This is a genomic window from Enterobacter cloacae complex sp. Mu1197 (assembly GCF_040059225.1).
GTDB lineage: Bacteria > Pseudomonadota > Gammaproteobacteria > Enterobacterales > Enterobacteriaceae > Enterobacter > Enterobacter quasiroggenkampii.
On record NZ_CP157375.1, the window covers coordinates 4,122,075 to 4,177,089 of the forward strand.

The 55,015-nt window shown below is 55.2% G+C and carries 58 protein-coding genes, 2 tRNA genes and 1 pseudogene (1 of these 61 running past the window's edge); 26 read left to right on the forward strand and 35 right to left on the reverse strand.

Annotated elements, in window-relative coordinates; translation table 11 throughout:
- Positions 1-59: 59 nt before the first annotated feature.
- The gene (gene rsmI, locus ABFV38_RS19360; protein WP_048028870.1) at positions 60-923 is read right to left on the reverse strand and encodes a 16S rRNA (cytidine(1402)-2'-O)-methyltransferase; all 864 of its coding nucleotides are present in this window, start codon (positions 921-923) and stop codon (positions 60-62) included.
- Between the two features lie 62 nt (positions 924-985).
- On the opposite strand from rsmI, the gene ABFV38_RS19365 reads away from it, so the two are divergent.
- The 4 genes from ABFV38_RS19365 to dolP are packed head-to-tail and all read left to right on the forward strand — an operon-like array spanning position 986 to position 4,719.
- Complete coding sequence (locus ABFV38_RS19365) at positions 986-3,169, forward strand: penicillin-binding protein activator (RefSeq protein WP_348957858.1); 2,184 nt, start codon at positions 986-988, stop codon at positions 3,167-3,169.
- Complete coding sequence (locus ABFV38_RS19370; protein WP_348957860.1) at positions 3,127-3,522, forward strand: YraN family protein; 396 nt, start codon at positions 3,127-3,129, stop codon at positions 3,520-3,522. The genes ABFV38_RS19365 and ABFV38_RS19370 overlap by 43 nt, the downstream gene beginning before the upstream one ends.
- A 21-nt stretch (positions 3,523-3,543) precedes the next feature.
- Positions 3,544-4,134, forward strand: coding sequence for a DnaA initiator-associating protein DiaA (gene diaA, locus ABFV38_RS19375; RefSeq protein WP_003861754.1), 591 nt, complete (start codon positions 3,544-3,546; stop codon positions 4,132-4,134).
- A gap of 9 nt (positions 4,135-4,143) precedes the next feature.
- Entirely contained in the window at positions 4,144-4,719 is a 576-nt protein-coding gene (gene dolP, locus ABFV38_RS19380) for a division/outer membrane stress-associated lipid-binding lipoprotein (protein ID WP_024906379.1), read from the forward strand.
- A gap of 65 nt (positions 4,720-4,784) precedes the next feature.
- Here the strand turns inward: dolP and ABFV38_RS19385 are convergent, their stop codons facing one another.
- Both ABFV38_RS19385 and ABFV38_RS19390 read right to left on the reverse strand, forming a co-directional pair.
- Positions 4,785-5,822, reverse strand: coding sequence for a permease (locus ABFV38_RS19385; RefSeq protein ID WP_111967406.1), 1,038 nt, complete (start codon positions 5,820-5,822; stop codon positions 4,785-4,787).
- Positions 5,823-5,861: 39 nt separating this feature from the next.
- Complete coding sequence (locus ABFV38_RS19390) at positions 5,862-6,506, reverse strand: NAD(P)H-binding protein (protein WP_235403213.1); 645 nt, start codon at positions 6,504-6,506, stop codon at positions 5,862-5,864.
- 128 nt (positions 6,507-6,634) lie between these two features.
- Here ABFV38_RS19390 and ABFV38_RS19395 point away from each other — a divergent pair, with 128 nt between their 5' ends.
- A complete protein-coding gene (locus tag ABFV38_RS19395; RefSeq protein ID WP_008501486.1) occupies positions 6,635-7,153 on the forward strand; it encodes a type 1 glutamine amidotransferase domain-containing protein in 519 nt (172 codons plus the stop codon).
- On the opposite strand, the gene ABFV38_RS19400 is transcribed toward ABFV38_RS19395, so the two are convergent.
- On the reverse strand, positions 7,133-7,567 hold the full coding sequence (locus tag ABFV38_RS19400) for a YhbP family protein (protein WP_348957863.1): 435 nt from the start codon (positions 7,565-7,567) through the stop codon (positions 7,133-7,135). The two genes, ABFV38_RS19395 and ABFV38_RS19400, sit on opposite strands and share 21 nt — an antisense overlap.
- 14 nt (positions 7,568-7,581) lie before the next feature.
- On the opposite strand from ABFV38_RS19400, the gene ABFV38_RS19405 reads away from it, so the two are divergent.
- Positions 7,582-7,911, forward strand: a complete 330-nt coding sequence (locus ABFV38_RS19405) for a GIY-YIG nuclease family protein (RefSeq protein ID WP_008501484.1) — start codon at positions 7,582-7,584, stop codon at positions 7,909-7,911.
- Here ABFV38_RS19405 and ABFV38_RS19410 read toward each other — a convergent pair.
- Together ABFV38_RS19410 and ABFV38_RS19415 are read right to left on the reverse strand one after the other, a co-directional pair.
- Positions 7,898-8,401 carry an N-acetyltransferase gene (locus ABFV38_RS19410; RefSeq protein ID WP_045910092.1) on the reverse strand — a complete coding sequence of 168 codons (504 nt, stop codon included), beginning with the start codon at positions 8,399-8,401 and terminating at the stop codon, positions 7,898-7,900. The two genes, ABFV38_RS19405 and ABFV38_RS19410, sit on opposite strands and share 14 nt — an antisense overlap.
- The gene (locus tag ABFV38_RS19415; RefSeq protein WP_045910093.1) at positions 8,395-8,919 is read right to left on the reverse strand and encodes an SCP2 domain-containing protein; all 525 of its coding nucleotides are present in this window, start codon (positions 8,917-8,919) and stop codon (positions 8,395-8,397) included. Before ABFV38_RS19415 ends, ABFV38_RS19410 begins: the two co-directional genes overlap by 7 nt.
- A gap of 211 nt (positions 8,920-9,130) precedes the next feature.
- On the opposite strand from ABFV38_RS19415, the gene ABFV38_RS19420 reads away from it, so the two are divergent.
- The 3 genes from ABFV38_RS19420 (at position 9,131) to ABFV38_RS19430 (ending at position 12,098) form a co-directional block, all read left to right on the forward strand.
- Complete coding sequence (locus ABFV38_RS19420) at positions 9,131-10,126, forward strand: peptidase U32 family protein (protein ID WP_348957866.1); 996 nt, start codon at positions 9,131-9,133, stop codon at positions 10,124-10,126.
- Positions 10,127-10,133: 7 nt separating this feature from the next.
- Entirely contained in the window at positions 10,134-11,012 is an 879-nt protein-coding gene (locus ABFV38_RS19425) for a U32 family peptidase (protein WP_048028859.1), read from the forward strand.
- Between the two features lie 78 nt (positions 11,013-11,090).
- Positions 11,091-12,098: an LLM class flavin-dependent oxidoreductase gene (locus ABFV38_RS19430; protein WP_023326163.1), complete on the forward strand. Its 1,008-nt coding sequence runs from the start codon at positions 11,091-11,093 to the stop codon at positions 12,096-12,098.
- A gap of 86 nt (positions 12,099-12,184) precedes the next feature.
- Here ABFV38_RS19430 and mtr read toward each other — a convergent pair whose 3' ends face one another.
- The 11 genes and pseudogenes from mtr to ABFV38_RS19485 all read right to left on the reverse strand — a co-directional run bounded on the left by mtr (position 12,185) and on the right by ABFV38_RS19485 (position 25,992).
- The gene (mtr, locus tag ABFV38_RS19435) at positions 12,185-13,429 is read right to left on the reverse strand and encodes a tryptophan permease (protein WP_348957868.1); all 1,245 of its coding nucleotides are present in this window, start codon (positions 13,427-13,429) and stop codon (positions 12,185-12,187) included.
- A 142-nt stretch (positions 13,430-13,571) separates the two neighbouring features.
- A complete protein-coding gene (locus ABFV38_RS19440) occupies positions 13,572-15,467 on the reverse strand; it encodes a DEAD/DEAH family ATP-dependent RNA helicase (RefSeq protein WP_048028855.1) in 1,896 nt (631 codons plus the stop codon).
- Positions 15,468-15,647: 180 nt separating this feature from the next.
- The gene (nlpI, locus tag ABFV38_RS19445) at positions 15,648-16,532 is read right to left on the reverse strand and encodes a lipoprotein NlpI (protein WP_008501476.1); all 885 of its coding nucleotides are present in this window, start codon (positions 16,530-16,532) and stop codon (positions 15,648-15,650) included.
- Positions 16,533-16,582: 50 nt separating this feature from the next.
- Positions 16,583-18,779, reverse strand: a pseudogene (pnp, locus tag ABFV38_RS19450) (polyribonucleotide nucleotidyltransferase).
- A gap of 242 nt (positions 18,780-19,021) precedes the next feature.
- Positions 19,022-19,291 carry a 30S ribosomal protein S15 gene (rpsO, locus tag ABFV38_RS19455; RefSeq protein WP_003861789.1) on the reverse strand — a complete coding sequence of 90 codons (270 nt, stop codon included), beginning with the start codon at positions 19,289-19,291 and terminating at the stop codon, positions 19,022-19,024.
- A 154-nt stretch (positions 19,292-19,445) separates the two neighbouring features.
- Positions 19,446-20,396: a tRNA pseudouridine(55) synthase TruB gene (truB, locus tag ABFV38_RS19460; RefSeq protein WP_063622527.1), complete on the reverse strand. Its 951-nt coding sequence runs from the start codon at positions 20,394-20,396 to the stop codon at positions 19,446-19,448.
- Positions 20,396-20,800: a 30S ribosome-binding factor RbfA gene (gene rbfA / locus ABFV38_RS19465; RefSeq protein ID WP_003024988.1), complete on the reverse strand. Its 405-nt coding sequence runs from the start codon at positions 20,798-20,800 to the stop codon at positions 20,396-20,398. Before rbfA ends, truB begins: the two co-directional genes overlap by 1 nt.
- 212 nt (positions 20,801-21,012) lie before the next feature.
- Positions 21,013-23,700 (reverse strand): translation initiation factor IF-2, encoded by a 2,688-nt coding sequence (gene infB, locus ABFV38_RS19470; protein WP_045910098.1) that lies wholly within the window; start codon positions 23,698-23,700, stop codon positions 21,013-21,015.
- A 24-nt stretch (positions 23,701-23,724) separates the two neighbouring features.
- Positions 23,725-25,227, reverse strand: a complete 1,503-nt coding sequence (nusA, locus tag ABFV38_RS19475) for a transcription termination factor NusA (RefSeq protein ID WP_003861798.1) — start codon at positions 25,225-25,227, stop codon at positions 23,725-23,727.
- A gap of 28 nt (positions 25,228-25,255) precedes the next feature.
- Complete coding sequence (rimP, locus tag ABFV38_RS19480) at positions 25,256-25,708, reverse strand: ribosome maturation factor RimP (protein WP_014833432.1); 453 nt, start codon at positions 25,706-25,708, stop codon at positions 25,256-25,258.
- 207 nt (positions 25,709-25,915) lie between these two features.
- Positions 25,916-25,992, reverse strand: a tRNA-Met gene (locus tag ABFV38_RS19485).
- A 287-nt stretch (positions 25,993-26,279) separates the two neighbouring features.
- Between ABFV38_RS19485 and argG the strand changes: the two genes are divergently transcribed.
- Positions 26,280-27,626 carry an argininosuccinate synthase gene (argG, locus tag ABFV38_RS19490; protein WP_014833433.1) on the forward strand — a complete coding sequence of 449 codons (1,347 nt, stop codon included), beginning with the start codon at positions 26,280-26,282 and terminating at the stop codon, positions 27,624-27,626.
- Between the two features lie 155 nt (positions 27,627-27,781).
- Here argG and ABFV38_RS19495 read toward each other — a convergent pair.
- The 6 genes from ABFV38_RS19495 to rlmE form a co-directional block, all read right to left on the reverse strand.
- Positions 27,782-27,868: transfer RNA gene (locus ABFV38_RS19495), tRNA-Leu, on the reverse strand.
- A gap of 9 nt (positions 27,869-27,877) precedes the next feature.
- Positions 27,878-28,210 (reverse strand): preprotein translocase subunit SecG, encoded by a 333-nt coding sequence (gene secG, locus ABFV38_RS19500; RefSeq protein WP_023309338.1) that lies wholly within the window; start codon positions 28,208-28,210, stop codon positions 27,878-27,880.
- 223 nt (positions 28,211-28,433) lie between these two features.
- Positions 28,434-29,771, reverse strand: a complete 1,338-nt coding sequence (gene glmM / locus ABFV38_RS19505) for a phosphoglucosamine mutase (protein ID WP_021242257.1) — start codon at positions 29,769-29,771, stop codon at positions 28,434-28,436.
- Positions 29,764-30,612 (reverse strand): dihydropteroate synthase, encoded by an 849-nt coding sequence (gene folP / locus ABFV38_RS19510; RefSeq protein WP_045910100.1) that lies wholly within the window; start codon positions 30,610-30,612, stop codon positions 29,764-29,766. The genes glmM and folP overlap by 8 nt, the downstream gene beginning before the upstream one ends.
- A gap of 98 nt (positions 30,613-30,710) precedes the next feature.
- On the reverse strand, positions 30,711-32,645 hold the full coding sequence (gene ftsH, locus ABFV38_RS19515; RefSeq protein WP_013098921.1) for an ATP-dependent zinc metalloprotease FtsH: 1,935 nt from the start codon (positions 32,643-32,645) through the stop codon (positions 30,711-30,713).
- A 102-nt stretch (positions 32,646-32,747) separates the two neighbouring features.
- On the reverse strand, positions 32,748-33,374 hold the full coding sequence (gene rlmE / locus ABFV38_RS19520; RefSeq protein WP_003861812.1) for a 23S rRNA (uridine(2552)-2'-O)-methyltransferase RlmE: 627 nt from the start codon (positions 33,372-33,374) through the stop codon (positions 32,748-32,750).
- A gap of 127 nt (positions 33,375-33,501) precedes the next feature.
- Between rlmE and yhbY the strand changes: the two genes are divergently transcribed.
- The gene (gene yhbY, locus ABFV38_RS19525) at positions 33,502-33,795 is read left to right on the forward strand and encodes a ribosome assembly RNA-binding protein YhbY (protein ID WP_003861814.1); all 294 of its coding nucleotides are present in this window, start codon (positions 33,502-33,504) and stop codon (positions 33,793-33,795) included.
- 151 nt (positions 33,796-33,946) lie between these two features.
- Here the strand turns inward: yhbY and greA are convergent, their stop codons facing one another.
- Positions 33,947-34,423, reverse strand: a complete 477-nt coding sequence (greA, locus tag ABFV38_RS19530; RefSeq protein WP_014171793.1) for a transcription elongation factor GreA — start codon at positions 34,421-34,423, stop codon at positions 33,947-33,949.
- 229 nt (positions 34,424-34,652) lie between these two features.
- Between greA and dacB the strand changes: the two genes are divergently transcribed.
- From dacB to pmrB, 3 genes are read left to right on the forward strand one after another with little or no spacing between them, the layout of a single operon-like run.
- Positions 34,653-36,086: a serine-type D-Ala-D-Ala carboxypeptidase gene (gene dacB / locus ABFV38_RS19535; protein WP_021242259.1), complete on the forward strand. Its 1,434-nt coding sequence runs from the start codon at positions 34,653-34,655 to the stop codon at positions 36,084-36,086.
- A gap of 2 nt (positions 36,087-36,088) precedes the next feature.
- The gene (gene pmrA / locus ABFV38_RS19540; protein ID WP_024906362.1) at positions 36,089-36,751 is read left to right on the forward strand and encodes a two-component system response regulator PmrA; all 663 of its coding nucleotides are present in this window, start codon (positions 36,089-36,091) and stop codon (positions 36,749-36,751) included.
- On the forward strand, positions 36,748-37,791 hold the full coding sequence (gene pmrB / locus ABFV38_RS19545; RefSeq protein WP_069719907.1) for a two-component system sensor histidine kinase PmrB: 1,044 nt from the start codon (positions 36,748-36,750) through the stop codon (positions 37,789-37,791). The genes pmrA and pmrB overlap by 4 nt, the downstream gene beginning before the upstream one ends.
- 33 nt (positions 37,792-37,824) lie before the next feature.
- Here the strand turns inward: pmrB and cgtA are convergent, their stop codons facing one another.
- The 4 genes from cgtA to rplU all read right to left on the reverse strand — a co-directional run bounded on the left by cgtA (position 37,825) and on the right by rplU (position 40,666).
- Positions 37,825-39,000 carry an Obg family GTPase CgtA gene (gene cgtA / locus ABFV38_RS19550; RefSeq protein ID WP_348957872.1) on the reverse strand — a complete coding sequence of 392 codons (1,176 nt, stop codon included), beginning with the start codon at positions 38,998-39,000 and terminating at the stop codon, positions 37,825-37,827.
- Positions 39,001-39,015: 15 nt separating this feature from the next.
- Complete coding sequence (locus ABFV38_RS19555) at positions 39,016-39,981, reverse strand: DMT family transporter (RefSeq protein ID WP_039260417.1); 966 nt, start codon at positions 39,979-39,981, stop codon at positions 39,016-39,018.
- A gap of 96 nt (positions 39,982-40,077) precedes the next feature.
- On the reverse strand, positions 40,078-40,335 hold the full coding sequence (gene rpmA, locus ABFV38_RS19560) for a 50S ribosomal protein L27 (RefSeq protein ID WP_004385076.1): 258 nt from the start codon (positions 40,333-40,335) through the stop codon (positions 40,078-40,080).
- Positions 40,336-40,354: 19 nt separating this feature from the next.
- Entirely contained in the window at positions 40,355-40,666 is a 312-nt protein-coding gene (gene rplU / locus ABFV38_RS19565; RefSeq protein ID WP_003025032.1) for a 50S ribosomal protein L21, read from the reverse strand.
- Positions 40,667-40,923: 257 nt separating this feature from the next.
- Between rplU and ispB the strand changes: the two genes are divergently transcribed.
- Positions 40,924-41,895, forward strand: a complete 972-nt coding sequence (gene ispB, locus ABFV38_RS19570) for an octaprenyl diphosphate synthase (RefSeq protein WP_008501461.1) — start codon at positions 40,924-40,926, stop codon at positions 41,893-41,895.
- A 229-nt stretch (positions 41,896-42,124) separates the two neighbouring features.
- Positions 42,125-42,412 carry a DNA-binding transcriptional regulator SfsB gene (sfsB, locus tag ABFV38_RS19575; RefSeq protein ID WP_048028843.1) on the forward strand — a complete coding sequence of 96 codons (288 nt, stop codon included), beginning with the start codon at positions 42,125-42,127 and terminating at the stop codon, positions 42,410-42,412.
- Positions 42,413-42,473: 61 nt separating this feature from the next.
- Here sfsB and murA read toward each other — a convergent pair whose 3' ends face one another.
- The 7 genes from murA to mlaF all read right to left on the reverse strand — a co-directional run bounded on the left by murA (position 42,474) and on the right by mlaF (position 47,267).
- Positions 42,474-43,733: a UDP-N-acetylglucosamine 1-carboxyvinyltransferase gene (murA, locus tag ABFV38_RS19580; RefSeq protein WP_045910105.1), complete on the reverse strand. Its 1,260-nt coding sequence runs from the start codon at positions 43,731-43,733 to the stop codon at positions 42,474-42,476.
- A 50-nt stretch (positions 43,734-43,783) separates the two neighbouring features.
- Complete coding sequence (ibaG, locus tag ABFV38_RS19585) at positions 43,784-44,038, reverse strand: BolA family iron metabolism protein IbaG (RefSeq protein ID WP_008501458.1); 255 nt, start codon at positions 44,036-44,038, stop codon at positions 43,784-43,786.
- 126 nt (positions 44,039-44,164) lie between these two features.
- A complete protein-coding gene (gene mlaB / locus ABFV38_RS19590; RefSeq protein ID WP_048028841.1) occupies positions 44,165-44,458 on the reverse strand; it encodes a lipid asymmetry maintenance protein MlaB in 294 nt (97 codons plus the stop codon).
- On the reverse strand, positions 44,458-45,093 hold the full coding sequence (gene mlaC / locus ABFV38_RS19595; protein ID WP_045910107.1) for a phospholipid-binding protein MlaC: 636 nt from the start codon (positions 45,091-45,093) through the stop codon (positions 44,458-44,460). The genes mlaB and mlaC overlap by 1 nt, the downstream gene beginning before the upstream one ends.
- Positions 45,094-45,111: 18 nt before the next feature.
- Positions 45,112-45,660 (reverse strand): outer membrane lipid asymmetry maintenance protein MlaD, encoded by a 549-nt coding sequence (mlaD, locus tag ABFV38_RS19600; RefSeq protein WP_008501455.1) that lies wholly within the window; start codon positions 45,658-45,660, stop codon positions 45,112-45,114.
- Between the two features lie 4 nt (positions 45,661-45,664).
- Positions 45,665-46,447 carry a lipid asymmetry maintenance ABC transporter permease subunit MlaE gene (mlaE, locus tag ABFV38_RS19605; protein ID WP_010436044.1) on the reverse strand — a complete coding sequence of 261 codons (783 nt, stop codon included), beginning with the start codon at positions 46,445-46,447 and terminating at the stop codon, positions 45,665-45,667.
- A 7-nt stretch (positions 46,448-46,454) separates the two neighbouring features.
- Entirely contained in the window at positions 46,455-47,267 is an 813-nt protein-coding gene (mlaF, locus tag ABFV38_RS19610; RefSeq protein ID WP_348957874.1) for a phospholipid ABC transporter ATP-binding protein MlaF, read from the reverse strand.
- Between the two features lie 227 nt (positions 47,268-47,494).
- Here mlaF and ABFV38_RS19615 point away from each other — a divergent pair, with 227 nt between their 5' ends.
- The 10 genes from ABFV38_RS19615 to rapZ form a co-directional block, all read left to right on the forward strand.
- Positions 47,495-48,472 (forward strand): calcium/sodium antiporter, encoded by a 978-nt coding sequence (locus ABFV38_RS19615; RefSeq protein WP_045334591.1) that lies wholly within the window; start codon positions 47,495-47,497, stop codon positions 48,470-48,472.
- 13 nt (positions 48,473-48,485) lie between these two features.
- Entirely contained in the window at positions 48,486-49,472 is a 987-nt protein-coding gene (gene kdsD, locus ABFV38_RS19620; protein ID WP_008501450.1) for an arabinose-5-phosphate isomerase KdsD, read from the forward strand.
- A gap of 14 nt (positions 49,473-49,486) precedes the next feature.
- Positions 49,487-50,053, forward strand: coding sequence for a 3-deoxy-manno-octulosonate-8-phosphatase KdsC (gene kdsC, locus ABFV38_RS19625; protein ID WP_048225116.1), 567 nt, complete (start codon positions 49,487-49,489; stop codon positions 50,051-50,053).
- Positions 50,050-50,625, forward strand: a complete 576-nt coding sequence (gene lptC / locus ABFV38_RS19630) for an LPS export ABC transporter periplasmic protein LptC (protein WP_024906353.1) — start codon at positions 50,050-50,052, stop codon at positions 50,623-50,625. The genes kdsC and lptC overlap by 4 nt, the downstream gene beginning before the upstream one ends.
- A complete protein-coding gene (gene lptA, locus ABFV38_RS19635) occupies positions 50,594-51,148 on the forward strand; it encodes a lipopolysaccharide ABC transporter substrate-binding protein LptA (protein ID WP_020883526.1) in 555 nt (184 codons plus the stop codon). Before lptC ends, lptA begins: the two co-directional genes overlap by 32 nt.
- Positions 51,149-51,154: 6 nt before the next feature.
- Positions 51,155-51,880, forward strand: coding sequence for an LPS export ABC transporter ATP-binding protein (lptB, locus tag ABFV38_RS19640; RefSeq protein ID WP_008501446.1), 726 nt, complete (start codon positions 51,155-51,157; stop codon positions 51,878-51,880).
- A 47-nt stretch (positions 51,881-51,927) separates the two neighbouring features.
- A complete protein-coding gene (gene rpoN / locus ABFV38_RS19645) occupies positions 51,928-53,361 on the forward strand; it encodes an RNA polymerase factor sigma-54 (protein ID WP_048225120.1) in 1,434 nt (477 codons plus the stop codon).
- 22 nt (positions 53,362-53,383) lie between these two features.
- Positions 53,384-53,671, forward strand: coding sequence for a ribosome hibernation promoting factor (gene hpf, locus ABFV38_RS19650; protein ID WP_013098943.1), 288 nt, complete (start codon positions 53,384-53,386; stop codon positions 53,669-53,671).
- Between the two features lie 82 nt (positions 53,672-53,753).
- Positions 53,754-54,245 carry a PTS IIA-like nitrogen regulatory protein PtsN gene (gene ptsN / locus ABFV38_RS19655; RefSeq protein ID WP_008501443.1) on the forward strand — a complete coding sequence of 164 codons (492 nt, stop codon included), beginning with the start codon at positions 53,754-53,756 and terminating at the stop codon, positions 54,243-54,245.
- 45 nt (positions 54,246-54,290) lie between these two features.
- Positions 54,291-55,015, forward strand: partial view of an RNase adapter RapZ gene (rapZ, locus tag ABFV38_RS19660; RefSeq protein WP_045910110.1) — the 5' portion only. Its footprint extends 130 nt past the window's final position; the window shows 725 of its 855 coding nt (coding positions 1-725); it begins with the start codon at positions 54,291-54,293; its stop codon lies off the right edge, out of view.

Genomic DNA, 55,015 nt, shown 5'->3' on the forward strand with positions numbered 1-55,015 from the left:
AAGATCTGTAGGCCGGGTAAGGCGTAGCCGCCACCCGGCAAAAACGGGCAGGAGATGCCTTACTCCCCCTGCTGCTCCAGCGCATACTTATACAGCGCATTTTTCTTCACGCCGTGAATTTCTGCCGCCAGCGCAGCGGCTTTCTTCAGCGGCAGTTCCGCCTGCAGCAGCGCCAGCGTACGCAGCGCATCGGCTGGAAGCGCGTCTTCTTCCGCCTTGTGCCCTTCGACAATCAGCACCATTTCACCCTTGCGGCGATTTTCGTCTTCCTTCACCCACGCGAGCAGTTCACCTACCGGCGCTCCGTGGATGGTTTCCCAGGTTTTGGTCAGCTCGCGCGCCAGCACCACGTAGCGGCCTTCCCCCCAGACGGTCACCATATCTTCCAGGCTCTCCAGCAGGCGGTGCGTGGATTCGTAGAAAATCAGGGTACGCGGTTCCGCTTCCAGGTCTTTTAAGACGTCGCGGCGGCCTTTGGATTTAGCAGGCAGGAAGCCTTCATAGCAGAAACGGTCAGACGGCAGACCTGCGGCGCTTAACGCAGCAATCGCAGCGCACGGTCCCGGCAGGGGTACCACGCGAATACCGGCTTCGCGACAGGTACGCACCAGGTGATAGCCCGGATCGTTGATCAGCGGCGTACCGGCATCGGAGACCAGGGCAATGTTTTGCCCCTCTTTCAGTTTGGCCACCAGCGTTTCGGCTTTTTGTTGCTCATTGTGATCGTGCAGAGCAAACAAACGGGCGTTAATCGCGAAATGTTGCAGCAGTAAGCCGGTATGGCGGGTGTCTTCAGCAGCAATTAAATCAACAGCTTGCAGTACGGTCAGCGCACGTTGGGTAATATCAGACAAATTCCCGATAGGAGTAGGTACAATATAAAGCTGGCCTTGAGAATTATCTGCCGTTTCGTGTTGTTTCATTGTTTCGTCCGTATTGCCGATTTAATATTGAGCATTGCGTAAAAAAAATCACTGGATACAGTATGGTACCGTTAACGTTTCTTCGAAAAAAAGCCACGCGCAGCGTGCCGCTTCTGCTGGCAGCCCTGATCTTTGCAGGCTGTGGCACCCAGGCACCTGACCAGAGCACCGCCCATCTCCAGGGTTCTGCTCAGGCTGATTCTGGCTTTTATCTGCAACAAATGTCGCAGAGTTCAAATGATACCAAGACCAACTGGCAATTACTCGCCATTCGTGCACTGCTGAAAGAGGGTAAAACCCAGCGGGCAGCCGAACTGTTTAACCAGTTGCCAAAAGATCTTAACGACGCCCAGCGTCGTGAGCAGAGCCTGCTCTCTGCCGAGCTGAAAGTTGCGCTGAAAGATTACGCCGCCGCGAAGAAGGTCCTCGGTGATATCGACGTAAGCGCGCTGGATAAAAACCAGCAGGCGCGCTTCTGGCAGGCGGGCATTACCGCTGAGCAGGGACGCCCTTCCCTGACCTTGCTCCGTGCGCTCGTCGCGCAAGAGCCGCTGCTTGGCGGTGCTGATAAGCAGAAAAATATTGATGCCACCTGGCAAGCGCTGGCGTCGATGACGCAGGAACAGGCGCAGGCGCTGGTCATCAACGCGGATGAAAACGTCCTGCAGGGCTGGCTGGATCTGCAGCAGATGTGGTTTAACAACCGCAGCGATCCTAAGATGTTGAAAGCCGGCATTACGGACTGGCAGACGCGCTACCCGCAAAACCCGGGCGCGAAAATGCTGCCAACCCAGCTGGTGAACGTGCAGAACTTTAAGCCTGCCTCGACCAGCAAAATCGCCCTCCTTCTGCCACTCAACGGCCAGGCGGCGGTGTTTGGACGCACCATTCAGCAGGGCTTTGAAGCGGCGAAAAACGGCACGACGGCGGTCACCGGCAGCGCCGTTCCCGCACAGGCGGCCCAGGCGGCCCAGGCGGCTAACGTGAATGATGTTGTCAGCCCATCCGCCGCAGAGACCAGCGACCTGACCACGGCGCAAGCGCCAGCGCAGGGCACGATGCAAAACCCGGTGACGGCCCCGACGACGCCGCCAGCGACAGCAGCTCCACCGACTACAGCACCTGCGACCCAGGCTCCGGCCGAGACGCAAGCGGCGCCAGCATCTGCTCCAGCACCTGCCACAATAGCAGAACAGTCTCAACCGCAGCCTGCACAGCCAACTGCCCAACCTGCCGCGCAGCCGCAGGCCGTGGCAACCACCAGCGCCAACCCAAGCGCTGAATTGAAAATCTACGATACCAGTTCGCAGCCGCTGGACCAGGTTCTGGCGCAGGTTCAACAGGATGGCGCGAGCATCGTTGTCGGTCCGCTGCTGAAAAACAACGTGGAAGAGCTGATGAAGAGCAATACCACGCTGAACGTGCTGGCGCTCAACCAGCCAGAGCAGGTTCAGAACCGGGCCAATATCTGCTACTTCGCGCTCTCTCCAGAAGATGAAGCCCGCGATGCGGCGCGTCATATTCACGAGCAGGGTAAGCAGGCGCCGCTGTTGCTCATCCCACGCAGCGCGCTGGGCGATCGCGTGGCCAATGCCTTTGCCGATGAGTGGCAGAAGCTGGGCGGCGGCGTGGTACTGCAGCAGAAATTCGGTTCCGTCTCTGAACTGCGCGAGGGCGTCAACGGCGGGGCGGGTATCGCGCTTAACGGTAGCCCGGTCACCGCGAGCCTGCCACAGCAGCAGAGCGTGACGATTGGCGGCCTGACGATCCCTGCGCCACCTACCGACGCGCAGATTAGCGGTGGCGGTAAAGTGGATGCGGCCTATATCGTTGCCACGCCACAGGAGATCGCCTTTATCAAACCGATGATTGCGATGCGTAACGGCAGCCAGAGCGGCGCAACGCTCTATGCCAGCTCCCGCAGCGCACAGGGCACCGCAGGCCCGGATTTCCGTCTGGAAATGGACGGTCTGCAGTACAGCGAAATCCCGATGCTGGCAGGCAGCAACCCGGCGCTGATGCAGCAGGCGCTGAATACCGTACGTAACGATTATTCGCTGGCGCGTCTGTATGCGATGGGTGTTGATGCGTGGGCGCTGGCGAACCACTTTACCCAGATGCGTCAGGTGCCGGGCTTCGAGCTTAACGGCAACACCGGCGATCTGACCGCCACCCAGGATTGTGTGATTAACAGGAAGTTATCATGGCTCAAATACCAGCAGGGGCAGATCGTCCCGGCCAGTTAAGCCGCAAACAGACCGGCGATGCGTGGGAGTTAAAGGCGCGTCGCTGGCTTGAAGGCAAAGGACTGCATTTCATCGCCGCCAACGTCCGCGGGCGTGGCGGCGAAATCGACCTGATCATGAAAGACGGTAAGGTCATCGTGTTTGTAGAAGTGCGCTTTCGACAGTCCTCCCGTTTTGGCGGTGCTGCCGCCAGCGTGACGCTCGCCAAACAACATAAATTATTACAGACTGCCCACTTGTGGCTTGCCCGCCATAATGGGAGTTTTGATACTGTGGATTGCCGGTTCGATGTGATAGCCTTCACCAGAAATGAGATCGAATGGCTTAAAAACGCTTTTGGCGAAGACGCATAATTAAGATTTAAAAGGGATAACGTGCTCGAAAGAATTAAAGTGTGCTTCACAGAAAGCATCCAGACTCAGATTGCCGCGGCGGAAGCCCTTCCGGATGCTATCTCGCGTGCCGCAATGACGCTGGTGCAATCCCTGCTAAACGGCAACAAAATCCTCTGTTGTGGCAACGGCACGTCAGCCGCCAACGCACAGCATTTTGCTGCCAGCATGATCAATCGTTTTGAAACAGAACGCCCGAGTTTACCTGCCATTGCACTTAATACCGATAATGTGGTCTTAACGGCGATTGCTAACGATCGTCTGCATGACGAAATTTACGCAAAGCAGGTGAGAGCTCTGGGACATGCCGGAGATGTGCTGCTGGCCATCTCCACGCGCGGCAATAGCCGGGATATTGTCAAAGCCGTTGAAGCCGCCGTCACCCGCGACATGACTATCGTGGCCTTAACCGGCTATGACGGGGGTGAGCTGGCGGGTCTGCTTGGGCCGCAGGATGTGGAAATCCGCATTCCGTCTCACCGGAGCGCACGTATTCAGGAAATGCATATGCTCACGGTGAACTGCTTATGTGACTTGATCGATAACACGCTTTTCCCTCACCAGGATGATTAAGGAGTTCTTATGAAGGCTTTATCGACCCTCGCAGTCCTTATGTCTGCATTACTGCTTCAGGGATGTATCGCTGCGGCCGTTGTGGGTACCGCCGCAGTAGGCACCAAAGCGGCAACCGATCCGCGCTCTGTGGGGACACAGGTGGATGACGGTACGCTGGAGCTGCGCGTCAACAGTGCGCTGTCGAAAGACGAACAGATCAAGAAAGAGGCGCGTATCAACGTGACGGCTTACCAGGGCAAAGTGCTGCTGGCAGGCCAGGCGCCGAATATGGAACTCGCCTCGCGTGCGAAACAGATTGCGATGGGCGTTGAAGGGACCACAGAGGTGTTTAACGAAGTGCGTCAGGGCAAGCCAATTGGCCTGGGTGATGCCTCTTCCGATACCTGGATCACCACCAAAGTGCGTTCCCAGCTGCTGGGTTCGGACCAGGTGAAATCCTCCAACGTGAAGGTGACGACGGAAAACGGTGAAGTGTTCCTGCTGGGTCTGGTGACCGACCGTGAAGGGAAAGCGGCGGCCGATATCGCCAGCCGGGTGAGCGGCGTGAAGCACGTCACCACCGCGTTTACTTACATTAAATAAAAAAATCCCCTCAAGTGAGGGGATTTTTTTGTAGGCCCGGTAAGCGTAGCGCCACCGGGCGTTTTTCACAGAAGCGCAATACTCCCCACCATCACCCCACTCAACGCCACCAGCCCTGCGGTGAGCCACAGCGCTTTCGCCGGGAATGACTTACGCAGCATAATCAGCGACGGCAGGCTGATGGCAGGCAACGTGATGAGCAACGCCAGCGCTGGTGCGGTGCCCATGCCGGCCAACATCATGGTCTGAACAATGGGAATTTCTGCGGCGGTAGGGATCACAAACAGGCAGCCTGCAACGGCCATCGCAATGACCCACAACAGCGTGTTGTCAATAGCGCCATCCGCATGCGGGAAGAGCCAGACGCGCGCCGCCCCGAGAACCAGCACCGCCAGGATATAGACCGGGATGGTGCTCCAGAAAAGCTGCCATAGCGCCCTGCCCCAGCGGGCAAAGAACCCGCCCTGCGGCTCGCTGACGTCCAGCTCAACAGACGCGGACTCTGGCGTCTTATCCTTCACCAGATTTTGCACCAGCGTCGCCACCACCAGCACGGTCAGCAGTCCGGCTACCAGACGAATGAACGCGAAATGCCAGCCCAGGACAAAGCCCATAAACACCAGCGTCGCCGGGTTGAGCAGCGGGTTGCCCATCCAGAACGCCAGTGCGCCGCCCATTGACACGCGCTGGCGGCGCATCCCTGCCGCTACGGGTGCAGCACAGCAGGAGCACATCATGCCCGGCAGGGAGAAGATCGTTCCCAGCAACGTACCCTGAAAGCGCGGCTGCCCGAGGGTTTTCACCAGCCAATTGCGCGGGATCAGCACCTGAATCAGTGAGCCCAGGATCACGCCCAGGACGGCAGCCTTCCAGACGGCAAGGAAGTAGACCATGGCATAGTCCCACGCCGCCTGAAGCGGGCTGGCATCCGCCTGAGCGAGAATAGATTTACCGATGCTGTGCGTTTCGGCGGCGGTGAAGGCTTTGCCGTAGTACGGCTGCCATTTCACGTACCAGAGGCCAATAATGACCACGAGAAAGAAGAGTGCGGGCTTCCACCATTGAACAGGTGTTGCCGCCTGAGATGAAGACTGACCAGTCATAACATTCCCCGGAGAGTATGAGTAATTAGCCGGGGGAGTTTACGCCTCGCCCTGCGCGATTTCACGCAGTTTTGCCGAAGGGATAATGTTTACGCCCGCTTTTGACGGGGCCAGTCCCTCTTTTAACATCACCCGCGCGACGTCCCGCGCCTCGATGGCTTTCCAGTTGCCGGGAAGGATCCGAAACAGCGGGGCCAGGATCGACTCGTTAAAACGGCGCTCGTCGCGGTGGCCGATCAGCATCGAGGGGCGCACAATCGTCAGCTGCTCCCATTTCTGCGCAATCAGTGCATCCTCCATTTTGCCCTTCACCTTGTTGTAGAAGAAAGGCGATCCGGCACTGGCGCCCAGCGCGCTGACCACCAGAAAATGTCTGGCCCCCAGCTTTTTCGCCGTAAGCGCGGTGTCCACCACCAGCGTATAGTCGGCGTGGATAAATGCCTCTTTGCTCCCCGCCTCCCGCCGCGTGGTGCCCAGACAGCAAAACGCGATATCAATGGGATCCTGCACCTGCGCCAGCGCATCTGTCAGCTGAGGATCGTGCGGATTAAAGACGCCGGAGATGTCCGCCAGCGGTCGACGCGTCGGGGCGGCGATGTAGTTCACGCGGCGATCCTGAATCAGCAGCCGCAGCAGATGATCGCCCACTAGCCCGGTAGCCCCGGTAATCAGTACCTGACTCATCGTATCCCCTTTACAGAATTGTCCGTTTGCGAACTCAGCGTCGTCGACCACACTTAGAAGTCTGTTACAGGTAAGTATTTACCACAAGCGGAGAAAAATCAGTCTGAAGCCAAAACAACGGAGGAAGCATGGGCAAGAAAATCGCAGTCTTGATTACCGACGAGTTTGAAGATTCAGAATTCACCTCTCCTGCAGAGGCGTTCCGCAAGGCGGGACATGAGGTCATCACCATTGAAAAAGAGGCGGGCAAAACGGTGAAAGGCCATAAGGGCGAGGCCAGCGTGACCATCGACGAGACAATCGATAACGTTAGCCCCTCCGATTTTGACGCCCTGCTGCTACCCGGCGGCCATTCACCGGATTCCCTGCGCGGGGACGAGCGCTTCGTGACCTTCACCCGGGACTTTGTCTCTACCGGCAAACCGGTCTTTGCCATCTGTCACGGCCCGCAGCTGCTCATCAGCGCGGAGGTTGTCCGCGGGCGCAAGCTCACAGCGGTGAAACCGATCGTTATCGATCTGAAAAATGCGGGCGCCGAGTTTTACGATCAGGAGGTGGTCAACGACAAAGACCAGCTGATCACCAGCCGGACCCCGGACGATCTTCCGGCGTTTAACCGCGAAGCGCTACGCCTGCTCGGCGCGTAGCCAGTGCAGCTTCTTGCCAAAGCCCAGGGTGTTGTCGGTAAATTTCAGCTCATCGAGGCGGATTTCCCACACCGGGGCTTTTAGCGCAGCGGCAACCGGAAAGCGGCGCGTGTAGTGCTTACGACGCGCGTCGCTCTCGTCTCCGTCCAGACGACGGATTTCCCCTTTAAACTGCACGCCGCGGATCAGCGCGACCGTTTTCGGCTGGCCATTCACCGTGCCCGCGACCTTCGCCTGCTGGCCGGTCATCTGCGCATGACGCGTTTTGTCTTCACTCATGACATAAAACGCGACGCGCTCCGGATCGTAGTAGTAAAACGCGTTTGCGCACCACATCTCACCCTCGCTGTAGACGCACCAGGTGACGACGTGCTGCTTCGCCAGCCAGCGGTTGATGGCTGCCAGTGTTTCCATTTTCGTTCTCTCTCATGCTATGGTGCGTTCACCTTAACATACTGAATCTGTTTACCGTGTGCTGGTTTCTCTATCTTGTCCGAACCGCTGATAACGCACTCTACACCGGGATAACCACCGATGTGGCGCGGCGTTTTTTACAACATCAAACGGGGAAAGGGGCAAAAGCACTGCGAGGGAAAGGGGAGTTACAGCTTGCCTTTTCGGCGCCCGTCGGTGACCGATCGCTGGCGCTCAGGCTGGAATACCGCATCAAACAGCTGACGAAGCGCCAGAAAGAGCGCCTCGTGACCGGAGACGGCTCCTTTGAGGCGCTACGCGAGAGCCTGATTAAAAGCGATTGAAATGGTCGTGGTACTCGACCAGGCCATTGACGCCGTTGAGTGCGTCGTCCGCCAGACGGTGCACCTGGAATGCGGATTCCGTACCCGGCCAGCGGCAGCGCAGATCGTAATGCGCGGCCTGCTCGAAGCCTAAACGGCCATAGAACGCCGGATCGCCCAGCGCAACAACGGCCGCATAACCGAACTCATTGAGCGAATCCAATCCTTCATAGACCAGCTGACGCGCCAACCCCTGCCCGCGATAGTTTTCATCCACCGCCAGCGGTGCCATACCAACCCACTGCAGCTCTTCGCCCTGGACGGTGACCGGACTGAAGGCAACATAGCCCACCACCTGGCCTTCGTCATCGGTGGCGACCAGCCCCAGCGTAATCAGACCGTCTTCGCGGAGATCGTGGACCAGCTGGGCTTCGGCATCGCTCGCGAAAGCACGGCGCAGCAGCGCATCGATCCCCGGCGCATCAATCCCTATTTCGACTCGAATCAGCATGGCTCACCTACTGAAGTGTGTTTACTGTCCGGCGGGGCTTTCAGCCCGGCCTCAACGAAATCTGCCATTTGCATCAACATCACGCGCAGCGCTTTCGGCATCTGCTCCAGCTCAATGGCATCCATTAAATTCTTCACGTACAGGCCCAGCTCCGTGTCGCCTTCAATCACCAGACGGCGCTGGAAGAAGAGCGTATCCGGATCCTGTTTACGCGCGGCGATCATCAGCAGATCGCTGGCGTTGGCGCTAAAGCTCACGTCCGCCTCGGCGGTTTCGCGGACGATCAGCTGGTCATTCTCAACGGAGGTAAACCAACGCAGCCCGATGTCACGCACTTCAATGCTCAACCAGCGGCCTTCCAGGAATTCCAGCTCGCCATCCTGCAGCGCCTGGCGGAACTGCCAGCTCAGGACCTGCTCCAGCACCTGACGTTTAAGCGCGAACGGCGCCAGCTTGACCGGCACGCTCAGCATTGATGGGCCAAATTGTACGAGACGTGAACGCAGTTTATCCAGCACGAGCTTTACTCCCTGATATCTATAGTCCTGCTATTTTGCCATATCCGACGCACAACATAGCGGCGTAAATCAACAAACCGTCGTCCGGACAACCTCATTATTGGTGCCATCAATACGCCATTAGCTGCCTTAAATCAAAAATTGTCGCGTATGGGTTAATTAAAATCCCAGCTCGTTAACATTTTTGCGATCGACAACATCAGGATAAATTATGGAGCTGCTCTGCCCTGCCGGAAACCTTCCGGCGCTTAAGGCGGCCATCGAAAATGGGGCCGATGCGGTCTATATCGGGCTGAAAGATGACACCAATGCCCGCCATTTTGCTGGCCTTAACTTTACGGAGAAAAAGCTTCAGGAAGCCGTTAACTTCGTTCACCAGCACCGCCGCAAGCTGCATATCGCCATCAATACCTTTGCTCATCCTGACGGGTACGCCCGCTGGAAGCGCGCGGTGGATATGGCGGCACAGCTGGGTGCCGATGCGCTGATTCTGGCCGACCTCGCCATGCTTGAGTATGCGGCAGAACGCTATCCCCATATTGAGCGCCACGTCTCTGTTCAGGCATCTGCCACCAACGAAGAGGCCGTGCGTTTTTATCACCGAAACTTTGACGTGGCCCGCGTGGTGCTGCCGCGCGTGCTCTCTATCCATCAGGTTAAGCAACTCGCACGCGTCACGCCAGTGCCGCTGGAAGTTTTTGCCTTTGGCAGTCTGTGCATTATGGCCGAAGGCCGTTGCTATCTTTCCTCGTATCTGACCGGTGAGTCGCCAAATACCGTCGGGGCCTGCTCCCCTGCCCGCTTTGTCCGCTGGCAGCAAACGCCGCAGGGGCTGGAATCCCGCCTGAATGAGGTGCTGATCGACCGCTATCAGGACGGTGAAAACGCCGGTTATCCCACCCTGTGTAAAGGCCGCTATCTGGTCGACGGCGAGCGTTACCACGCCCTGGAAGAGCCCACCAGCCTCAACACGCTGGAGCTGCTGCCGGAACTGCTGGCGGCCAATATTGCCTCGGTGAAAATCGAAGGTCGCCAGCGTAGCCCGGCCTACGTGAGCCAGGTGGCGAAAGTGTGGCGTCAGGCCATCGACCGCTGCATGGCGGCCCCGCAGAACTACGCTCCGCAGCAGGCCTGGATGGAGACGCTCGGATCGATGTCCGAAGGCACGCAAACCACGCTGGGCGCGTATCACCGTAAATGGCAGTGAGAAAATCATGAAATATTCATTAGGGCCGGTGCTCTACTACTGGCCAAAAGAGACGCTGGAAGATTTTTACCAACAGGCCGCCACCAGCAGCGCCGATGTGATTTACCTCGGCGAGGCGGTGTGCAGCAAGCGCCGCGCCACCAAAGTGGGCGACTGGCTGGAGATGGCGAAAAGCCTGGCCGGCAGCGGCAAACAGGTCGTGCTCTCCACCCTCGCGCTGGTGCAGGCCTCTTCTGAACTGGGCGAGCTGAAACGCTACGTAGAGAACGGCGAGTTCCTGCTGGAAGCGAGCGATCTCGGCGTGGTGAACATGTGCGCCGAACGCAGGCTGCCGTTTGTCGCTGGCCATGCCCTGAACTGCTACAACGCCGTGACCCTTCGCCTGCTGCTCAAACAGGGCATGACGCGCTGGTGTATGCCGGTTGAACTCTCCCGCGACTGGCTGGCAAACCTGCTCACGCAGTGCGAAGAGCTGGGCATTCGCAACAAGTTTGAAGTGGAAGTGCTGAGCTACGGGCATCTGCCGCTGGCCTATTCCGCCCGCTGCTTTACCGCACGCTCGGAAGATCGTCCGAAAGACGAGTGCGAAACCTGCTGCATTAAGTACCCAAACGGGCGCAGCATGCTGTCGCAGGAGAACCAGCAGGTGTTTGTTCTCAACGGTATTCAGACCATGAGCGGCTATGTCTATAACCTCGGCAACGAGCTGGCGTCGATGGACGGGCTGGTAGATATGGTGCGCCTGTCGCCGCTCGATACCGGCGTGTTCGCGATGCTGGACGCCTTCCGCGCTAACGAAAACGGTGCCGCTCCGCTGCCGCTGACGGCGAACAGCGACTGTAACGGCTACTGGAAGCGTCTGGCCGGGCTGGAACTTCAGGCCTAAAAAAGGCTCACTTTGTTAACAACGGTTATCATTTTTTAATGCAGTATTAAAGATTCACCGTCGACAAAGTGAGCTGTTATGACTGACAAAACCCTTCCGTTTTCGGTGCTGGATCTGGCGCCGATCCCACAAGGCTCCTCGGCGAGAGAAGCCTTTTCGCACTCTCTGGATCTGGCTCAGCTGGCCGAAAAGCGTGGCTATCACCGCTACTGGCTGGCCGAACACCACAACATGGTGGGCATTGCCAGCGCCGCCACCTCGGTACTGATTGGTTATCTGGCGGCAAATACCACCACGCTGCACCTGGGCTCCGGCGGCGTGATGTTGCCGAACCACGCCCCGCTGGTGATCGCCGAGCAGTTCGGCACGCTGAATACCCTCTATCCGGGCCGTATCGATTTAGGGCTTGGCCGTGCGCCTGGCAGCGACCAGCCGACTATGCGTGCCCTGCGTCGCCATATGAGCGGCGATATTGATAACTTCCCACGCGACGTGGCCGAACTGGTGGACTGGTTCGACGCGCGTGACCCGAACCCGCACGTGCGCCCGGTACCGGGTTACGGCGAGAAGATCCCGGTATGGCTGTTGGGCTCAAGCCTCTACAGCGCGCAGCTCGCCGCCCAGTTGGGGCTGCCGTTTGCGTTTGCCTCCCATTTCGCGCCGGATATGCTGCATCAGGCGCTGCATCTTTACCGTACGCACTTCAAACCGTCCGAGCGTCTGGAGAAACCGTACGCGATGGTGTGTATCAACATCATTGCTGCCGACAGCAATCGCGACGCGGAATTCCTGTTCACCTCCATGCAGCAGGCGTTTGTGAAGCTGCGTCGCGGGGAGACGGGCCAGCTTCCGCCGCCGGTGGAGAATATGCATCAGCTGTGGTCAGCTTCAGAGCAGTATGGCGTTCAGCAGGCGCTGAGCATGTCGCTGGTAGGCGATAAAGCGAAAGTGCGTCACGGGCTGGAGGCGGTGCTGCGTGAAACGCAGGCGGATGAAATTATGGTTAACGGCCAGATTTTCGATCACCAGGCGCGTTTGCACTCGTTTGATTTGGCCATGCAGGTAAAAGAGGAGTTGGTGGGGTAGCCTTTTTGCCAGGTGGCGCTTCGCTTACCTGGCCTACGGGGACGCGTAGGCCAGGTAAGGCGTAGCCACCATCCGGCACAAAATGTTTACTGGTACACCGGCAACAGATTAAAACTCGACAGCACGTGTACCAGGGCATTGCCCGCGCCGAACACCAGGATCAGCGCAATCATCGGCTTACCGCCCCAGACGCGGAATTTCGGGCTGCCGAAGCGTTTACGTGATTTACGCGCCAGCAGCGCGGGCACTATTGCCGCCCAGATGGTTGCCGCCAGTCCGGCATAGCCGATGGCGTACAGGAAGCCGTTCGGCCACAGCAGGCCGCCCACAATCGGTGGCAGGAAGGTCAGCAGCGCGGTTTTAAAACGCCCTATCGCAGAATCATCAAAGCCAAACAGATCCGCCAGGTAGTCAAACAGGCCCAGCGTCACGCCGAGGAAAGAGCTCGCCACCGCAAAGTTAGAGAAGATAACCAGCAGCAGATCCAGGCTGCGGCTGTTCAGCACGCCGCTCAGCGCCTGCACCAGCACGTCAATGTTACCGCCCTTCTGCGCAATACCGATAAATTCCGGGCGCGGGATGTTGCCCATCGTTCCGAGCAGCCAGATGGCGTACAGCGCCAGCGCCAGCAGCGTGCCGTAGATCAGACACTTCACAATGGTGCGCGGATCTTTGCCGTAGTACTTCATCAGGCTCGGCACGTTGCCGTGGTAGCCGAACGACGCCAGACAGAAAGGCAGCGTCATCAGCAGGTACGGCGTATAGGAGGTATTCACTTCGGCAACGTTAAACAGCGTGGCGGGCGTCACGTGCCCCAGCAGGCTGCCGAAGGTCAGGAAGAAGGTGATGACCTTCGCGCCCAGTACGATTGCCGTCATCCGGCTTACCGCTTTGGTACTCATCCAGACGATAAACGCCACGCCCAGCGCAAAGCACAGCCCGGCCAGACGCGCCGGAACGTTCAGCGACATCTCAGAGAAGGTGTGATGCAGAATCGAACCGCTCGCCGAAATATATGCGTAGGTCAGGATATAGAGCACAAAGGCAATGGACAGACCGTTCACCAGGTTCCAGCCTTTGCCCAGCAGGTCTTTGGTGATGGTGTCGAAGCTCGCGCCAATGCGGTAGTTCAGGTTGGCTTCGAGGATCATCAGCCCGGAATGAAGCATACAGAACCAGGTAAAGACCAGCGCGGCCAGCGACCAGAAGAACCACGCACCGGACATGACCACGGGCAGGGAGAACATCCCGGCACCTATAATGGTTCCGCCGATGATCACCACGCCGCCAAGCAGCGAAGGTGACGTTTGGGTGGTGGTTAGTGTCGCCATACAGCCTTTTCTCCAGTCAATCATGCGGTTCTGCATTTTAATGTGACGCACTGTACCAGTACAAGAGTACAAAGGAAATAAAAAAAGCCCCGATAGCATGTATCGGGGCTGTATATTTTACTTTACGTCAGAAGCGTAAGGCTTACGCGTCACCGAAACGACGACGGCTGGTGCCTTCTTCACGACGTGGACCACGGCTTTCGCGGCGCTCGCCGGAGAAACGACGACCTTCACCACCGCGACCTTCGCTACGGCCGCCTTCACGGCGCTCGCCGCCGAAACCGCGACCACCACCACGGCGTTCGCCGCCACGGTCAGGACGTGGCTGTGCATCGCCCAGCAGCTGCATGTTCATCGGCTTGTTCAGGATGCGGGTACGCGTAAAGTGCTGCAGTACTTCACCCGGCATGCCTTTTGGCAGCTCGATGGTAGAGTGGGATGCGAACAGCTTGATGTTACCGATGTAACGGCTGCTGATGTCGCCTTCGTTAGCGATCGCGCCAACGATGTGACGAACTTCAACGCCATCATCACGGCCCACTTCAATGCGGTACAGTTCCATGTCGCCTGCGTCGCGACGTTCACGACGTGGACGGTCTTCACCACCACGCTCTGGACGGTCACCACGTGGGCCACGATCGTTACGGTCGCCACGACGTTCGAAGCGATCGTCACGGTCACGGAATTCACGCTTAGGACGCATCGGCGCATCTGGTGGCACGATCAGGCTACGTTCGCCCTGAGCCATTTTCAGCAGTGCTGCAGCCAGGGTTTCCATATCCAGCTCTTCGCCTTCAGCAACAGGCTGAATCTGCGACAGCAGCGCACGGTACTGATCCAAATCGCTGCTTTCCAGCTGCTGCTGTACTTTGGCGGCGAATTTTTCCAGACGGCGTTTGCCCAGCAGCTCTGCGTTTGGCAGGTCCGCTTCTGGAATGGTCAGCTTCATGGTACGTTCGATGTTGCGCAGCAGACGACGCTCGCGGTTCTCAACGAACAGCAGCGCACGGCCAGCACGACCCGCACGACCGGTACGGCCGATACGGTGAACGTAAGACTCGGAATCCATCGGGATGTCGTAGTTAACAACCAGGCTGATACGCTCAACGTCCAGACCACGTGCTGCCACGTCGGTTGCAATCAGGATATCCAGACGACCGTCTTTCAGACGCTCCAGAGTCTGCTCACGCAGGGCCTGGTTCATATCGCCGTTCAGCGCTGCGCTGTTGTAGCCGCTACGCTCCAGGGCTTCAGCCACTTCCAGGGTCGCGTTTTTGGTACGAACGAAGATAATCGCCGCATCAAAATCTTCCGCTTCCAGGAAACGTACCAGCGCTTCGTTTTTACGCATGCCGTACACAGACCAGTAGCTCTGGCTGATGTCCGGGCGAGTGGTTACGCTGGACTGAATACGCACTTCCTGCGGCTCTTTCATGAAGCGGCGGGTAATGCGACGGATAGCTTCCGGCATGGTTGCAGAGAACAGCGCGGTCTGATGACCGTCCGGGATCTGCGCCATAATGGTTTCAACGTCTTCGATGAAGCCCATACGCAGCATTTCATCTGCTTCATCCAGTACCAGACCGCTCAGTTTAGAGAGGTCCAGGGTACCGCGCTTCAGGTGATCCAGCAGACGGCCCGGCGTACCGACAACAATCTGTGGGCCCTGGCGCAGGGCGCGTAACTGCACGTCATAACGCTGGCCGCCGTACAGGGCAACCACGTTTACGCCGCGCATATGTTTAGAGAATTCCGTCATGGCTTCTGCAACCTGAACAGCCAGTTCACGGGTTGGAGCCAGAACGAGGATCTGCGGTGCACGCAGGTCCGGATCAATGTTGTTCAGCAGCGGCAGCGAGAACGCTGCAGTTTTACCGCTACCAGTCTGGGCCATGCCCAGCACGTCACGACCAGAAAGCAGGTGTGGGATACACTCAGCCTGGATCGGAGATGGTTTTTCGTAACCCAGATCGTTAAGGGCTTCAAGGATAGGAGCCTTCAGGCCCAGATCTGCAAAAGTGGTTTCGAATTCAGCCATGTAGTACGAGTGCCTCAATGTCAATGGCGGCCAGTCTACTTAGCTCATCGTGAAAATGATTAGCAATTTTCATTGAAAAGTGTGAACCGGCTCAAAGTAGGTGTATTGACGAACAACAACGCCCTCACCAGTTAAGGTGATGGCAATCATAAGATTACGGGCTGATGTTTATGTCGTCAGCTATTGCTGGTCCGATTCTGCCAGGTCGTCTTGCTCCTGGCCCAAGAGCGATAATTCCAACAATGCATAACGGTGCTCAACGAAGTTGTGTACGTTGTTAGCAACCGCTAATTTGAACAGTGCCGTAGCGCTGTCCTTATCCCCCAGACTTAGGTAGTACTTACCTAAATAGAAGTTGGTTTCACTGAGATGCTCAGCGAGCGAGGTGTTATCCGTTGCGTCCGCCTTGAGGCGTTCCATCAGCGTTGCTTCGCTAATGTTGCCCAGGTAGAACTCGACAATGTTCCATCCCCACTGTTCCTTGTCCGATTTATCGAAGCGCTGTTTCAGTGCCTCTTTTGCCTGCTTCTCATCGAGCTTCCGCTCAACGATGTAAAGCCACAGGCTACGGAAAGGATCATTAGGATCGTCTTGATAAAACGCCAGCAGATCATCTTGCGCTAACTTGTCACGACCGCCGTAATACAATGCGATACCGCGATTCAAGTGCGCGTAGTTGTAAGTTGGATCAAGCTCAAGTACAGAATCAAACGCTTCATAGGCAGCATCAAAATTGCCTGCCTGCGTTAAATAAATGCCTAAGTAATTGAATACTTCAGGCATATCAGGTCGGATAGCCAGCGCTTGTGAAAAATCATTTCGCGCCAATGCCCTCAGACCGAGACTATCATACAACACTCCGCGCTCATATAAAAGCTGTGCGCGTTCGTCATCGGTTAAAGCCCGACTGGCAAGTATTTGTTCCATGCGTGCCAGGATCACTTCCTGCTGCAAAGTCGGTTGCAATGGCACTGCGAGGACTTCGCTCTTACGCCAGGCAGAGTTGCTGCATCCTGCCAGCGTTAAAGCTGTCGCAACGAAACACCAGCGCAAAAAAGGCTTCATTTCCCACTCCCGAAGACAACTATTGGATGAACGTCCTGTCCCCCGGCGGCTTAACAAGGCGTCCTGCCTGATAATAGGCCCTCCGCAAAGCGGAGGGCAAATGGCAACTTACTCGCCTTGCTGTTCTGCGGCCTGTGCTTCTGGCGCAGCAGCTGGCTGAGACTGCTCGGTTGCTTCTTTAATGCTCAGACGGATACGGCCCTGGCGATCAACTTCCAGAACTTTAACCGGTACTTCCTGACCCATCTGCAGGTAATCGGTCACTTTCTCAACGCGCTTGTCAGCGATCTGAGAGATGTGAACCAGACCTTCTTTACCGCCACCGATGGCAACGAACGCGCCAAAGTCAACGATACGGGTCACTTTACCTGCATAGACGCGGCCCACTTCGATTTCTGCAGTGATTTCTTCGATGCGACGGATCGCGAATTTCGCTTTCTCGCCGTCGGTTGCTGCGATCTTCACAGTACCGTCATCTTCGATTTCGATGGTGGTGCCAGTCTCTTCGGTCAGCGCACGGATTACGGAACCGCCCTTACCGATAACATCTTTGATCTTGTCTGGATTGATCTTGATGGTGTGAATACGCGGTGCGAATTCAGAGATATCACCGCGTGGCGCGTTGATAGCCTGTTCCATCACGCCCAGGATGTGCAGACGCGCACCTTTAGCCTGGTTCAGAGCAACCTGCATGATCTCTTTGGTGATACCTTCAATTTTGATATCCATCTGCAGCGCAGAGATACCGTCGCGGGAACCCGCCACTTTGAAGTCCATATCGCCCAGGTGGTCTTCGTCGCCCAGAATGTCAGACAGAACAACATAGTTGTCGCCTTCTTTCACCAGGCCCATTGCGATACCCGCAACGGCGGCTTTGATTGGCACGCCTGCATCCATCAGCGCCAGAGAGGCACCACACACGGAAGCCATAGAAGAAGAACCGTTGGATTCGGTGATTTCAGACACCACACGTACGGTGTACGGGAATTTGTCTGCTTCTGGCATGACTGCCAGCACGCCGCGCTTCGCCAGACGACCGTGACCAATTTCACGACGCTTCGGCGAGCCAACCATACCGGTTTCGCCTACGGAGTACGGAGGGAAGTTGTAGTGGAACAGGAAGCTGTCAGTACGCTCGCCCATCAGTTCGTCGATGATCTGTGCGTCACGTGCCGTACCCAGGGTCGCGGTAACCAGCGCCTGCGTTTCGCCACGGGTGAACAGCGCGGAACCGTGAGTACGTGGCAGCACACCAGTACGCACATCCAGACCACGAATCATGTCTTTTTCACGGCCATCGATACGCGGCTCGCCTGCCAGAACGCGGCTACGAACAACGTTTTTCTCGATAGCGTGCAGAATTTCGCTCAGCTCGTTAGCATCCAGCGTTTCGTCTTCAGCAACCAGCGTTGCGATAGTTTCAGACTTGATCACGTCAACCTGAGCGTAACGCTCCTGTTTGTCAGTGATGCGGTACGCATCGCTCAGACGAGATTCTGCCAGAGCTGCAACGCGTGCATTCAGTGCGTCGTTAGCTGCTTCTGGCTGCCAGTCCCAACGTGGTTTACCGGCTTCTTTCACCAGATCGTTGATGTTCTGGATAACAACCTGCTGCTGGTCATGGCCGAAGACCACAGCACCCAGCATCTGGTCTTCGCTCAGCAGTTCAGCTTCGGATTCAACCATCAGCACAGCGGCTTCAGTACCCGCAACCACCAGGTCCAGCTTACTTTCTTTCAGCTCTTCCTGAGTTGGGTTCAGCACGTACTGGTCATTGATGTAACCGACGCGCGCGGCACCGATTGGGCCATTGAATGGAATACCAGACAGTGACAGGGCAGCGGACGCACCGATCATCGCCACGATGTCCGGGTTAACCTGTGGGTTAACGGAAACAACGGTCGCGATAACCTGTACTTCGTTAACGAAGCCTTCCGGGAACAGCGGACGAACCGGGCGGTCAATCAGACGCGCGATCAGGGTTTCGCCTTCGCTTGGACGGCCTTCACGACGGAAGAAGCCACCCGGGATTTTACCGGCAGCGTAGGTACGCTCCTGGTAGTTAACGGTCAGCGGGAAGAAGTCCTGACCTGGTTTAGCTTTTTTCTGGCCCACAACGGTAACGAATACCGCGGTGTCATCCATGCTTACCATAACGGCAGCAGTAGCCTGACGTGCCATCATGCCGGTTTCCAGCGTGACGGTATGTTGACCATACTGGAATTTACGAACGATCGGATTCAGCAAAGTTCTGTCCTTTCTTAAATGTTTGACAGCACACCACCGGTGTGCTGTCGATTTGACCCGACCTTCTTCGCATCCTCGCGACTAATGACAACCAACACCCCCCTGGGTGAAGCCTCTCATTAGCCGCGCGAACCTCTGCAATGAAGATCATTTATAGCAACAATACAATAGTTTCCAGTGAATTGCTGCCGTCTGCTTGAAAAAAGGGGCCATCAGGCCCCCTTTTCTGAAACTCGCAAGACTTAGCGACGCAGACCCAGACGCTCGATCAGCGCGGTGTAGCGTGCAACATCTTTACGTTTCAGGTAGTCGAGCAGTTTACGACGCTGAGAAACCATACGCAGCAGACCACGACGGCTGTGGTGATCTTTTTTGTGCTCTGCAAAGTGACCCTGCAGGTGGTTAATCTGTGCAGTCAGCAGTGCAACCTGAACTTCGGTAGAACCGCTGTCGTTAGTACCACGACCAAACTCAGAAACGATTTTAGCTTTAGCTTCAACGCTTAGAGACATTTTCAAACTCCAAAGTATAAAGAATGTAAGGATGCCGATCTCTAATTCAGCAATCCCATGTACGCCCCGCAGATTGTTAAACAATTTACCAGGCGTTAAGCGGCGATATTCTACTCGTCTCCCCTGCTTATCGCAAGGTGAGCCGTTATCACCGTCACGCGTCGACCGGATATTCGACGACCAGACGACGCGGCGCAACGCGCCCTTCGCCATCCATTTCGCCCATCCCGATGAATTTCCCTTCGTCACCTTCGGTCACGCGCACCAGGCCTTCCAGCGGCGCTTCCGCCGTACGAACCGGGTTGCCGTTCTTAAAGTAAACGGACGATGTTAAAGGAAGATTAACAACCGGGAAGTCCGCAGCCGGACTGTCCATCGGCATCAGCAGCGGATCCAGCAAATCTGCCGGCGCGATCCCCTGCGCTTCAGCCTGTTCAACCAGCTCACGCAGATGCTCCAGGGTCACCATCCGCTCCACCGGATACTTGCTCACCGCCAGACGACGCAGGTAAATCACATGCGCGCCGCAGCCCAGCTTTTCACCGAGGTCGTCGATGATGGTGCGAATATAGGTCCCTTTCGAACAGTGCACTTCCAGCTCCAGCTCATCGCCTTCGTGGCGAATAAAGAGCAGCTCATACACGGTAATCGGACGGGCTTCACGCGGGACCTCAATGCCCTGGCGCGCATATTCGTAGAGTTTTTTCCCCTGATACTTCAGCGCCGAATACATCGACGGTACCTGCATCGTATCCCCACGGAAGCTCTCCAGCGCCGCATCAAGCTGCTCCGCGCTGAACGTCACCGGACGCTCCTCCACGACCTGACCATCCGCGTCGGAGGTATCCGTGCGCTGGCCCAGCTTAGCGATAACGCGGTAACGCTTATCGGAGTCGAGCAGGTACTGGGAAAACTTTGTCGCCTCTCCCAGACAGACCGGCAGCATGCCGGTTGCCAGCGGGTCGAGCGCGCCGGTGTGGCCCGCACGGTTGGCGTTAAAAATACGCTTAACTTTCTGCAGCACGTCGTTGCTGGAAGCGCCCTGGGGTTTATCCAGCAGCAGCACACCATGCACGTCGCGACCACGACGACGAGGACGACTCATCAGTCCTCCTTGCTGTCGTCCGCCGGGTTAACACGACGCTCATCGTCATGTTTAACCACGCTGGTCACCAGGTTGGACATACGCATACCTTCGACCAGCGAGTTGTCGTAGAAGAAGGTCAGTTCAGGCACGATACGCAGGCGCATCGCCTTACCGAGCAGAGAGCGGATGAAACCAGACGCTTCCTGCAGCGCTTTGATGCCGTTTTTCACTGCGGCTTCGTCCTGATCGTTCAGGAAGGTAACAAATACTTTGGCATAGGCCAGGTCACGGGACATTTCCACACCGGAAACGGTGGTCATCATGCCGACGCGTGGGTCTTTGATTTCACGTTGCAGAATGAGTGCGATCTCTTTCTGCATTTCCTGCGCTACGCGCTGAGGGCGACCAAATTCTTTCGCCATAATAAATTCTCCAGACAAAAAAGGGGCTAAAGCCCCTTTTTGAAATTATTGCCGGGTGGCGCTTCGCTTACCCGGCCTACGCTAGTTAATCTTCTAAGGATTTTGGGTTGCAACAAGGCGGCAAGCTCGTGAATCCCCGGGAGCATAGATAACTATGTGACCGGGGTGAACGAGCGCAGCCAACGCAGTGGCGGCCCAAAAGCCGACGAAGATTAAGCGATGGTACGCTGAATTTCGATGATCTCGAACACTTCGATCATATCGCCAACGCGAACGTCGTTGTAGTTCTTCACGCCGATACCACATTCCATACCGTTACGGACTTCGTTAACGTCATCTTTGAAGCGGCGCAGGGATTCCAGCTCGCCTTCGTAGATAACCACGTTGTCACGCAGTACGCGGATTGGGTTGTGACGCTTGATGTTACCTTCGGTAACCATACAGCCCGCGATCGCACCGAATTTCGGTGATTTGAACACGTCACGTACTTCAGCCAGACCGATGATCTGCTGTTTCAGCTCAGGAGACAGCATGCCGCTCATCGCTGCTTTCACTTCGTCGATCAGGTTATAGATGACGGAGTAGTAACGCAGATCCAGACTTTCGGATTCAATCACTTTACGCGCAGACGCATCCGCACGAACGTTGAAGCCAACCAGGATAGCGTTGGACGCAGCAGCCAGGGTTGCGTCGGTTTCGGTGATACCACCTACGCCAGAACCGATGATCTTCACTTTCACTTCGTCGGTAGACAGTTTCAGCAAGGAGTCGGAGATCGCTTCCACAGAGCCCTGAACGTCGGCTTTCAGCACAATGTTCACTTCGTGAACTTCGCCCTCGGTCATGTTGGCAAACATGTTCTCGAGTTTAGATTTCTGCTGACGAGCCAGTTTAACTTCACGGAATTTGCCCTGACGATACAGTGCCACTTCACGTGCTTTCTTCTCGTCACGCACAACGGTCACTTCGTCACCGGCTGCCGGAACACCGGACAGACCCAGGATTTCCACTGGAATGGACGGACCCGCTTCCAGCACTTCCTGACCCAGTTCGTTACGCATCGCACGAACGCGACCGTATTCGAAACCGCACAGAACGATATCGCCTTTATGCAGCGTACCTTCACGAACCAGAACGGTAGCAACCGGGCCACGTCCTTTATCCAGGAAGGATTCGATAACCGCACCGCTCGCCATACCGTTACGGATGGCTTTCAGCTCCAGAACTTCGGCCTGCAGCAGGATCGCGTCCAGCAGTTCGTCGATACCGGTACCCGCTTTCGCAGACACGTGTACGAACTGGCTTTCGCCGCCCCACTCTTCCGGCAAGATACCGTACTGGGACAGTTCATTTTTAACACGATCGGGATCCGCTTCTGGCTTATCGATCTTGTTCACGGCAACCACAACCGGCACACCGGCTGCTTTCGCGTGCTGGATAGCTTCGATGGTCTGCGGCATGACGCCGTCGTCCGCCGCAACAACCAGAACAACGATATCCGTCGCCTGAGCACCACGAGCACGCATAGAGGTAAACGCGGCGTGGCCCGGGGTATCCAGGAAGGTGATCATACCGTTGTCAGTTTCTACGTGGTATGCACCGATGTGCTGGGTAATACCACCCGCTTCGCCAGAGGCAACCTTGGTAGAACGAATGTAGTCAAGCAGAGAGGTTTTACCGTGGTCAACGTGACCCATGATGGTCACTACCGGTGCGCGCGGTTCTGCCGCAGCACCTGTGTCACGGTCGCTCATTACTGCTTCTTCCAGCTCGTTTTCACGACGCAGGATAACTTTGTGGCCCATCTCTTCCGCAACCAGCTGTGCAGTTTCCTGATCGATCACCTGGTTGATGGTTGCCATCGCGCCCAGCTTCATCATCGCTTTGATGACCTGAGAGCCTTTAACCGCCATCTTATTCGCCAGTTCACCAACGGTAATGGTTTCGCCGATCACAACGTCACGGTTAACGGCCTGAGCTGGCTTCTGGAAGCCCTGCTGCAGAGCTGAACCTTTACGCTTGCCGCCTTTACCACCGCGAACGGCCGCGCGTGCTTCTTCACGGTCAGCTTTGGATTCAGCGTGCTTGTTACCTTTTTTCGCCGGACGCGCTGCTTTTGCATTACGACCACGGCCACGGCCGCCTTCTACTTCACGGTCGTTATCATCTTCAGCCTGACGTGCGTGCTGAGAAGTGGTCACGTGATAGTCGCTGGTGTCTTCAGACTGCTCAGCGGTATCAACACCGTTCTTCTCATTTTCTTCAGCCATACGACGCGCTTCTTCGGCGACGCGGCGAGCTTCTTCTTCCAGCTTACGGCGGGCTTCTTCTTCCGCTTTACGCTTCAGCTCGGCAGCTTCATTTTCACGGCGGGCTTTTTCAGCCTGGGCGGTTTTGGTCATTTCGTCTGTCTGTTGATTGCTCACTTTGTCTTTTTCCGCAGCGTCACGCTTCACTTTATCACTTGCGTCGCGTTTCGCTTTTTCTGCGGCCTCACGTTCAGCTTTTAATTCTGCTTCACGTTTGGCGGCTGCTTCCGCCTCACGCTGAGCTTGTTCTTCCGCTTCACGCTGTGCCTGCTCTTCCGCGGCAAGGCGTTCTGCCTCTTGCGGATCACGTTTTACAAAGGTGCGCGTCTTGCGGACTTCAATTTGTACCGATTTGCTTTTGCCACCGGTACCAGGGATGTTTAACGTGCTACGCGTTTTGCGCTGCAGCGTTAACTTGTCAGGCGTAGAGCCGTGTTCACGGTTCAGGTGCGTTAACAAGGTTTGTTTTTCTTGCGCGGTCACCGAGTCATCAGCGGACTTCGGGATCCCTGCATCAGCAAATTGCTGTACCAGGCGGTCCACGGAGGTCTGAATCTCAGCAGCCAGCGATTTTACAGTTACATCAGTCATGCTGTTCCTTCCTGCTACAGTTTATTACGCTTCGTCGCCGAACCAGCAAATATTACGTGCGGCCATGATGAGCTCGCCGGCTTTCTCGTCGGTTAAACCTTCGATATCAGCCAGGTCATCAACGCCTTGCTCAGCGAGATCTTCCAGCGTACAAACACCACGGGCAGCCAGCTTGAACGCAATCGCACGATCAAGACCTTCCAGATTCAGCAGGTCATCAGCCGGCTTCTTATCGCCAAGGCTTTCTTCCTGAGCCAGTGCCAGGGTGGTCAGTGCGTTTTTAGCGCGTTCACGCAGGGCTTCAACGGTTGGTTCATCCAGACCGTCAATTTCCAGCAGCTCTTTCATTGGCACATAGGCCAGTTCTTCCAGCGTAGAGAAACCTTCTTCAACCAGAACAGTGGCGAAGTCTTCGTCAATATCCAGGTATTTCGTGAAGGTATCGATCGCCGCATGGGCTTCAGCCTGATGCTTAGCCTGCAGGTCATCAACGGTCATGACGTTGAGTTCCCAGCCGCTCAGCTGTGACGCCAGGCGTACGTTCTGACCGTTACGGCCGATTGCCTGCGCCAGGTTGCCCGCTTCAACAGCGATATCCATGGTGTGTTTGTCTTCGTCAACAACGATAGACGCCACATCAGCCGGAGCCATTGCGTTGATCACGAACTGCGCCGGGTTGTCATCCCACAGAACGATATCAATACGTTCGCCGCCCAGCTCAGTAGAAACTGCCTGGACACGCGCACCGCGCATACCGACGCAAGCACCGACCGGGTCGATACGCTTGTCGTTGGTTTTCACCGCAATTTTCGCACGGGAGCCCGGATCACGAGCCGCCGCTTTAATCTCAATAACTTCTTCACCGATTTCCGGTACTTCGATACGGAACAGTTCTACCAGCATTTCTGGTTTAGAACGGGTCACGAAGAGCTGTGCACCACGCGCTTCAGGACGAACGGCGTACAGAACACCGCGAATACGGTCGCCTGGGCGGAAGTTTTCACGCGGCAGCATATCTTCACGCAGGATCACGGCTTCAGCGTTACCCGGCAACCCTTCGGATTTGATCTCCAGGGAGATGTTGTCGCGGTTCACTTTCTTCACCACGCCGGTGATGATTTCGCCTTCCTGATCGCGGAACTGATCGACAACCAGCGCGCGCTCGGCTTCGCGCACTTTCTGCACGATAACCTGTTTAGCGGTCTGGGTGGTGATACGGTCGAAGGTTACAGATTCAATCTGATCTTCAACGTAGTCACCCACGTTCAGACTTTCGTCTTCAAAACGGGCGGCTTCCAGCGTGATCTCTTTGGTCGGCTGGGTCACTTCTTCAACGATTACCCAACGACGGAATGTATCGAAGTCACCGCTTTTACGATCGATTTCTACGCGAACATCGATCTCTTGTTCGTATTTTTTCTTGGTTGCTGTAGCCAGTGCACTTTCCAGCGCTTCAAAAATCTTCTCACGCGGCAGTGATTTCTCGTTGGAGACGGCTTCAACAACAGCCAAAATTTCTTTGTTCATCGCGGGCTTTTCACCTCAATCCAGACTGTTAAAAGTGGGGAACCAGGTTCGCCTTCTGGATATTACTCAGCGCGAACACTTCATCTTTGCCTTCGACTGTCACCGTGATCATTTCACCATCAACGGCTTTGATAATTCCCTGCCATTTACGGCGGTTCTGTACGGCCATACGCAGAACGAGAGCCACTTCTTCACCGGTAAAGCGCACATAGTGCTCGGCCGTGAACATCGGGCGATCGAGGCCAGGTGAGGAAACTTCCAGGTTGTACGCAACGGTAATTGGGTCTTCAACATCAAGAACCGCACTCACCTGGTGGCTGACATCAGCACAATCATCAACATTGATGCCATCTTCACTATCAATATAGATGCGCAGCGTCGATGTACGGCCGCGAACGAATTCGATGCCGACCAGTTCGTAGCCCAGTGCTTCGACCGGTGCAGTAATCATCTCTGTTAATTTTTGCTCTAATGTGGACAAGCCCACCCCCAAGACATAAAAAAAGGGCGTAAAGCCCAGTTATTCTGTAGTCAGATAACAAAAAACCCCGATAAATCGGGGCTTTAGATAACTGAACCCTATAGCCACAACTGTGGCCTGGAGCACTTTCCTAAAGAATTTTTTCAAATCCAGCTACGAAGGCTCTAAGTCTTCACAGTATATTTGAAAAAGAACTTTATGGGAAAGTGGTTGCGGGGGCCGGATTTGAACCGACGACCTTCGGGTTATGAGCCCGACGAGCTACCAGGCTGCTCCACCCCGCGCCTGAAACGTGGCAAATTCTACGCGTTTTGGACAGAATTTGCAAATAATGCTGGGATTTGGTACCGAAGACGGGACGTAAAATCGGCATTTAGTATATTGATAGTTGACCCCACCTGTCAAGGCGACTTCCGCCAGATCGATCAGACCAAAATTTTTACAAAAAACGCACGAGTCTCTTCCGGTCTTCGCCAAAAGATGATTAAATGAATACTCACTTATTTTGCATAAAAATGCACAAGAGAGCGAAAGCGGTCTCTAATCAGTCAATCAAGCAGGGTTTTATTCTATGACGACGATTCTCAAGCATCTTCCGGTAGGACAACGTATTGGCATCGCTTTCTCAGGTGGCCTGGATACCAGCGCTGCACTGCTGTGGATGCGCCAGAAGGGAGCGGTTCCGTATGCCTATACTGCGAACCTGGGTCAGCCGGATGAGGACGATTATGATGCCATTCCTCGTCGCGCGAAAGAGTATGGTGCTGAGAACGCGCGCCTGATTGACTGCCGTAAGCAACTGGTCGCGGAAGGTATCGCGGCGATTCAGTGTGGTGCATTCCATAACACCACCGGCGGCCTGACCTATTTCAACACCACTCCGCTGGGCCGTGCGGTGACCGGCACCATGCTGGTTGCCGCCATGAAAGAAGACGGCGTTAACATCTGGGGTGACGGCAGCACCTATAAAGGAAACGATATCGAACGTTTCTATCGTTATGGCCTGCTGACCAACGCCGAACTGCAGATTTATAAACCGTGGCTGGATACCGACTTCATCGACGAGCTGGGTGGTCGTCATGAGATGTCCGAGTTTATGATCGCCTGCGGTTTTGACTATAAGATGTCAGTCGAGAAAGCTTATTCCACCGACTCCAACATGCTGGGTGCGACGCACGAAGCGAAAGACCTGGAATTCCTGAACTCCAGCGTGAAGATCGTTAACCCGATCATGGGCGTGAAGTTCTGGGACGAGAACGTGAAGATCCCGGCAGAAGAAGTGACCGTACGTTTCGAACGCGGTCATCCGGTTGCGCTGAACGGCAAAACCTTCTCTGACGATGTGGAGCTGATGCTGGAAGCAAACCGCATCGGCGGTCGCCATGGTCTGGGCATGAGCGATCAGATTGAAAACCGTATCATCGAAGCGAAAAGCCGTGGTATCTATGAAGCCCCGGGGATGGCGCTGCTGCACATCGCTTACGAGCGTCTGCTGACCGGCATTCACAACGAAGACACCATTGAGCAGTATCACTCTCATGGCCGTCAGCTGGGCAAACTGCTGTATCAGGGCCGCTGGTTCGATCCGCAGGCGCTGATGCTGCGTGATGCGCTGCAGCGTTGGGTGGCGAGTGCAATCACCGGTGAAGTGACCCTGGAACTGCGTCGCGGTAACGACTACTCCATTCTGAACACCGTGTCTGACAACCTGACCTATAAAGCAGAGCGTCTGACCATGGAGAAAGGTGAATCCGTGTTCTCACCGGACGATCGTATTGGCCAACTGACCATGCGTAATCTGGACATCACCGATACCCGTGAGAAGCTGTTCAACTATGTTGAGAACGGTTTGCTGTCAGCCAGTTCAGGTAACGGCCTGCCGCAGGTTGAAAACCTGGAGCACAGCGATAAGAAATAATCGCTGATGTAGCATGCAAAAGGCGTCCTGGGGACGCCTTTTTTATTTGGACTTTCGTAGGGCGGGTGGCGCTGCGCTTACCGGGCCTACGGAAAACAACACATAATCTACAGACGAAAAAAAAGACGTCTTTCGACGTCTTTCTTCTGGAATATTGGTACCGAGGATGGGACTCGAACCCACAAGCCCGTTAGGGCACTACCACCTCAAGGTAGCGTGTCTACCAATTCCACCACCTCGGTACAGAATACTTAGTGCGGGATATCGCTGGTTGGCTTAGCCGGTGCAGCTGGCTGAGTCTGCTCAGTTTTTGCTGGCGCGCTCAGGTTTTCCCACTCGCTTCCTTTGCTGGTCTTGTTGCTGTTGATATTGCCAAGCACCAGGCTGATGATGAAGAACAGCGTAGCCAGAATCGCCGTAGTGCGGGTCATGAAGTTCGCAGAACCACTTGAACCAAACAGCGTACCGGAAGCGCCTGCTCCGAAGGAGGCTCCCATATCAGCGCCTTTACCTTGCTGCAGCATAATCAGCGCTACGAGAGCGATGGCTACAATAAGGAAAACAACTAAAAGAGCTTCGTACATAATCAACCTGTTCCTTGCGGATTTGCCGCATACCAATGCTTCGACCAATTAGCAGGATTTTTGTTTCCCACTGAAGCGGGTGTGAATACTAACCAAAGCGAATCACCTTCGCAAGGGCATTTTCGACGCATTGTATCAACTGCGGAAAAAAACAGCAAAAAGCCATTAATTGCTTAAAACAAAGGCGGCAAACGCCGCCTTTTTAAACATTTAGCGTGCAAGATTATGCAGCTTTTACGGCATCCGCAATACGGTGCGCAAATTCGGTTACCTGCGCTTCGTCTTCGCCTTCCACCATCACGCGGATCAGCGGTTCGGTACCAGACTTACGCAGCAGCACGCGTCCACGGCTGCCGAGGGCCGCTTCAACGTCAGCCATCACTGCTTTCACGTTCTCATTTTCCAGCGGGTCGCCTTTGCCGGCAGTGAAACGTACGTTGACCAGAATCTGCGGGAACATTTTCATGCCGCTGCACAGATCGTGCAGGCTCATATGGTTGCGCGCCATCGCGGCAACCACCTGCAGGGCGGCCACAATACCGTCACCGGTGGTGGTTTTGTCGAGCAGAATCACGTGACCTGAGTTCTCCGCGCCGATACGCCAGCCCTTCTCCTGCAATTTTTCCAGCACATAGCGGTCACCCACTTTCGCGCGAACGAACGGAATACCGAGCTGTTTCAGCGCCAGTTCCAGGCCCATGTTACTCATCAGCGTCCCGACCGCACCGCCGCGCAGCTGACCCTGACGCAGACCTTCACGCGCAATAATGTAGAGGATCTGGTCGCCGTCGACCTTGTTACCTTCGTGATCAACCATGATCACGCGGTCACCGTCGCCGTCCAGCGCAATGCCCAGATCGGCTTTTTCTGCCAGAACGCGCGCCTGCAGTGCACGAACGTCCGTCGCGCCGACCTGCTCGTTGATGTTCAGACCATCCGGCTCACAGCCAATGGCGATCACTTTCGCACCGAGCTCGCGGAAGACATTCGGGGCGATGTGGTAGGTCGCGCCATTCGCGCAGTCCACCACAATTTTGAGGTGCGCCAGGCTCAGCTCATTCGGGAAAGTGCCTTTACAGAATTCGATATAGCGACCCGCCGCATCAACGATACGGTTCGCTTTACCCAGCTCGGCGGAATCAACACAGGTGATCTCTTTTTCCATTTCAGCTTCAATGGCTTCTTCCACCTCATCCGGCAGCTTGGTGCCATCAATAGAGAAGAATTTAATGCCGTTGTCGTAGAACGGGTTATGAGAGGCCGAGATAACAATCCCCGCTTCCGCACGGAAGGTGCGCGTCAGGTACGCGACCGCAGGCGTTGGCATTGGGCCTGTAAAAGAGGCGGACAGTCCAGCCGCCGCCAGACCCGCTTCCAGCGCGGATTCCAGCATATAGCCGGAAATACGGGTGTCTTTACCGATGATAATTTTACGTGAGCCATGACGCGCCAGAACCTTGCCGGCAGCCCAGCCGAGCTTCAGGACAAAATCAGGGGTGATGGGAGCATCGCCTACGCGCCCGCGGATACCGTCGGTACCAAAATATTTACGATTACTCATAGCGTTTGTTTTCCTTCGCTGCCAGTGTGGCTTCCACCACACGCATGGCTTCTACTGTTTCTTTGACGTCATGGACACGAATGATGTGCGCACCCTGCATCGCCGCAATCACCGCGCAGGCCAGGCTGCCGCTCAGGCGTTCGCTCGGGCCTACATTCAGCAACTGGCCAATCATCGATTTCCTCGACATCCCCACCAGCAGCGGCAGGCCAAAGTGATGAAATTCCGATAAGCGCGCAAGCAGCGCATAGTTGTGGGAGAGATTTTTACCGAAACCGAATCCCGGGTCGAGCAGCAATTTCTCTTTTGGGATACCTGCACGTTCACAGCGTTCGATATGCTCAATAAAGAAGCGGTTTACGTCGGCGAAGACATCGTCATACTTCGGCGCGTCCTGCATGGTTTTCGGCTGCCCCTGCATATGCATCAGGCAAACCGGCAGCCCGGTTTCCGCTGCCGCCTCAATCGCCCCCGGTTCGGTAAGTGAACGAATATCATTGATAATGTGAGCGCCCACTCTCGCTACTTCACGGATCACTTCCGGTTTGGAGGTATCAACGGAGATCCACACTTCAAACCGCTGCGCGATAGCTTCAACGACCGGCACCACGCGCGCCAGCTCTTCTTCCACAGACACGTCCGCCGCACCGGGACGCGTCGATTCGCCGCCAACGTCAATGATGGTGGCACCCGCATTGATCATTAAATTCGCGTGCTTAACCGCCTCGATAAGCGTGTTATGCGTGCCACCGTCAGAGAAGGAGTCAGGGGTAACATTCAGGATCCCCATCACGTGGGGATGTGAAAGATCGAGATGCGAGTCCTGAGCGAATAATTTCATGGCGAAATCCCTGATATCTAAATGGTTAAACAGAAATGAAAAACCCCGGAGCAAGCTCCAGGGTTTGAGTTACAGACAAACGCTTCAACAGCAGTGACTTACTTATCGCCCAACTGTTCTGACATGGTGTTGCCCGGGTTTGGCGTACGCGGTTCATCAACCGGACGCGGCGCACGCGGGGTGCCATTGTTGTCAGAGTTATTGGAAGCGCCTGGGTCTTCCCAGCCTGCTGGTGGACGCACTTCGCGGCGCGCCATCAGGTCGTCAATCTGCGGTGCATCGATGGTCTCATATTTCATGAGCGCATCTTTCATGGAATGCAGAATGTCCATGTTGTCATTCAGGATCTGACGCGCGCGACCGTAGTTACGTTCAATCAGCGCTTTCACTTCCTGGTCGATGATACGAGCCGTTTCATCGGACATATGTTTCGCTTTTGCCACGGAGCGGCCCAGGAACACTTCGCCCTCTTCCTCTGCATAGAGCAGCGGACCGAGTTTGTCGGAGAAGCCCCACTGAGTCACCATGTTACGCGCCAGGTTTGTCGCCACTTTGATGTCGTTAGACGCACCGGTAGAAACATGTTCCGGACCGTAGATAATCTCTTCGGCCAGACGACCGCCGTACAGGGTTGAGATCTGGCTTTCCAGCTTCTGACGGCTGGCGCTGATCGCGTCGCCTTCAGGCAGGAAGAAGGTCACACCCAGCGCACGACCGCGCGGAATAATCGTCACTTTATGCACCGGATCGTGTTCCGGCACCAGACGACCGATAATCGCGTGACCGGCTTCGTGGTAAGCCGTGGACTCTTTCTGCGCTTCCGTCATCACCATGGAGCGACGTTCCGCACCCATCATGATCTTGTCTTTCGCTTTCTCGAACTCCACCATCGACACGACGCGCTTGTTACCGCGAGCGGCAAACAGTGCAGCTTCGTTGACCAGGTTAGCGAGATCCGCACCGGAGAAGCCCGGAGTACCGCGCGCAATGATTGCCGCGTCGATGTCGGGTGCCAGCGGTACGCGACGCATGTGAACTTTCAGAATCTGTTCACGACCGCGAACATCCGGCAGACCGACAACAACCTGACGGTCGAAACGGCCTGGACGCAGCAGCGCCGGGTCAAGAACGTCCGGACGGTTAGTCGCCGCGATAACGATGATACCTTCGTTACCTTCGAAGCCGTCCATCTCAACCAGCATCTGGTTCAGCGTCTGTTCACGTTCATCGTGACCACCACCCAGGCCTGCGCCACGCTGGCGGCCTACGGCGTCGATTTCATCGATGAAGATAATGCACGGTGCTGCCTTCTTGGCCTGCTCGAACATGTCACGCACACGAGATGCACCAACACCCACGAACATTTCGACGAAGTCAGAACCTGAAATAGTAAAGAACGGCACCTTCGCTTCACCCGCGATGGCTTTCGCCAGCAGGGTTTTACCGGTACCCGGAGGGCCAACCATCAGCACACCTTTCGGGATTTTACCGCCCAGTTTCTGGAAACGGCTCGGCTCACGCAGGTATTCAACCAGTTCACCGACCTCTTCTTTCGCTTCGTCACACCCGGCAACGTCCGCAAAAGTGGTCTTGATCTGATCTTCCGTCAACATACGCGCCTTGCTCTTACCGAACGACATGGCACCTTTGCCACCGCCGCCCTGCATCTGGCGCATAAAGAATATCCAGACGCCGATAAGAAGCAGCATCGGGAACCAGGAAATGAAGATAGAAGCCAGCAGGCTTGGTTCTTCTGGCGGCTCACCTACCACCTTGACGTTTTTAGTCAGAAGGTTATCAAGCAGCTTAGGATCGTTCACCGGGATGTAAGTCGTGTAACGGTTACTATCTTTCTTGGTAACGTTGATCTCACGTCCGTTGATACGCGCTTCGCGAACCTGGTCCTGATTGACCTCCTGCAGGAAGGTAGAATAATCCACCTTGCGGCCATTCGACTCGCTGGGCCCAAAGCTCTGGAATACTGACATCAGCACAACGGCAATGACCAGCCAGAGTATTAGGTTTTTCGCCATGTCACTCAAGGGATTAACCTCATATTACAACTGTGTTAAAAACAGCGTCAGGATACTCTATATCCAGTTTCATTCAAACTTTCGTCTGAAATCTCCCGGTTATCATTTTCGCCCGGTCGCTACAATATACACTTCACGGGAACGGGCCCGGGAAGAGTCCGGCTTACGAACTTTGACCTTCGCAAACAGGGAGCGAATTTCCTTAAGATACTCCTCGAAACCTTCGCCCTGAAACACCTTCACAACAAAACTACCACCAGGCGCTAGTACATCACGACACATTTCTAACGCTAGCTCCACCAGATACATGGCGCGGGGGATATCCACCGCCGGTGTTCCGCACATATTTGGTGCCATATCTGACATGACAACCTGGACCTTACTGTCACCTACACGATCAAGTAACGCTTTCAGCACTAATTCATCACGAAAGTCGCCCTGAAGGAAGTCGACACCGACGATGGGATCCATTGGTAAAAGATCGCACGCGATGATTCGGCCCGTTCCGCCGATCTGCGTTACCGCATACTGGGACCATCCGCCAGGTGCCGCACCGAGGTCAACAACCGTCATCCCCGGCTTAAAAAGTTTGTCACTTTGCTGTATTTCATCAAGTTTAAACCAGGCACGGGAACGCAACCCCTTTTTCTGTGCCTGTTGAACATATTTATCGCTAAAGTGTTCCTGGAGCCAGCGGCTGGAGCTGGCAGAACGCTTTTTACCTGTCATTTAACATTTCCGTCCTGGTTCATCGTTGCTTGCCTGTGACGTAAATTTCTACGCAGCTATTTGGCGATATAAGGGAGATGGCGGTAGAATGAACCGTTTTCAATCCCAACGTAAGCAAAAATATACGATGAATCTGAGTACTAAACAAAAACAGCACCTTAAAGGTCTGGCACATCCGCTCAAGCCTGTAGTGATGCTTGGCAACAATGGTTTGACCGAAGGGGTGCTTGCCGAGATTGAACAAGCGCTGGAACACCACGAGCTGATCAAGGTGAAAATAGCCTCTGAAGACAGAGACACTAAAAACCTGATCGTGGAAGCCATCGTGCGCGAAACCGGCGCCTGTAATGTACAGGTCATCGGTAAAACGCTGGTGCTCTACCGCCCGTCTAAAGAGCGTAAAATCTCGCTGCCACGTTAAGGATATCCTGAATTAAACACATTTTCTGTGTGAAACGAGGGATTTCTGTCAGCAGGCGAGCAAAATGCCATGCTCCTTGAGTTGATAAAAGGCCGCTACGCGGCCTTTTTCTTTTCTTTACAATGTATCAACATCTTAGTCGAGAAGCGAATTACAGGTATTCAACCTTAATAATTTCGTATTCTACTTCACCGCCAGGGGTGCGGATGGTGACAACATCGTCCTGCTCTTTGCCAATCAGGCCGCGAGCAATCGGCGAGTTCACCGAAATCAGGTTCTGTTTGAAGTCAGCTTCATCATCACCCACGATGCGATAGGTCTGCTCTTCGTCGTTGTCCAGGTTCAGCACGGTAACGGTAGAACCAAAGATCACACGGCCATTATTCGGCATCTTAGTGATATCGATAACCTGTGCATTGGACAGTTTTGCTTCGATATCTTTAATACGCCCTTCACAGAAGCCCTGCTGCTCACGCGCGGCGTGGTATTCAGCATTCTCTTTCAGGTCGCCATGCTCGCGCGCATCCGCGATAGCGGCGATGATTTCAGGACGACGCACGGATTTCAGGAAATCCAGCTCTTCGCGCAGTTTTTCGGCACCACGTAAGGTCATCGGAATAGCTTGCATTTGTTATACCTCTTAAACATTCCTGTTGGGAGCAGTGTTCCCTGCTCCTGCCCCCTTTAAGCGGGCAAGAAGCAAAAAGAAAACCGACCCGGGAGCGATGCCCCAGGTCAGCAGCAATTTTTCAATTTGATACGCATTTTACCGCGAAGTTCACTATGGGTCATCGTTTACTTTGCAGTGCCATGCACCGTAGTATGACGGTTTGTTTTCGGGTTGTTAGCGCGAGATTATGCGATTTTCCAGTTTTATCATCGGATTGACTACCAGTATAACGTTCACCGCTCAGGCCGCGAATGTTGATGAGTACATTAATCAGCTTCCCGCAGGCGCGAACCTCGCCCTGATGGTGCAGAAGGTTGGCGCACAGGCTCCCGAGATTGACTATCACAGTCAACAGATGGCGCTGCCTGCCAGTACCCAAAAGGTGATCACCGCCCTCGCCGCCCTGCTCCAGCTCGGGCCTGACTTCCGTTTTACTACCACTCTTGAAACCAAAGGTAACGTCGAGGGTGGCGAACTGAAAGGCGATCTTATCGCCCGTTTTGGCGGCGATCCGACCTTTAAACGCCAGGATATCCGCAATATGGTTGCGGTGCTGAAAAAAACCGGCGTGCAGAAAATTGACGGCAATGTGCTGATCGATACCTCCATCTTTGCCAGCCACGATAAAGCCCCGGGCTGGCCGTGGAACGACATGACGCAGTGCTTTAGCGCCCCGCCCGCCGCCGCGATTGTTGACCGCAACTGCTTCTCGGTTTCGCTTTACAGTGCGCCAAAGCCGGATGATTTAGCGTTTATCCGCATAGCGTCCTACTACCCGGTCACCATGTTTAGCCAGGTTCGCACGCTGGCCAAGGGCTCTCCTGATGCACAGTACTGCGAACTGGATGTGGTACCAGGCGATCTTAACCGCTTCACGCTGACCGGCTGCCTGACGCAGCGCGCCGATCCGTTGCCGCTGGCCTTTGCGATACAGGATGGCGCAAGCTATGCAGGCGCCATTCTGAAAGATGAGCTGAAACAAGCGGGAATAACCTATTCCGGCACCCTGCTTCGTCAGACGCAGGTCAACCAGCCCGGCACGGTCATCGCCAGCAAACAATCTGCACCGTTGCACGATTTACTGCGAATAATGCTGAAAAAGTCGGACAACATGATTGCCGATACGGTGTTTCGCATGATTGGTCACGCCCGTTTCGGCGTGCCGGGAACCTGGCGCGCGGGTTCAGACGCGGTTCGGCAGATCCTGCGCCAGCAGGCGGGGATCGATCTGGGTAATACCATCGCCGTCGATGGCTCCGGACTATCGCGCCATAATTTGATCTCTCCGGCCACGATGATGCAGGTGCTTCAGTACATTGCACAACATGACACTGAGCTAAACTTTATTTCAATGCTGCCGCTGGCCGGGCATGACGGTTCACTGCAGTACCGCGCAGGGCTTCACGCCGCGGGCGTGGATGGCAAAGTCTCCGCGAAAACAGGCTCACTGCAGGGGGTTTATAACCTTGCAGGCTTCATCACCACCGCCAGCGGACAGCGCATGGCATTCGTGCAGTATCTTTCCGGCTATGCCGTCGAACCGACCGACCAGCGCAATCGTCGTATTCCGCTGGTTCGCTTCGAAAGCAGGCTTTATAAGGACATCTACCAGAATAACTAGCGATGAAACTACTTATAGTTGAAGACGATCTGTTATTGCAGGAAGGGCTGGCGCTGGGGCTGGCCAATGAAGGGTATGCTCTCGACTGTGCAGGCACGGCAGCAGAGGCGGATGCCCTGATCCAGAGCGGCGAATACAGCCTGGTTATCCTCGATTTAGGCTTGCCGGATAAAGACGGCGCCACGCTGCTCAGCCAGTGGCGACGTCGCGGCATCGCCAACCCGGTATTGATCCTGACGGCACGTGATGCCATTGAAGACCGTATCACCGGCCTCGATGCAGGCGCAGACGATTACCTGGTGAAGCCTTTTGCGCTCGCGGAGCTGCAGGCTCGGGTACGAGCGTTGATTCGCCGCTATCAGGGCCATAGTGATAACTTACTGACCGACGGCGATATAACGCTGAATTTGCAAACCCAGCAGGTGCTGCGTCAGGATCAGGCCGTAGAGGTGACGCCAAAAGAGTTCGCCTTGCTTACGCGTCTGATCATGCGTAGCGGGCAAACGGTACACCGAGAAACGCTCCAGCAGGATATCTACTCCTGGCAGGACGATCCCGGGTCAAATACCCTTGAGGTCCATATTCATAACCTGCGGCGTAAGCTCGGCAAAGACAGGATCAAAACCGTTCGCGGCGTCGGCTACCGTCTGGAGAGCCAGAAATGAACAGCATGCGTCGGCGTTTGATGGTGCTGCTGGCGGTCATTCTGTTATTTTTCCAGCTGATAAGCGTCATCTGGCTGTGGCATGAAAGCCGTGAACAGATTGGTTTTCTGGTCAACGAAACGCTGTCAGCGAAAGCGCGCAATAATCACGTTGAGAAAGAGATCCGCGAAGCGATTGCCTCGCTGCTGGTCCCTTCCCTGGTGATGGTCGGTTTTACCCTGTTCTTCTCCTTCTGGGCCGTCACCTGGATAACCCGGCCACTGAATAAGCTTCGCGACAGCCTTGCTAACCGCTCAGCCGATAACTTAACCCCGCTTCCTATGTATTCCGACATGGAAGAAATTGGCGCGGTGACGACCTCCCTGAACCAGTTGCTGGCCCGGCTGGATAGCACCATTCAACAGGAGCGTCTCTTCACCGCAGACGCCGCACACGAGCTGAGAACGCCTCTGGCCGGTATCCGGCTCCATCTGGAGCTGATGTCGCAGTCAGGTGCGCCTCAGGCCGCCACGCTGGTTAGTCGTATCGATCAGCTCATGCATACCGTTGAACAACTGCTGATGCTGGCCCGTGCCGGACAGGCAATGGCGAGCGGCCACTACGAAACCGTGAGCTGGACGGAAAATATCATCGAACCTCTCGGCCTTGGGCATGAAGCCAAAGAGCATACGGTGATTTGGCCCGCTAAAAGCGCGCTCACGGTTCAGGGAGACGCCGTTCTCCTGCGCCTGATGCTGCGCAACCTGCTGGAGAATGCCGGGCGCTACAGCCCGACAGGGACAACGATTACAGTGACATTAACCGAGGTCGACGGCGGGACGCAGATCAGCGTTATCGATCAGGGTCCTGGAATTGATGAAGCGCATCGACAGTCCATTACCGAGCCATTCCGCCGTCTTGACCAGCGCTACGGAGGCAGCGGTCTGGGCCTGAGCATCGTGCAGCGCATCGTCCAGCTCCACCACGGCAGGCTGACGCTTGAGAATGGCGCTGAAGGCGGTTTAATCGCCAGCTGCTGGCTGCCCGCAACGCTGGAATAAAAAAGCCCCCATAACGGGGGCTTTGAACAGCAATTAGTGCTTGTAGATGAACTCGACGCCTTCTTCGTCGTCTTCATCCCAGTCATCGTCCCAGTCTTCATCGTCTTCTTCCGCTTCCAGCTCTTCGAGCTGCTGGCGGTGGTAGTCATCCCACATGAATTCGACTTTTTCAGGCTGTTTGACTTCTTCCGCCTGAACAATTGGGTTCTCAATGATGAAGGTCATCACATCCCAGCACAGATCTTTCACGCCGACCTGGCTTGCCGCAGAGATCAGGTAGTATTTATCTTCCCAACCCATCGCTTCAGCAATAGCTTTCGCTTTTGCTTCCGCTTCGGCTTTGTCCATCAGGTCGATCTTGTTAAAGACCAGCCAGCGTGGTTTGTTCGCCAGTTTCTCGCTGTATTTCTCCAGCTCGCCAACGATAATGCGGGCGTTTTCAACCGGATCGGAACCGTCGATAGGATCGATATCGATAAGGTGCAGCAGCACGCGGCAGCGCTCAAGGTGTTTCAGGAAGCGAATACCCAGACCCGCCCCTTCCGCGGCGCCTTGAATCAGACCCGGAATATCGGCAACCACAAAGCTCTTCTCGTTATCCATACGGACAACGCCCAGGCTTGGTACCAGCGTGGTAAACGGATAGTCCGCCACTTTTGGCTTGGCCGCGGAGACGGCGCGAATAAACGTCGATTTGCCTGCGTTTGGCATACCCAGCATGCCCACGTCAGCCAGAAGCATCAGCTCCAGCTGCAGGTCGCGCTTATCGCCCGGCGTACCCATCGTTTTCTGACGCGGCGTACGGTTAACGGAAGATTTGAAACGGCTGTTACCCAGACCGTGCCAGCCGCCTTTCGCCACCATCAGGCGCTGACCGTGTTTGGTCATGTCACCCATGGTTTCACCCGTCCCCTGGTCAATCACACGCGTACCGACCGGCACTTTAATGGTGACGTCTTTACCGCGTTTCCCGGTACAGTCACGGCTCTGGCCGTTCTGACCACGTTCAGCGCGGAAGGATTTTTCGAAACGGTAGTCGATCAGCGTGTTGAGGTTCTCATCCGCCTCCAGCCACACGTCACCACCATCCCCACCGTCGCCGCCATCAGGACCGCCACGAGGGATATACTTTTCACGGCGGAAGCTCACGCAACCGTTGCCGCCATCACCAGCCACGACCAGGATCGTCGCTTCATCAACAAACTTCATTTTACTCTCCGTAACTCATTCGCCTGAGCGGGGGACTACTACAACCGCTTCATTTTTGCGCCAACGTCCCCAGAGACGATGACCAATGGCGGAATACATCGCGCCCGCAACCACGACAAACGCACCGAGATAACCCAACAGGTTGAGCATCGGTCTGACGAAGACATCGGGCCAGGCCATTGATAACAAATCTGAAAATAACAGCGTAAACAGCGGGGTAAGCGTGATCAACGCGCTCACCTGTGCTGCCTGCCAGCGCGCCATCGCTTCGGCCAGCGCGCCATAACCGACCAGCGTGTTCAGCCCACAAAAAATGAGGCACGCCAGTTGCCAGTCGCTAAGCTGGGAAATTACGCCCGGCTTCGCTAATGGCAGCAATGCTATTGTACACAAAGTGTACAGCAAAAAGAGGATCTGCTGTGAGGCAAGCCGACGCAATAACACCTTTTGCGCGACACCATAGCTCACCCAGACCGTTGCTGCCCCCACACCGAAAATGACACCCCATGTGTAATCCGTCAGGCGGGTAAAAATCTCGATCAGACTGGTGTTGAAGAACATCACCAGACCGCACAACAGCATGCTCGCCCCGATAATCTGCGTACCGCGCATCTTCTCCTTGAGGATAAAGACGCTGGCGACCATCATGCCCACCGGCGAAAGCTGACCAATCACCTGCGACGCCGTGGGGCTGAGATATTGCAGGGAAGAGCTGAACAGGATGAAGTTACCGAACAGACCCCCCGTCGCGATAGCCAGCAGCACCAGCCAGCGCGGTTTACGGAAGAGCCGCAAGGGTGGAAGCTTACCTTTGACGGCCAGAATCGCCCCAAGGCCGATGCTTGCCATCAGAAAGCGATAAAAGACCACCGTAGGCGGCTCCATCACTTCCAGTACCTGCTTCATTGCAATTGGCAGCGCACCCCAGCACATTGCGGTTGTGAGCGCCAAAAGAATTCCTATGCCGGCCTGCTGCTTCATGCCCGTTTTCCCTACAGAAAAAATTACCGGGTTTCCAATGTAAAAAGCCCCGCAACAGGTTGCGGGGCTTTAATCCGTTACCGGACCGAGAAAACCTTACTCAGCAACGATGCTGATGTATTTACGGTTGTTCGGGCCTTTAACTTCAAATTTCACTTTACCGTCTGCTTTAGCAAACAGAGTGTGGTCACGACCGCAACCTACGTTGTTGCCAGCGTGGAATTTGGTACCACGTTGACGAACGATGATGCTACCCGCCAGAACGGATTCGCCACCGAAACGCTTAACGCCCAGGCGTTTAGCTTCTGAATCGCGACCGTTACGTGTGGAGCCGCCAGCCTTTTTATGTGCCATTTAAATCTCTCCTCAGGTCTTAGGCGCTGATGCCAGTAATTTTCACATCAGTGAACCACTGACGGTGGCCCTGCTGCTTACGGTAGTGCTTACGACGACGAAACTTAACGATTTTAACTTTCTCGCCACGACCGTGTGCAACAACTTCAGCTTTGATAACGCCGCCATCAACGAAAGGAACGCCGATTTTGACTTCTTCACCGTTTGCGATCATCAGAACTTCCGCGAACTCAACAGATTCGCCAGTTGCGATGTCCAGCTTTTCCAGGCGAACGGTCTGACCTTCGCTTACTCGGTGTTGTTTACCACCACTTTGGAAAACCGCGTACATATAAACTCCGCTTCCGCGCACGTCCTCGTATGAATCAGAGTGCGCTATAAATATTCACAATAGGGCGCGAATATTACGCAAAACGCGAGCCTTTGACAAGTGCTACCGTCAATACATGAAGAAAAAAAACACAACACGTACGGTAACGTTTATCTGAGCCGTTTTTTCAGTACAATCAGCACTACTATTGATAAACCGAAACCCTTCGTTACCCCATTGTAGATGGGATCAACAGGATAAAAAGCCCGGCTTTTGCGATGAATTTAGAAAAAATCAACGAGTTAACCGCGCAAGATATGGCGGGTGTGAATGCAGCAATCCTGGAGCAACTCAACTCTGACGTTCAGCTGATCAATCAGTTGGGCTATTACATTGTCAGCGGCGGCGGTAAACGCATTCGTCCGATGATTGCCATTCTGGCTGCCAGAGCCGTTGGTTATCAGGGAAATGCTCACATCACTATCGCAGCGCTCATCGAATTTATCCACACGGCGACGCTTCTGCACGACGATGTGGTGGATGAATCGGATATGCGTCGTGGCAAAGCCACGGCTAACGCCGCGTTCGGAAACGCCGCCAGCGTCCTGGTGGGGGATTTTATCTATACCCGCGCCTTCCAGATGATGACCAGCCTGGGTTCCCTGAAAGTGCTGGAAGTAATGTCTGAAGCCGTTAACGTCATTGCTGAAGGCGAAGTGCTGCAGCTGATGAACGTCAACGACCCGGACATCACCGAAGAAAACTACATGCGCGTCATCTACAGCAAAACCGCGCGTCTGTTTGAAGCGGCCGCCCAGTGTTCCGGCATTTTGGCTGGCTGTACCGAAGCACAGGAAAAAGGCCTGCAGGACTATGGCCGCTATCTGGGCACAGCCTTCCAGCTGATTGACGATCTGCTGGACTACAGTGCGGACGGCGAAACGCTCGGCAAAAACGTTGGCGATGACCTGAACGAAGGCAAACCGACCCTGCCGCTGCTCCACGCCATGCGTAACGGAACGGCCGATCAGGCGAAAATGATCCGTGAAGCGATTGAGCAGGGAAATGGTCGCCATCTTCTGGAACCTGTGCTGGAAACCATGGCGATCTGCGGCTCGCTGGAATGGACGCGTCAGCGTGCGGAAGAAGAAGCCGACAAAGCCATCGAAGCACTCCAGGTCATTCCCGACAGCCCATGGCGCGAGGCACTGATTGGTCTTGCCCACATCGCCGTTCAGCGCGACCGTTAATCTTGCTTTCTCTCCCCGCGTTCCTGGCGGGGAGATTCCAGTACACACCCGTAAATTCCGCATTCACGTAAATTCATCGGTTTAGAGACCGCATGAATAAAGCCGTGTCTTATTCTGAATATTCCTTCAAGTAACGCGAACTTTTTAGAACAAGAGTTCGAAATGGGTATAGTAAACCCGTCGTTTCAGAAGAAACGGCGTAGGTGAATCCGAACTTAAGGACGGCGTTATGGATACGAAATTTATCGACTGGCACACGGCTGATATTATTGCCGCACTGCGCAAAAGAGGCACTTCACTGGCAGCAGAGTCCCGCCGCCATGGACTGAGTTCTTCAACTCTGGCAAACGCCCTCACCCGCCCCTGGCCAAAAGGAGAATTAATTATCGCGACGGCGCTGGATACGCATCCGTGGGTGATTTGGCCTTCGCGCTACCACGATCCCGTTACCCATGAATTTATCGACAGATCGCGCATGATTCGCCAGAGAAAAGTAAAAAAAGAACCGCAGGAATAACGCGTTTTTTGACAGGAACAGCACCCCCCCGGTCATGTCTGGCAGGGGGCTGCCGGAACGATTACTCGCCCTTCACACGCTCGATATTGGCACCCAGCGCGCGCAGTTTATCTTCGATACGCTCATAGCCACGATCGATGTGATAAATACGATCCACGATCGTTGTACCTTCCGCGATACAACCCGCCAACACCAGGCTGGCAGACGCACGCAGATCGGTTGCCATCACCTGAGCGCCGGACAGTGTCTCAACGCCATGGCAAATCACGGTATTACTTTCGATCTCAGCACGTGCACCCATGCGGATCAGCTCCGGTACGTGCATAAAGCGGTTCTCGAAAATGGTTTCAGTGATGAAGCCAGTCCCTTCGGCGACCAGGTTCAACAAGGTGAACTGCGCCTGCATGTCCGTTGGGAACGCCGGGTGTGGCGCCGTACGCACATTGACCGCTTTTGGACGCTGTCCATGCATATCGAGGCTGATCCAGTCTTCACCGATTTCGATATCCGCTCCCGCATCACGCAGTTTCGCCAGCACCGCATCCAGCGTATCAGGCTGTGCGTTGCGACAAACAATCTTCCCGCCAGAGATCGCGGCAGCGACCAGGAAGGTACCGGTTTCGATACGGTCCGGCAGTACGCGATAGACACCCCCGCCCAGACGCTCAACGCCTTCGATGGTGATACGGTCGGTACCCTGGCCGGAGATCTTCGCGCCCAGTGCCACGAGGAAGTTAGCGGTATCCACAATTTCCGGTTCGCGCGCGGCGTTTTCGATGATAGTGGTCCCTTCTGCCAGCGTTGCCGCAGACATAATGGTTACCGTTGCGCCTACGCTCACTTTGTCCATAACAATGTGCGCGCCTTTCAGACGACCATTGACGGACGCTTTAACGTAGCCTTCTTCCAGCTTGATCTCTGCGCCCAGTTTTTCCAGACCAAAGATGTGCAGGTCAACCGGACGCGCACCGATGGCGCAGCCGCCCGGCAGCGAAACCTGACCCTGACCGAAACGCGCCACCAGCGGGCCAAGCGCCCAGATGGAAGCACGCATGGTTTTCACCAGATCGTAAGGCGCAGAGAAGTTGTTCACCTTGCTGGCATCGATCCAGACGGAACCGTTACGCTCGACTTTCGTGCCCAACTGGGTGAGCAGCTTCATGGTGGTGTCGATATCTTTCAGCTTCGGTACGTTCTGAATCTCTACTGGCTCTTCCGCGAGCAGCGCAGCAAAGAGGATGGGCAGCGCGGCGTTTTTCGCGCCAGAAATTGTGACTTCGCCCTGGAGACGCGTTGGCCCCTGTACACGAAATTTATCCATTGTGTGCTCTCTTATAAATTCAACCGTGCTGCGGGCCTGTCGCCCTCAGCTCAAAAACCGTTTAGTTTGCGATCGCGTGCCCACTCTTGCGGGGTGAACGCTTTAATCGACAGGGCGTGGATGCGGTTATCCGCAATATATTCCATCAGCGGCGCGTACACAGCCTGCTGTTTCTTCACACGGCTCATACCGTCGAACATCTCACCCACAGCAATAACCTGGAAGTGACTGCCATCGCCAGTGACGTGGGCTTCCTGAAGGGAGAGTGCATTCATCAGCACTGTCTGGATTTCATGATTTTCCATGGGTTCTTAATCATCTGATAGTGAAAACAAGCCCAACATCTTAGAGCAAAGTGGCGTCGTCTTAAACAAGCAAAAAGCCCCGACGATGAAACTGTCAGGGCTTTCGGAAGTAACGCACTGAAAATATTAACGAGGCAATACGTCCTGAGGGAGATTGTAGAGCTGCGCAAGGGTCACGACATTCTCGCTCGCGCCGCGAAGCGTGACGCTCGCCCCCTGCTTTTTCCCTACTGCAACCAGATGGGCAAGCAGCGCAACGCCTGCCGTATCCACCCGCGTGACGTCAGTTAAGTCAATGAGCGTCACGCCCTGCATGGCCTCATGGCGTTTATCCCATAAGGGGTTCAGCAGATCCTGATCCAGCTCACCGGACAGCTTTAATGTCTCGCCTTCACGCGACCAGCTGAGTTGCTGTGACATTACTTCTTCTCGTCCAGCGTGATTTTCTGACGAGCAATGGACTGCAGCTGCGCGGTCAGGCCATCAATCCCCTTGGTGCGCAGTAGGTCGCTCCACTCGTTCTGTTTGGTGGTGATCATGCTTACGCCTTCGGCAATCATGTCATACGCCTGCCAGTGGCCGGTCTGGCTGTTTTTACGCCACTGGAAATCCAGACGCACCGGCGGACGGCCGTTAGGATCGTTGATCGTTACGCGAATAGGGACGATAGTCGCATCACCCAGCGGCTGCTCCGGGGCGATCTGATAGGTCTGACCGTGGTACATCGCCAGCGCCTGACCATAAGCCTGCTTAAGGTATTCACGGAAAGCGGCAAAATAGGCCTCACGCTGCGCCGGGGTCGCGTCTTTGTAATAGCGGCCCAGCACCAGCGCTCCCGCATATTTGATCTGCACGTACGGCAGCAGCTCCTGGTCAACCACGTCACGCAGGTAATCAGGATTAGCACGAATCTTAGGCTGCTCGTTTTTAAGACGATCGAAGGTTTTCTTCGCGGCCTCGTCCATCAGTTTGTACGGGTTACTCTGATCCGCCGCGTGCACCGCGGTGAGAGGGGCGATGACCAGCATGGCAACCATTAACAGTCGTTTAAACATGAATGACTTCTCCTGATATTAATTCGCAGCACCTGGGGTCGGCGCGGCATTGGTATGGTCTTCACTCTGCGCAGGGGCATTGTCAGACTTTTTATCATCCCCTTTACTGTTGTAAAGGAACTGACCAATCATATCTTCCAGCACCATGGCGGACTTGGTGTCCTGGATCACGCTCCCGTCCTTAAGGATAGTCGTTCCCAGCTCGGGGTCTTCAAAACCGACGTTAAGCGCCAGATATTGTTCGCCCAGCAGACCGGAAGTCCGGATAGACAGGGAGCTGGTGTCCGGAATGTGGTTGTAACGCTCTTCGATATCCATCGCGACGCGCGGCAGATAGGTCTTTTCATCCAGCGTAATGTCAGATACGCGGCCGATCACCACGCCGCCAATACGGACCGGTGAACGCGCCTTCAGCCCGCCGATGTTATCGAAGGTGGCATAGATGCGGTACGTCGGCTCGGTGCGTACAGACGTGATATCTGCCGCTCTCAGGCAGATAAACAACGCGGCCAGCAGCGCCAGCAGCAGGAATACACCGACCCAAATTTCATTTTTTCTCGTTTGCATGAACTCAATTCCCAAACATCAGTGCGGTGAGCACAAAATCCAGACCCAGTACGGCCAGCGACGAATGAACGACTGTACGTGTAGTAGCGCGGCTAATGCCCGCCGACGTCGGAATCGCATCGTAACCATTAAACAATGCAATCCAGGTAACCGTAATGGCAAATACCACGCTCTTAATCAGGCAGTTAACCAGATCCATTCGCAGGTCAATGGCGTCCTGCATGGCAGACCAGAAGAAACCGGCGTCAATGCCTTTCCAGTGCACGCCAACCAGCGAACCGCCCCAGATACCCACGGCGACAAACAGTATCGTCAGCAGCGGTAAAGAGATAACCCCCGCCCAGAAACGCGGCGAGATCACGCGACGCAGCGGATCGACCGCCATCATCTCCATGCTGGAGAGCTGCTCAGTCGCGCGCATCAGGCCAATTTCAGCGGTTAAGGCTGACCCCGCGCGCCCTGCGAACAACAGCGCCGCCACAACGGGCCCCAGTTCACGCAGCAGCGAGAGCGCCACCAGCATCCCGAGGCTGGTTTCCGCACTGTAGGTTGTCAGCACCAGGTAGCCCTGCAGACCCAGCACCATCCCGATAAACAGACCGGAGACAATGATGATGAGCATCGACAGCACGCCGACATTATAAAGCTGCCGCACCAATAGCGGCGCGTGCTTACGGAATTCCGGCTTGCCGACCAGCGCGTTGAATAACATCAATCCGGCACGCCCGAACGTCCTGATGGTTTTTATGCCACGGTGTCCGAGAGCGGCCAACGCATTTAACAGCATGAGTGGCTTAACTCCCTATTCCCAGTAAATCGTCACGATAGTCGCCCGCCGGGTAGCGGAACGGCACAGGGCCATCGGCAATACCGTCAAGGAACTGCCGCACGCGTGGATCGCAATTTTCCTGCAGCGCCTGGGCGCTACCGTGTGCGACGATCTTTTTGTCCGCTACGATGTAGGCGTAATCGGCAATGCTCAGCACTTCAGGTACATCGTGAGACACTACAATGCAGGTGACGCCAAGCGCGCTATTCAGTTCAGAGATGAGCTTCACCAGCACGCCCATCGTGATGGGATCCTGCCCGACAAACGGTTCGTCGAACATGATTAAATCAGGTTCTAGTGCGATGGCGCGCGCCAGCGCGGCACGACGCGCCATCCCGCCGGACAGCTCCGAAGGCATCAGTTTCGCGGCGCCCCGCAGCCCGACGGCTTCAAGCTTCATCATCACCGTGCTTTTCAGCAGCGCAGGCGGCAGGCTGGTATGCTCGCGCAGCGGATAGGCCACGTTATCAAAGACGTTCATGTCGGTGAACAAGGCCCCCGACTGAAAGAGCATGCTCATGCGTTTGCGAACAGTATACAGACGCGAGCGTGACATCCCCGGGATGTTTTCGCCATCAAAGAGGATCTCACCGCTATCCGGTGGGATCTGCCCGCCAATAAGGCGAAGCAGGGTCGTTTTACCGATCCCGGACGGCCCCATGATGGCAGTGATCTTGCCACGCGGCACGGTCAACGAAATATCATCAAATATCAATCTGTTGGCGCGAGAAAAACTCACCCCGCGGACATCGACTAAATTAGCCATGGTTTGGCTCATTTATGGTTCCTTTCTTATCCTGCTCACGTTAAGGCATGTAGCCTGAATCAGCCCTAAACTCAGCATTTTTACAGAATAATAACCGTAGAGGTTAGCGAAAGCTGGCATTTGTTTTACTTTTCCGGCGCATAAAGTCAAAATTAGGAATTCGTTACGCCTCAGACTGTATGCAGTCCAGCCATTCCCGAGCAATGGACCGACGAGTATACCTGAAGAAAGGACTTTTGATGCTTTTAGCAACAGCACTGTTAATAATTGGTTTACTGTTGGTGGTCTACAGTGCTGACCGTTTAGTGTTTGCTGCATCTATCCTGTGTCGCCTGAGTGGCGTACCGCCTGTCGTCATCGGGATGACCGTGGTCAGCGTAGGAACGTCACTTCCTGAAATCATCGTCTCTGTCTCGGCATCGCTGCATGGCCAGGTAGACCTGGCAGTCGGCACCGCGATTGGCTCTAACATCGTCAATATTTTATTGATTTTAGGCCTGGCCGCGCTGCTCCATCCATTTCGCGTGCATTCTGATGTTCTGCGCCGTGAATTGCCGCTAATGTTACTCGTAAGCCTGCTGGCAGGGTGCGTATTTTACGATGGCGTACTGAGCTACAGCGACGGCATTTTCTTGCTGGCGCTGGCCGTTATTTGGCTGCTGTATAGTGTTAAAATCGCCCGTCAGGCTGAAAAGCAGGGTCAGGATAGCCTCACGCGTGAGCAGGTCGCCGAGCTTCCACGAGAAGGCACGCTGCCTGTTGCCCTGCTCTGGCTGGGCGTCGCGCTGATCATCATGCCGATGGCAACGCGCATGGTCGTGGATAACGCGACGGTGCTGGCGAACTATTTTGCGATCAGCGAGCTGACCATTGGCCTGACGGTGATTGCCATCGGCACCAGCCTGCCGGAGCTGGCCACCGCCATTGCGGGGGCCCGTAAAGGTGAGGATGACATTGCCATTGGTAATATCATCGGCTCTAACATTTTTAATATCGCCATTGTGATGGGCCTGCCAGCCCTGATTTCGCCAGGGCCCTTTAATCCCCTGGCGTTCTCACGTGATTACGGCGTGATGTTGCTGGTCAGCGTGATTTTTGCCCTGCTCTGCTGGCGGCGGCAACGACAGATCGGTAAAGGCGCAGGCGCGCTGCTGACGGGTGGATTTATCGTATGGATGGCGATGCTGTACTGGCTCTCGCCTCTTCTCTCTGGGTAAACGGAAACGCATTATGTCGCAAATAGAATTGCAGCCGGGTTTTGACTTTCAGAAAGCAGGCAAAGACGTTCTGGAGATTGAACGTGAAGGTCTGGCGCAGTTAGATCAGTACATAAATCAGGATTTTAGTCTGGCATGTGAGAAGATATTCTACTGTGCCGGCAAAGTCGTGGTGATGGGGATGGGCAAGTCCGGCCACATTGGACGCAAAATGGCGGCAACCTTTGCCAGTACCGGCACCTCGTCCTTCTTTGTCCACCCGGGGGAAGCCGCACACGGGGACCTGGGTATGGTCACGCCGCAGGATATCGTCATCGCGCTCTCCAACTCCGGTGAGTCCAATGAAATCCTGGCGCTGATCCCGGTACTGAAGCGACTGCAGGTCCCGCTGATTTGCATGACCAGCCGTCCGGAAAGCAGCATGGCGCGCGCAGCCGATATTCACCTGTGCGTGAAGGTTCCCAAAGAGGCCTGTCCGCTCGGCCTGGCGCCGACCTCCAGCACCACCGCGGCACTGGTTATGGGCGATGCGCTTGCCGTGGCGCTGCTTGAAGCCCGTGGCTTTACGCCGGAAGATTTCGCGCTGTCCCACCCGGGCGGCGCGCTGGGGCGCAAGCTCCTGCTGCGGGTAAACGATATTATGCACACCGGGGATGAGATCCCTCACGTCAGTAAAGAAGCCTCCCTGCGTGATGCGCTGCTGGAAATCACCCGCAAGAATCTGGGGATGACGGTCGTGTGCGACGATCTGATGAAAATTCAGGGGATCTTCACCGATGGCGACCTGCGTCGCGTGTTCGACATGGGTGTCGATGTCCGCACGCTCGGTATTGCCGATGTAATGACGCCCGGCGGCATCCGCGTCCGTCCGGGTACGCTGGCCGTGGACGTGCTGAACCTGATGCAGTCCCGCCATATCACCTCCGTTATGGTTGCCGATGGCGACCAGTTGCTGGGTGTGGTACATATGCATGATCTGCTGCGCGCAGGCGTAGTGTAATGAAGGATAAGACAATGAGTAATGCGGGTGCATCCCTTGCAACCTGTTATGGGCCGGTCAGTACACAGATGATGGCAAAGGCGAAAAACATTCGTCTGCTGATCCTGGATGTGGATGGGGTCCTCTCCGATGGCCTGATTTACATGGGCAATAATGGTGAAGAGCTGAAGGCGTTTAACGTTCGCGATGGCTACGGTATCCGCTGTGCGCTCACCTCGGGGATTGAGGTGGCGATCATCACCGGGCGAAACGCTAAACTGGTAGAAGACCGCTGTGAAACCTTAGGTATTACCCATCTGTATCAGGGCCAGTCCGATAAGATGGCGGCGTTCAATGATTTACTGGGTAAACTGGCTATCGCGCCGGAAAACGTGGCCTACGTCGGGGACGACCTGATTGACTGGCCGGTGATGGCTGAAGTTGGGCTGAGCATCGCCGTTGCCGATGCGCATCCGCTGCTGATCCCGCGCGCCGACTACGTTACCCACATCAACGGTGGCCGCGGCGCTGTCCGTGAAGTCTGCGATCTGCTTCTGCTGGCGCAGGGCAAGCTTGATGAGGCCAAAGGGCAATCGATATGAGTAAAACCAGACGTTGGATTATCATTTTGCTTTCGCTTGTCGCACTGGTATTGATTGGCGTGAACCTTGCCGATCGCGACGATACGCAAACGGAAGTGATCAACAATAACGATCCAACCTATAAAAGCGATCACAGCGACACCGTGGTCTACAGCCCGGAAGGCGCGCTGAACTATCGCCTGATTGCCCAGCATGTTGAATATTTTTCAGATGACGGTATTTCGTGGTTTACCCAGCCTGTCATGACCACCTTTGATAAGGACAAAGTGCCGACGTGGTCAATTAAGTCAGATCGGGCAAAACTGACAAATGACCGTATGCTTTATCTGTATGGTCACGTTGAAGTCAACGCCCTGACCGCCGACTCGCAACTGCGAAAAATTACGACGGATAATGCCCAGATCAACCTGGTAACCCAGGACGTGACGTCGCAGGATCTGGTCACACTGTATGGCACAACATTTAATTCCAGCGGTTTGAGAATGCGCGGGAACTTACGCAGCAAGAACGCCGAGCTGATTGAAAAGGTTAGAACCTCCTATGAAATTCAAAACAAACAAACTCAGCCTTAAAGTAATTATCGCCAGCGCGATGCTGGCGACCAGTCTCCCCGCGCTTGCTGTAACGGGCGATACCGACCAGCCGATTCATATCGAGTCCGACACCCAGTCTCTCGATATGCAGGGTAACGTCGTCACCTTCACGGGTAACGTCGTCATGACCCAGGGCACCATCAAAATCAACGCCGACAAAGTGGTCGTGACCCGTCCGGGTGGTGAGCAGGGCAAAGAGATTATCGATGGCTATGGTAATCCGGCGACCTTCTACCAGATGCAGGACAACGGCAAGCCGGTGAAAGGCCGCGCCACGCACATGCACTATGAGCTGGCGAAGGACCTGGTCATCCTGACCGGCAATGCCTATCTGGAACAGCTGGACAGCAACATTACCGGCGACCAGATTACCTATCTGGTTAAAGAGCAAAAAATGCAGGCCTCCAGCGAGAAAGGCAAACGCGTCACCACCGTTCTGGTTCCGTCGCAGTTGCAGGATAAAGGCAAGGGCCAGGCCCCGGCACAGAAGAAGAGTAACTAATTCGTTATGGCAACATTAACTGCAAAAAATCTCGCGAAGGCCTATAAGGGCCGCCGTGTCGTAGAAGATGTCAGTCTGACCGTTAACTCCGGCGAAATCGTGGGGCTGCTTGGCCCGAACGGTGCGGGTAAAACGACAACCTTCTACATGGTCGTGGGTATTGTGCCGCGCGATGCCGGCAACATTATCATTGACGATGAAGACATCAGCCTTCTGCCGCTCCACGCGCGCGCGCGTCGCGGGATCGGCTATCTGCCGCAGGAAGCCTCCATTTTCCGTCGTCTCAGCGTTTACGACAACCTGATGGCGGTCCTGCAAATTCGTAACGATCTGACCAACGAACAGCGTCAGGATCGTGCCAACGAGCTGATGGAAGAGTTCCACATCGAGCATCTGCGCGACAGCCTCGGTCAGGCACTCTCCGGGGGCGAACGCCGTCGTGTTGAGATTGCGCGTGCGCTGGCCGCAAACCCGAAATTTATCCTGCTGGATGAACCGTTTGCGGGCGTTGACCCGATCTCCGTTATCGACATCAAACGTATCATTGAACACCTGCGCGACAGCGGGCTTGGCGTACTGATCACCGACCACAACGTGCGTGAAACGCTGGCCGTGTGTGAACGCGCCTATATTGTGAGCCAGGGCAATCTGATCGCCCACGGTACCCCGCAGCAGATCCTCGAAGACGATCATGTTAAGCGCGTCTATCTTGGGGAAGACTTCAGACTCTGATAGGGTAGAGGTAACGTAACGCCGAACCGGAGAAAAATGCTCTGAACATGAAGCAAGGTTTGCAATTAAGGCTCAGCCAACAACTGGCGATGACGCCGCAGCTACAGCAGGCAATTCGCCTGTTGCAACTGTCCACGTTAGAACTTCAGCAGGAGCTCCAGCAGGCGCTGGACAGCAACCCCCTGCTGGAACAAACCGATCTTCATGACGAGGTAGATACCCAGCAATCGCAGGATACAGAAGCGCTCGATACCGCAGATGCACTCGAACAAAAAGAGATGCCCGACGAGCTTCCGCTGGATGCCAGCTGGGATGAAATCTACACCGCCGGCACCCCTTCCGGTACGCGTGCAGACTACCAGGATGATGAGCTACCGGTCTATCAGGGAGAAACCACCCAGTCGCTGCAGGATTACCTGATGTGGCAGGTGGAACTCACCCCCTTCTCCGACACCGACCGCGCGATTGCCACGTCAATTGTCGATGCCGTTGACGACACCGGCTATTTGACCGTCACGCTGGACGATATTCTGGAAAGCATGGGCGACGACGAGATTGAGCTTGAGGAAGTTGAAGCCGTTCTGAAGCGCATCCAGCGTTTCGATCCGGTAGGCGTAGCCGCAAAAGATCTGCGCGACTGCCTGCTGATCCAGCTGTCTCAGTTCAGCAAAGAGACGCCATGGCTCGACGAGGCGCGCCTAATCATCAGCGATCATCTTGATCTGCTGGCGAACCACGATTTCCGCACCCTGATGCGCGTCACGCGCCTGAAAGAAGAGGTGCTGAAAGAAGCGGTGAATCTGATCCAGTCGCTCGATCCGCGCCCCGGTCAGTCGATCCAGACCAGCGAACCCGAGTACGTGATCCCGGATGTGCTGGTCAGAAAAAATAACGGCCGCTGGGTCGTTGAACTGAACTCTGACAGTATCCCTCGCCTGCAAATCAACCAGCAGTATGCCTCCATGTGCACCAGCGTGCGTAACGACTCCGACAATCAATATATTCGTAGCAATTTGCAGGAAGCGCGATGGCTGATCAAAAGTCTGGAGAGCCGAAATGATACGCTGCTACGCGTCAGCCGCTGCATTGTGGAACAGCAGCAGGCGTTCTTTGAGCAGGGTGAAGAGTATATGAAACCGATGGTGCTGGCGGATATCGCCCAGGCCGTCGAGATGCATGAATCAACCATTTCCCGTGTCACCACGCAGAAGTATCTGCACAGTCCACGCGGTATTTTTGAGCTTAAGTATTTCTTCTCCAGCCATGTGAATACCGAGGGCGGCGGCGAAGCGTCGTCCACGGCCATCCGTGCCCTGGTGAAGAAGTTGATCGCCGCGGAGAACCCCGCGAAGCCGCTAAGCGACAGTAAGTTAACCACCATGCTGTCCGATCAGGGTATTATGGTGGCACGTCGTACTGTTGCGAAGTATCGAGAGTCTTTATCCATTCCGCCGTCCAACCAGCGTAAACAGCTGGTCTGACACAACCGATAAGGAAGACACTATGCAGCTCAACATCACTGGACAAAACGTCGAAATTACTGAGGCTTTACGCGACTTTGTGAACACGAAGTTTGCAAAACTCGAGCAGTATTTCGAAAGGATCAATCAGGTCTATATTGTGTTGAAAGTGGAGAAAGTGACTCATATCTCGGATGCCACCCTGCATGTTAACGGGGGTGAACTGCATGCCAGTGCGGAAGGGCAAGACATGTACGCTGCTATCGACGGCTTGATTGATAAGCTTGCGCGACAGCTCAATAAACATAAAGATAAACTGAAACAACACTAATTGTCCGGGCAGTTAACGGGTGCAGGACGGCCTGTTGTGAAACACAACAGGCCATTTGTACAGTTAGCGCTTAGGTGAAATTATGATGAACAACGATTCCGCTCTTCAACTGAGCAATGTCCTTAACCAGGAATGTACCCGCAGTGCGGTTCACTGCCAGAGCAAAAAACGTGCGCTGGAGATCATCAGTGAACTGGCCGCAAAACAGCTGGGCCTGCCGCCGCAGGTGGTGTTCGAAGCGATTCTGACCCGTGAAAAGATGGGCAGTACCGGTATCGGCAACGGCATCGCGATCCCGCATGGCAAACTGGAAGAGGATACCCTGCGTGCCGTCGGTGTGTTTGTGCAGCTTGAAACACCGATCGCCTTCGATGCCATTGATAACCAGCCCGTCGATCTCCTCTTCGCGCTGCTGGTGCCTGCTGACCAGACGAAAACCCATCTGCATACGCTGTCGCTGGTCGCCAAGCGTCTGGCTGACAAAACCATTTGCCGTCGACTGCGCTCGGCTCAAAGTGATGAAGAGCTCTATCAAATTATCACTGAAGCAGAAGGCAATCAGGATGATGCATAACCAGGAGATGGCCTTCACATCTGTTGTCCTGAGGAGAAACGGAACATGGTGCTGATGATTGTCAGTGGCCGTTCAGGGTCGGGGAAATCCGTTGCTCTGCGCGCGCTGGAAGACATGGGTTTTTACTGCGTCGATAACCTGCCGGTCGTGTTGTTGCCCGAACTGGCCCGTACGCTGGCGGAGAGGCAAACCTCGGCCGCCGTCAGTATCGACGTTCGTAACATGCCTGAATCGCCAGAGATCTTCGAACAGGCCATGAGTAACCTGCCCGACGCATTCTCGCCGCAGCTGCTGTTCCTTGATGCAGACCGTAATACCCTGATCCGCCGCTACAGCGATACCCGTCGTTTGCACCCGCTTTCCAGTAAGAACCTCTCTCTGGAAAGTGCTATCGATGAAGAGAGCGATCTGCTGGAGCCGCTGCGTTCTCGTGCCGACCTGATTGTCGACACCTCTGAGATGTCCGTTCACGAGCTGGCAGAAATGCTGCGTACCCGGTTGTTGGGTAAACGCGAGCGCGAACTGACGATGGTGTTCGAATCCTTTGGCTTCAAGCACGGTATCCCGATCGATGCGGATTATGTTTTCGACGTGCGCTTCCTGCCGAACCCGCACTGGGATCCGAAACTGCGTCCCATGACCGGTCTGGATAAACCCGTTGCGGCCTTCCTCGACAGGCACACAGAAGTTCACAATTTTATCTACCAGACGCGAAGCTACCTTGAGCTATGGTTACCTATGCTGGAGACAAACAATCGTAGCTACCTGAC

What these genes read in the sequence shown, in the direction of transcription:
- rsmI (WP_048028870.1), bottom strand. Translation starts at nt 923, where the DNA reads ATGAAACAACACGAAACGGCAGATAATTCTCAAGGCCAGCTTTATATT.
- ABFV38_RS19365 (WP_348957858.1), top strand. Translation starts at nt 986, where the DNA reads ATGGTACCGTTAACGTTTCTTCGAAAAAAAGCCACGCGCAGCGTGCCG.
- ABFV38_RS19370 (WP_348957860.1), top strand. Translation starts at nt 3,127, where the DNA reads ATGGCTCAAATACCAGCAGGGGCAGATCGTCCCGGCCAGTTAAGCCGC.
- dolP (WP_024906379.1), top strand. Translation starts at nt 4,144, where the DNA reads ATGAAGGCTTTATCGACCCTCGCAGTCCTTATGTCTGCATTACTGCTT.
- ABFV38_RS19385 (WP_111967406.1), bottom strand. Translation starts at nt 5,822, where the DNA reads ATGACTGGTCAGTCTTCATCTCAGGCGGCAACACCTGTTCAATGGTGG.
- ABFV38_RS19390 (WP_235403213.1), bottom strand. Translation starts at nt 6,506, where the DNA reads ATGAGTCAGGTACTGATTACCGGGGCTACCGGGCTAGTGGGCGATCAT.
- ABFV38_RS19395 (WP_008501486.1), top strand. Translation starts at nt 6,635, where the DNA reads ATGGGCAAGAAAATCGCAGTCTTGATTACCGACGAGTTTGAAGATTCA.
- ABFV38_RS19400 (WP_348957863.1), bottom strand. Translation starts at nt 7,567, where the DNA reads ATGGAAACACTGGCAGCCATCAACCGCTGGCTGGCGAAGCAGCACGTC.
- ABFV38_RS19405 (WP_008501484.1), top strand. Translation starts at nt 7,582, where the DNA reads ATGCTATGGTGCGTTCACCTTAACATACTGAATCTGTTTACCGTGTGC.
- ABFV38_RS19410 (WP_045910092.1), bottom strand. Translation starts at nt 8,401, where the DNA reads ATGCTGATTCGAGTCGAAATAGGGATTGATGCGCCGGGGATCGATGCG.
- ABFV38_RS19420 (WP_348957866.1), top strand. Translation starts at nt 9,131, where the DNA reads ATGGAGCTGCTCTGCCCTGCCGGAAACCTTCCGGCGCTTAAGGCGGCC.
- ABFV38_RS19425 (WP_048028859.1), top strand. Translation starts at nt 10,134, where the DNA reads ATGAAATATTCATTAGGGCCGGTGCTCTACTACTGGCCAAAAGAGACG.
- ABFV38_RS19430 (WP_023326163.1), top strand. Translation starts at nt 11,091, where the DNA reads ATGACTGACAAAACCCTTCCGTTTTCGGTGCTGGATCTGGCGCCGATC.
- mtr (WP_348957868.1), bottom strand. Translation starts at nt 13,429, where the DNA reads ATGGCGACACTAACCACCACCCAAACGTCACCTTCGCTGCTTGGCGGC.
- ABFV38_RS19440 (WP_048028855.1), bottom strand. Translation starts at nt 15,467, where the DNA reads ATGGCTGAATTCGAAACCACTTTTGCAGATCTGGGCCTGAAGGCTCCT.
- nlpI (WP_008501476.1), bottom strand. Translation starts at nt 16,532, where the DNA reads ATGAAGCCTTTTTTGCGCTGGTGTTTCGTTGCGACAGCTTTAACGCTG.
- rpsO (WP_003861789.1), bottom strand. Translation starts at nt 19,291, where the DNA reads ATGTCTCTAAGCGTTGAAGCTAAAGCTAAAATCGTTTCTGAGTTTGGT.
- truB (WP_063622527.1), bottom strand. Translation starts at nt 20,396, where the DNA reads ATGAGTCGTCCTCGTCGTCGTGGTCGCGACGTGCATGGTGTGCTGCTG.
- rbfA (WP_003024988.1), bottom strand. Translation starts at nt 20,800, where the DNA reads ATGGCGAAAGAATTTGGTCGCCCTCAGCGCGTAGCGCAGGAAATGCAG.
- infB (WP_045910098.1), bottom strand. Translation starts at nt 23,700, where the DNA reads ATGACTGATGTAACTGTAAAATCGCTGGCTGCTGAGATTCAGACCTCC.
- nusA (WP_003861798.1), bottom strand. Translation starts at nt 25,227, where the DNA reads ATGAACAAAGAAATTTTGGCTGTTGTTGAAGCCGTCTCCAACGAGAAA.
- argG (WP_014833433.1), top strand. Translation starts at nt 26,280, where the DNA reads ATGACGACGATTCTCAAGCATCTTCCGGTAGGACAACGTATTGGCATC.
- secG (WP_023309338.1), bottom strand. Translation starts at nt 28,210, where the DNA reads ATGTACGAAGCTCTTTTAGTTGTTTTCCTTATTGTAGCCATCGCTCTC.
- glmM (WP_021242257.1), bottom strand. Translation starts at nt 29,771, where the DNA reads ATGAGTAATCGTAAATATTTTGGTACCGACGGTATCCGCGGGCGCGTA.
- folP (WP_045910100.1), bottom strand. Translation starts at nt 30,612, where the DNA reads ATGAAATTATTCGCTCAGGACTCGCATCTCGATCTTTCACATCCCCAC.
- ftsH (WP_013098921.1), bottom strand. Translation starts at nt 32,645, where the DNA reads ATGGCGAAAAACCTAATACTCTGGCTGGTCATTGCCGTTGTGCTGATG.
- rlmE (WP_003861812.1), bottom strand. Translation starts at nt 33,374, where the DNA reads ATGACAGGTAAAAAGCGTTCTGCCAGCTCCAGCCGCTGGCTCCAGGAA.
- yhbY (WP_003861814.1), top strand. Translation starts at nt 33,502, where the DNA reads ATGAATCTGAGTACTAAACAAAAACAGCACCTTAAAGGTCTGGCACAT.
- greA (WP_014171793.1), bottom strand. Translation starts at nt 34,423, where the DNA reads ATGCAAGCTATTCCGATGACCTTACGTGGTGCCGAAAAACTGCGCGAA.
- dacB (WP_021242259.1), top strand. Translation starts at nt 34,653, where the DNA reads ATGCGATTTTCCAGTTTTATCATCGGATTGACTACCAGTATAACGTTC.
- pmrA (WP_024906362.1), top strand. Translation starts at nt 36,089, where the DNA reads ATGAAACTACTTATAGTTGAAGACGATCTGTTATTGCAGGAAGGGCTG.
- pmrB (WP_069719907.1), top strand. Translation starts at nt 36,748, where the DNA reads ATGAACAGCATGCGTCGGCGTTTGATGGTGCTGCTGGCGGTCATTCTG.
- cgtA (WP_348957872.1), bottom strand. Translation starts at nt 39,000, where the DNA reads ATGAAGTTTGTTGATGAAGCGACGATCCTGGTCGTGGCTGGTGATGGC.
- ABFV38_RS19555 (WP_039260417.1), bottom strand. Translation starts at nt 39,981, where the DNA reads ATGAAGCAGCAGGCCGGCATAGGAATTCTTTTGGCGCTCACAACCGCA.
- rpmA (WP_004385076.1), bottom strand. Translation starts at nt 40,335, where the DNA reads ATGGCACATAAAAAGGCTGGCGGCTCCACACGTAACGGTCGCGATTCA.
- rplU (WP_003025032.1), bottom strand. Translation starts at nt 40,666, where the DNA reads ATGTACGCGGTTTTCCAAAGTGGTGGTAAACAACACCGAGTAAGCGAA.
- ispB (WP_008501461.1), top strand. Translation starts at nt 40,924, where the DNA reads ATGAATTTAGAAAAAATCAACGAGTTAACCGCGCAAGATATGGCGGGT.
- sfsB (WP_048028843.1), top strand. Translation starts at nt 42,125, where the DNA reads ATGGATACGAAATTTATCGACTGGCACACGGCTGATATTATTGCCGCA.
- murA (WP_045910105.1), bottom strand. Translation starts at nt 43,733, where the DNA reads ATGGATAAATTTCGTGTACAGGGGCCAACGCGTCTCCAGGGCGAAGTC.
- ibaG (WP_008501458.1), bottom strand. Translation starts at nt 44,038, where the DNA reads ATGGAAAATCATGAAATCCAGACAGTGCTGATGAATGCACTCTCCCTT.
- mlaB (WP_048028841.1), bottom strand. Translation starts at nt 44,458, where the DNA reads ATGTCACAGCAACTCAGCTGGTCGCGTGAAGGCGAGACATTAAAGCTG.
- mlaC (WP_045910107.1), bottom strand. Translation starts at nt 45,093, where the DNA reads ATGTTTAAACGACTGTTAATGGTTGCCATGCTGGTCATCGCCCCTCTC.
- mlaD (WP_008501455.1), bottom strand. Translation starts at nt 45,660, where the DNA reads ATGCAAACGAGAAAAAATGAAATTTGGGTCGGTGTATTCCTGCTGCTG.
- mlaE (WP_010436044.1), bottom strand. Translation starts at nt 46,447, where the DNA reads ATGCTGTTAAATGCGTTGGCCGCTCTCGGACACCGTGGCATAAAAACC.
- mlaF (WP_348957874.1), bottom strand. Translation starts at nt 47,267, where the DNA reads ATGAGCCAAACCATGGCTAATTTAGTCGATGTCCGCGGGGTGAGTTTT.
- ABFV38_RS19615 (WP_045334591.1), top strand. Translation starts at nt 47,495, where the DNA reads ATGCTTTTAGCAACAGCACTGTTAATAATTGGTTTACTGTTGGTGGTC.
- kdsD (WP_008501450.1), top strand. Translation starts at nt 48,486, where the DNA reads ATGTCGCAAATAGAATTGCAGCCGGGTTTTGACTTTCAGAAAGCAGGC.
- kdsC (WP_048225116.1), top strand. Translation starts at nt 49,487, where the DNA reads ATGAGTAATGCGGGTGCATCCCTTGCAACCTGTTATGGGCCGGTCAGT.
- lptC (WP_024906353.1), top strand. Translation starts at nt 50,050, where the DNA reads ATGAGTAAAACCAGACGTTGGATTATCATTTTGCTTTCGCTTGTCGCA.
- lptA (WP_020883526.1), top strand. Translation starts at nt 50,594, where the DNA reads ATGAAATTCAAAACAAACAAACTCAGCCTTAAAGTAATTATCGCCAGC.
- lptB (WP_008501446.1), top strand. Translation starts at nt 51,155, where the DNA reads ATGGCAACATTAACTGCAAAAAATCTCGCGAAGGCCTATAAGGGCCGC.
- rpoN (WP_048225120.1), top strand. Translation starts at nt 51,928, where the DNA reads ATGAAGCAAGGTTTGCAATTAAGGCTCAGCCAACAACTGGCGATGACG.
- hpf (WP_013098943.1), top strand. Translation starts at nt 53,384, where the DNA reads ATGCAGCTCAACATCACTGGACAAAACGTCGAAATTACTGAGGCTTTA.
- ptsN (WP_008501443.1), top strand. Translation starts at nt 53,754, where the DNA reads ATGATGAACAACGATTCCGCTCTTCAACTGAGCAATGTCCTTAACCAG.